Raw genomic sequence first — 56,082 nt, forward strand, 5'->3', positions numbered from 1 at the left:
CGTCACGTTCGTACTCGTGCACGCGGGAATGCTCATCGGTCGCGAACCACACGAGGTCGAACGATGGCGAGCGGGAATGCGCCGGTTGGCCGAGTTCCCGAACGTCGTCGTCAAGCTGACCGGACAGGGTACGTTCGTGCACTGCGTCGACGTGGACCTGCTCACATTTGTCGCCCGTGAGGTGATTGCCATGTTCGGTGCGGAGCGCGCGATGTTCGGCACGAACTTTCCGGTAGAGAAGATCTGGACCACGATGCCGGAACTCGTGAGCGCGTGGAAGACCGCGCTGTCGGGGTTTTCCTCCGCCGAGCAGGCAGCGATATTCGCGGGCAACGCGCGACGGGTATACGGGTTGGGCGCCGATGCGTGACATTCTTTCCGAAATCGGGACGTGGCACTCGTCGAGCGTCGCGTTCGCGATGGGCACCGTGGTCGGTACCTGGAGTTCAGCGCCCCGTCAGCCCGGCGCATCAATGGCGGTGAATGCCGACGGTGTTGTCGTGGGTAGTGTTTCGGGCGGTTGCGTCGAGGGTGCGGTCTACGAAGAGTGCTTGGATGCGCTGGCGACGGGACAGCCCAGACTTGTGCGCTACGGAGTGTCCGACGATGACGCCCTCGCTGTCGGGCTCACCTGCGGCGGGATTCTCGATGTGTTCGTACAGCCGATGGGCCCGCAGGCGTTCTCCTTCCTCGACCGACTGACAGCAGCTGTTCAGGCACACGAACCGGTCGCGATCGCGACGATCGTCGACGGTGACGGAGCAGGCGCGAACGTCATGCTCACTGCGACCGAGGTCGCAGGCGCGTTGCCCGTTTCCGGTCTGCACGATGCGGTGGTGAGCGCGGCCCGGGGAATGCTCGAGCGGGGAGTCACCGGCAGGGTGACGACCGGATGCCACGGTGAGCGTCGAATGGATGACGTCACAACTTTTGTCGAATCCTTCGCACCGCCGCCGCGATTACTTGTGTTCGGCGCCATCGACTTTGCTTCCGCTGTTGCCAGGATCGGAAAGTTCCTCGGCTATCACGTCACCGTGTGTGATGCCCGTCCCGTATTCGCGACAAAGGCCCGGTTTCCCGATGCCGACGAAGTCGTTGTCGAGTGGCCGCACCGTTATCTTGCGAAGTGCCGAGTCGACGAACGAACCACGATATGTGTGCTCACCCACGATCCGAAATTCGATGTGCCCCTGTTGTTGGAGGCGCTCAACACACGTGCGGGCTACATCGGGGCAATGGGGAGCCGGCGCACACACCGGGATCGCCTGCGTTGCCTCGCGGACGAGGGCGTCAGCCCTGAGGTACTGAGTCGGCTGCGTTCGCCCATCGGCCTTGACCTCGGTGCCCGCACACCGGAAGAAACAGCGGTATCCATTGCCGCCGAATGGATTGCAAAGGTATGGGGTGGCACAGGCGCTTCATTGAGCGCGGTCGCCACGCCCATCCATGAAGAAGGCGGACATGCACATGCGGCCGCTGAAACATCACAGAAAGTGCCATGACATGGAATTCCTTCGACTAGGACCACCGGGCCAGGAGCAGCCTGCTGTACGCGACCGTGGTGTCGTCCTCGATCTACGACCCATCACCAACGACATCGATGGCAGTTTCCTGGCGCGCCAGGGCATCGAACGGACCCGAGCGGCCATCGACGACGGCACTCTGAGCCCCTTGGCGGACGCCACGTCAATGCGGAGAGGTGCCCCCGTCGCGCGGCCATCGGCGGTGGTGTGCATCGGCCAGAACTACGCTGCTCATGCCGCCGAATCTGGCAGCGAGCCCCCGGAGATCCCCATCGTGTTCTTCAAGCATCCGAGCTGCCTCATCGGCCCGGACGATCAAGTGGTGCTGCCCCGAGACAGCGCAATGAGCGATTGGGAGGCTGAACTCGTCGCGGTGATCGGCAAGCGCGCCGAGAAGATCGACTCGGCGGCAACCGCTTTGGAGTATGTAGCCGGTTACACTGTCGGCAACGACGTTTCAGAACGTCAATGGCAGTTCGATGATCCCGGCGGCCAATGGGGAATCGGCAAGAGCTTTCCCACTTTCGGGCCACTGGGACCGTCATTGGTGGTCGGTGACATCGACCCGTCCGCGCTTGCCATCAGCTCACGGGTCAACGGCGAGACGCGCCAGGACTCGAACACCAAAGACATGATTTTTTCGGTTGCGTACCTCGTCTGGTATCTGTCGCAAGCGATGACATTAGAGCCCGGCGACCTGATGTTCACCGGCACACCGGAAGGCGTTGCGTTGTCCGGGCGCTTTCCCTACCTGCGCGGTGGCGATCAGATCGAGATCGAGATCGAGGGTCTGGGCCTTCAATGCCAGACCGTCGTGCAGAACGGCTGAACCTTTCGGTTCAGCAGAAATCCATCAACCCACATCAAGGAGAGATCGTCATGCCCCAGTTCATCTACACCTACGGCTACAACGACACCCCACTGCGCGCCGAACGCCGCGGCGACCATGTGGCACACCTCAACGAACTCGTCGCAGCGGGATCGGTCCTCGCGGCAGGCCCGCTCGCCGATCTCACCGGTGGAGTCATCATCTTTTCGGCAGACGACGAGGCGGCCGCCCAGAAGCTGGTCGAGAAGGACCCGTACACGCAACTGGATGTGACCAAAGACCGCGAACTACGCGAGTGGAAGGTCACAGTGGGGCCGCTCGCCGGCTGAGGCGTGCGGCAGCTGGGGGCGTGTCTGACATAGATGTCGGGTGCTATGTCTGAGGGTTAGATTATGTCGCGGTTCAATGGACACCTGGCCGATCGGCTCAGCGATGCGGGCCACCCTGTCCTCGCGATTGGCTTCGATCCGCACCAGGTGATCAGCGTCATGCCGGTGCTGCAAGCCAATCTGACTCTCCGGCATGGTATTCGGCTTCATGGATGGGACGGCACCATCGCTGTGACCGCCAATACCTGTCGCAATGCCGAGCGTTCGCGCACCTTCGGGGTCTACAACATGTTCGTGTCGTTCTCCACGGCGGCTCGTGCGACGTTGAATGTGCTACCTGAGCTGCTTATCGAAGATGACTGCGCTGCGGGTAGTCATCGGCCGTCGGAGTTCAACGCGTCGAGTGCAGCGCGTAGTTTGGCCGCTGCTTCGTCGGCGACCGCGCGCAGTCCCGGTCGATCCGAAACCTGGACCATGACCTGCGGATCCATCGCGTCGATGATCACCGCGCCACCACCGGCGGTGGTGTCGGCGCGCACGGTCACGTTGCAGGGCAATAACAGACCGATCTGGCGGTCGGCGTTCACTGCGCGGTGTGCCAACGGCGGATTGCACGCGCCAAGGATCAGGTAGTCCTCCATGTCCTCATCGAGCTTGGTCTTTAGGGTGGCCTTCATGTCAATCTCGGTGAGTATCCCGAAACCTTGGTCTGCCAATGCCTGTCGGGTCCGGGTGACCGCTTCCTCAAACGTGGTGTGCAACGTCGTCGACAGTGCGTAACCCATGGTTTCTCCTGCTTCCTGTAGTTGCGATCTGATCAAGCCAATGCCATGAACAACTTCTCGAGTTCGGATTCGGACATTGGTTGCTTGCCATCTTGGGTCTCGCCCGTCAGGCATTCCCGCATGCCGGTCGCGACGATCTTGAAGCCAGCCCTATCCAGTGCGCGAGATACGGCGGCGAGCTGCGTCACGACGTCCTTGCACTCCCGACCTTGTTCGATCATCGAGATCACCCCGGCCAGCTGTCCCTGGGCCCTGCGCAGCCTGTTGAGTACCGCGGCGATTGCGTCTTCGTCACCAACCATGGGTTTTGCTCCTCTGTACCGATGTTATCGCCATGGTACCCGTGGGGGTATTCCGGGTGGTCATCAAACGGTGGCTGGTCCGGAGGCCGCAGCCCCGACGAGACGATGTAGGGGACAGTGTGCGTACCGAGTGCACGCGACGGTTGCGGCCGCGGCGATCGCGGTGAGCGCCGCGGCCGCAATTCCGACGATCGGGTGGATCTCCTTTGCCAGAATGACCGAGGACATGGCGAGCACGAACCAGCCAAACACTTTTCGCAACGCGGCGGGGTCAATTCTGGCCGTCAGACGCACTCCGATGAGCGCTCCTACCGCGGCCGCAGCGGTGATCGCCCCTGCCGCCGCCCAGTCGATCGATGCGCTCGACAAGTGACCGGCAAGCCCCGCGAAAGAGTTCATCGAGATCACGCTCAACGCCGTGCCGACCGCGATCGGCATGGGCAACCCGCCGAGCAGTGCCAGGGCGGGTACGACCAGGAACCCGCCGCCGGCGCCGACCAGACCGGTCACAAGGCCGACCACCAGGCCCTCGGCAATGATTTTCGGCACCGGGAGGTGAAGTCCGCCGTCGGTGGTGTCGACGTTCTTGCGTCCGCGCAGCATGGCGACGGCGGTGGCGATCATCATGATGGCGAATCCGATCAGCAGGACCGTGCCTGGAATGAACTGGGCCAGTAGACCGCCGCCGTAGGCGCCGACCATGCCGGCCCCACCGAAGACCAGGCCGGTGCGCCATTGCACCCGGCCGGCACGTGCGTGCGATATCGCGCCGATCGCACTGGTGACCCCGACGACCAGCAATGATGTTGCGATGGCTTGCTTGGCGTCCATTCCAGCCACGTAGGCCAGGAGCGGGACGGTCAGGATCGATCCACCGCCACCGAGCAACCCCAGTGCTATGCCGACGAATACGGCCAAGCCGATGGTGAGCGCAATCATGATCCGCTAGCTCGCTTTCTGACCCGATTGGGTGGCACCGATGAGCTGGGACACGATGGTCTGCGCGTCGCAGCTGGCGCCGCGGTTGTACGGGAGCCTGGATAGCGCCATGCCCATCGCGCAGGTATTGGTGAGCGACGCGAAGGTGAGTCCGCCGCCGATCGTTGCGGCCACCCACTTGAACCTGGGCACGGCGACGCTGGCCAGGATGCTGGACAGTACGACTGAGCCGGCGACCAGGCGGACCTGACGCTCGAGGTCCCAGCGCTGTGCGCCGCTGTTGACCGCGAAGCCCTCGGCTTCCCAGGCGGTGATGCCGCCGTCGAGGATGTGCACATTGGTCAGCCCGGCGTTGCGCAGCGTCTCCTCGGCCTGCGCGGCGCGCTGGCCCGAACGGCAGACCAGGACGACGTCCTCGTCGAGATGTTTGATGATCTCGTCGCGGTGCTCGCGCAGCAGATCCAATGGCACGTTGTACGCCCCGGCGATGTGGGTGGTCTCGAACTCGCCCGGGGTCCGGACATCGAGCACCCGGGGCGGTGCGGACGATCCGAGCAAGTCGCGCAGGTTCTGTGAGCCGATGGTGGCGGGTGCGGTCATGGCGATGAGAGTCCTTCCAGTAGGTGCAGCGGTGACGAAAGCCTCTATGGCGCCGATACCGTAGGGGGTATGTTCAAGTGACAGGATATGCATACCCCCATGGGTATTGTCAAGTATGGAATAGAATACCCCTATGGGTAACTTGACATACCCATAGGGGTATATGCACTCTGTACGAGAGAGTCCATATCCACCCGCCCAATGAGAGGACTTGCGAGATGAAATTCACCCAGTACTACTTGGACTGCCTGTCTCATGCGTCGTATCTGATTGCTGACGAAACCACCGGCCGCGCAGTAGTTGTCGACCCACAGCGTGATGTGGCCGAGTATCTTGCCGATGCCAGGCAGTTCGGCTATACGATCGAACTCGTCATCGAGACCCACTTCCACGCCGACTTCCTGTCCGGCCACCTGGAGCTGGCCAACGCAACGGGCGCGAAGATCGTGTACTCGTCGGTCGCCGAGACCGAGTTCGAGTCGGTGGGCGTCGCCGACGGCGAACGCTATTTGCTGGGGGAGGTGACGCTGGAGTTCCGCCACACGCCGGGACACACGCCGGAGTCGATGAGCATCGTGGTGTACGAGCACCCCGGTGACGAGATCCCCTATGGTGTGCTGACCGGCGATGCGTTGTTCATCGGTGACGTCGGCCGGCCCGACCTTTTGGCCTCGATCGGCTTCACCCGCGAGGAGCTGGCCGACAAGCTCTACGACTCGTTGCACAACAAGTTGATGACTTTGCCCGACGCCACCCGGGTATTCCCGGCGCACGGCGCCGGTTCGGCCTGCGGCAAGAATCTGTCCACCGACCTGTGGTCGACCATGGGGGAGCAGAAGGAGACGAACTACGCCCTGCGCGTTGCCGACAAAGCTACGTTCATGCAGCTGGTCACCGAGGGGCAGCCACCCGCACCCGGCTACTTCGTCTACGACGCGATCCTCAACCGCAAGGACCGTGAGCTGCTGGACGAGACCAAGATGCCGACGGCGATGACCTACGGCCAGGTCCTTGACGCCATCGCTGCGGGCGCTGTTCTGGTTGACGGGCGCGGCCTCGAGGAGTTCGCCCTGGGGCACCTGCGTGACGCGATCAACATCGGTTTGGACGGCCGTTACGCCGAGTTCGCCGGCTCGGTGCTCGCGTCCGATTTCGACATCGTGCTCTTCACCGAGCCGGGTCACGAACTGGAGGGCAAGAACCGGCTCGCCCGCATCGGCTTCGACCGTGTGATCGGCTACCTGGACAAGCCTTTCGAGGTGATGCTGGCTCACCGTGACGACGTTCAGGGCGCGTCCCGACTGACTGCGAAGGCATTCGACCAGCGCGCTGCCGAGCTGGCCGACCTGCAGATCGTCGACGTGCGCAACCCGGGCGAGGTCGCCGCAGGCACCATCCCGAACGCGATCACCATCCCGGTCGGTCAGCTACCCAGCCGGCTTGGCGAGCTGGATCCCGTCAAGCCGACCGTCGTGTACTGCGCCGGGGGTTACCGGTCCTCGGTGGCTGCGAGTCTGCTGCGGCACAACGGATTCGCCGATGTCAGCGACATCCTGGGCGGTTACGGCGCCTGGGATGAAGCTCGCCAGAGCGCTTGAGTGACAGGACAATAGGAGACATCAATGAAAACCCCGAAGCACCAGATCCTCATCGTTGGCGGCGGGACGGCCGGCATCTCGGTCGCCGCTCGTCTGATGCGCAACGGCTTCTCTGACGTCGCAGTCATCGAGCCGTCCGGCATGCATTACTACCAGCCGCTGTGGACCCTGGTCGGCGGTGGCCAGGCCAAGGCGTCGACGACCGCCAGGCCTGAGGCGTCGGTTATGCCCAAGGGAGTGACGTGGATCAGGGCTGCGGCGACTGCCGTTGACCCGGACAATAACACGGTCACCTGCGCCGACGGAGCCAGTTACGGGTACGAGGTACTCGTCGTCTGCCCTGGCATCCAGCTGGACTGGAATCGCACCGAGGGGCTACAGGACGCACTCGGCAAGAACGGGGTGTCGTCGAACTACCGGTTCGACCTTGCCCCCGGACATGGGAGTTCATCCGCGACATGCGTTCGGGTAGTGCGGTGTTCATGATGCCGTCGGGCCCGATCAAGTGCGCGGGAGCGCCGCAGAAGATCGCGTACCTGGCCAGCGACTACTGGCGCAAGCAGGGCGTGCTGTCCGACATCGACGTTCACCTGGTGGTACCGACGCCACGTCTGTTCGGGATACCGGCGATCGCGGACAATCTCGACACTGTCGCTGCCGGTTACGGCATCAAAGTACACACCAACGCTGAGGTGACCTCTGTGGACATAGCGTCACACAAGGTCGGGGTGACGGGTGTCGGGGAGGCCGGATCCGACACCATGCTGTCCTACGACGTGCTGCACGCCGTGCCGCGCCAGTCAGCGCCGGACTGGGTCAAGTCCAGCCCGCTGTCGGCCGGTGACGCCAATGGATACGTCGAGATCGACAAGCACACCCTGCAGCACGTGCGATACCCGAACGTGTTCAGCCTCGGCGACGCCGGGTCGTCACCGAATTCCAAGACTGGTGCCGCGATCCGCAAGCAGGCCCCGGTCCTGGTCGACAACATCAAATCGTTCCTCAAGGGCCGACCGTTGGGCGGCGTATACAACGGATACGGCTCGTGCCCAATCATCACGTCTTCACACGCGATGCTGTTGGCCGAGTTCGACTACGACCTCAATCTCACACCGTCGTTCCCGGTGATGGACCCGACCAAACCACACCGTGGCTACTGGTATCTCAAGAAGTATGGCCTGCCGTTCATGTACTGGAACCTGATGCTCAAAGGCTTGGCGTAGCAACTCAACTGTCACACAAAGGAAGGGCACCACAATGACCATCAAGAATCTGACCTACGATGACTTCGAGTCGACCATCACCGACAATCCGATTGTCCTCGTGGACTTCTGGGCGTCATGGTGTGGGCCATGCCGCGCCTTTGGCCCGATCTTCGAGAAGTCGTCACAGGGACACCCAGGTGTCGTGCACGCCAAGGTCGACACTCAGGCTGAACGTGATCTGGCCGCAACACTCGATATCCGGTCGATCCCGACGGTGATGGCCTTCAGGGAGGGCGTGCTGGTGTTCAGCCAGGCCGGAGCGATGCCGCCAGCTGCACTCGAGGACCTTATCAACCGGGTGAAAGCGCTCGACATGACAGAAGTTCGCGCCAAGATTGCGGCACGCAACGTCGCATCGGCATGACCGGGAGGACGGATTCGGACTGGTGCATCCGCGTTCTGGCGGAGCCATCGACCATGTCGGTGATCCGCGCCAGCGACCGAGCAGGTCGGCGGCCAGTTTCTCTGCCAACAGCGCAGAAGCGAGGTGTTTGTTGCCGCGCGCTATCGCTGCCCTGCGCTCGGCGACGACCCGGACATTCGCCAGCTGGTTGTTCGGGTCTTCAGAACCTCGTTCGGTCGCAGTTCGACTCGATCGTCATCATCGTCAGCCCGGCGATGAACAGCATCGACGTGAGCAGGGGAACGCTTGCATCGGGAGCGAATCCGTCGGCGGCTAACCTGGCCAACGCGATGGCCACCGCCGCAGAACCGGCGAATAAGGTCAGTTCGGTCCAGCACTGCGGAAGAGGCGAGGCGATCGAGGGCAATGGTGCGACGAAGAGCTTCCGTTTCCACCAGAGCAGGACGACTTCGGCGCCGGTCACGACTGACAGCACGACCAGCCATTCGATACGTGCGAGCCACCAGGCTCCGGTCCCGATCGTCGGCTGGGGCAGCAGCCCGGTGGGATAACCGATGAGGGTGACAACCACCACGGGCACCATGTGCCAGAGATAGAGCGCCATCACATTCTGGTTGGCGAGGGCTAGTGGGCGCTTCCATCGTGGCGCAGCCAAGGCGCGGTTCACCCCGGGGGCGACCGCCAGCACCAGACCCGCTTGTACTGCGCCGAACGCAAGCATTGCCAACGTTGGTGGGGATGTGTTTTGTACCGCAGCGCCAGGGACCCCGATCATGCTGACCGGGTAGGGCCCCCAGGCCACCAATCCCGCCAATGCTGCCGCGGCGAGGATGGCGAGCCTCAACGGTCGGAGCCCTATTAGTCTCGAACCCTGCCAGGCGATGCCAAGTTGGTAGATCGCTGCCCAACAGAATGCGTAGTTCAGCCAACCGACGTAAGGAACCCCGCCGCCGATCGCCACCGCGTCGATGACCGCCGTCGCGACAGCCAATGCGGCGGGCACGGCCAAACCCCAACGGTGGTCGGCATTCACCAACACCGGAGTGAGTGAGACGACGGCCATGAACACTGTGAGGAACCACAGGTGCATGCCAACGGCCCAACCACCGATCGACAGAGGTCCGCGAACCCCGACGCCCATTAGCACGATGACGACTGTGAAAACGAGCGCGACGTAAACAGCTGTCGGACCGACGATTCGGGCCAGGCGCCGCCGTAGCCACGCTTGGCGTGAGCCGCGAGATGAGTTGTGCCAACGGGTCCACGACACTGCGCTGGCATAGCCAGCCACCACGAAGAACACTGGGACCACCTGGAATGCCCAGGTCAGCCATTGAGTCCACGGTAGAGCGACAAGCGGGTCTTGCCTGCCAAACTGGCCATCGTGATATGTCAAAGTCGCGACGAGCCAATGTCCGAGTACGACGACGACGATTGCAACGACCCTGTAGAGGTCCATCGCCAAGTTGCGAACCGGCGTCCTCGTCGTTGAGTGATCCAATGATCTAGGTCCGTTCAGGTGTAGAGCGGGTCGCACAGGATCGGGCAGGTCATGAACCGGCCGCCCGCCACGGCCGCACCCCAGTTCGCTTGCATCAATGGGTAACCCGACATCGCCCCCCACGTCGAACCGGCGGCGATCTGTGACGGTAGGGCAAAGCGATCATCGATCCGACCACGATGGCCGTCAGGGATCTCAGTCCGAGACCCAACTTGCAGCCGTCCGGGCGGGTGGACGGCGGTGGCGCGATGAGTGTGTCGGACATCGCCGTCCCTCCGATTAGTGTCACTGTGGCGCGAGCCGACGCGCCGTATTCGACGGTATGGCCGCGCTTGGCAGTGGTGAGGGGCCTTTGGTCCCCGATCCCAGGCCGTAGGTCACCATCGCTGAGGGCGACATACCCGAGGTGCAATCAGGTCGGGTGCTCGGGGTACGAAGCCGTCGGGACAGTCTTGGCGGTCAGATCCGCCTTGCGCGATACCGCCGTGGGGGACCGGGTGCTGGTGTCGTGCATCAGTGCATGGGCGATGCCGCTAGTGCCGAAATGGATCTTACGGTCAGTGCCTAAGTGGTGGTGGTTGGCGCCTCGGGCGCCTTTACGTCATCGCTACCGCCACGTCTGCCTGTCGACTCGTCGACGAGTCGACAGGCGCGCCGGATATCGACGCAGCCGCGGAGGCAGTCGAACTCCCTGCGACGTTTGTGCCGAGACGTTCGAGCAGGCAATCGGCTTAGTGCGCCCGGGTGGCCGTATCGCGAACATCGGCATGCACGGCGCGCCCATCACACTGCACCTCAGGGAGATCTGGGCGAGAAATCTGACCATCACGACCGGTCTGGTGAACACAGCAACGTAACCGACACTGATGGGGCTACTTGCCAACGGTCAATTCGACACCTCGCAGTTGATCACCCACCGCTTCTCGCTCGACGAGTTCGACGCGGCTTATGAGGTCTTCAGTCGTCCCGCCGACACTCGCGCATTGAAGGTCCTTCTGACGCGTACGGGTTGACCTCGAAGCAGCCTTTTCGTGTCCGAATGAGTAGGTGCCCGACCGCTTTCCATCCGGAACTAGTTCTTGAAGGCGTCTTTGATCTTCTCGCCGGCGTCCTTCAGGCTGGACTTCGCCTGGTCCATCTTGCCTTCGTTCTCGGTGCTCTTGTCGTCAGTTGCCTTGCCGAGACCTTCTTTGGCCTTGCCGGAAAGATCGTCGATCTTGTTGCTGATCTTGTCGTGGGCACCCATGGTGAGGCTCCGTCCTGCAGATTTCGGATACCGACTCGGAATCGAGCCGCAGGTTCGGACTACCCGGGTTCGGCGCAGTCGAAACTAGGGCGCCGGGCTCATCGAACCCATCGCGTAGGTTTCGTGCCCGGTCGGGTAGCCGCCGCCGTCGGTGGCGATATGCACGTGATCGAAATGGTTGGCGGTCTCATTGCCGTAGTCCGCCGTCCAGCTGGGTGCGCCGATGCCCGGGTAGAAGCCCTGCCGCCAGATCACGTGGAGCACACCCCACCGCTTCGCGTTCGCCAGGGCAAACCCGGCGATCTGGTTACCGAGCTCGATGCCGGCGTCGGAATGATAGTTCGGGATCATCACATCGATCGCCAACCCGTTGGGGTGCCATTTCAAGGCATCCTGGCGGTACCCGCCGATCGTGGAGATCTCGGGAAACATCACGCCGATCGCCCGGGCCACCCAGATGGTCTTGACCTGCAAACCTTGCTCGGGTGCGACGCCGCGCGGGAGCGTGAACTGGAAATCGGGAGCGGCCACGGGCGCACTCGCCGCCAACAACTCGGCGTCCGCGGGCGTGGCCCCGAACGGCGCAGACGGCTGGCCGGAAGGCGGCGTCGACGGGGCCGCGGCGCAGCACGGCGGCTCGGTGTCCTGGGCATAGAACATCGCGGCGGCGACACCAACCGAGAGCACGAGTGCCAGCACCCGGCCGCGGCCGTTGGCAAACAGATTTCCGCCCACGGACAGCACCTTACTGTTGCTCAACTCCGGTCGGCTGCGTTGTGTCGAGATACGGTCGGCTTGTTCGTCATTTTCTTCAACCGGTCCAAACGGATGGAGGATATATGCGGTACATGCTGATGATCTACAACTGCGAGCGGCCCGAAACCGATGATCCGGGCTTTGCCGAGGCGATGGAGAGGGTCACCGCGTTCGCCGACGAATGCCGCCGCCGCGACGTATTCGTGGCGGCCTACCCGCTGCAGCTCGAAGACGCCGCCACCACCGTGACAGTGCGTGACGGCAAGACGCTGATCACCGACGGGCCGTTCGCGGAGACCCACGAGCATCTCGGCGGTGCCTACATTCTCGATTGTCGCGACCTCGACGAAGCCCTGGAGCTGGCCGGGTTGTGCCCGTTCGCCGAACTGGGGGCGATCGAGGTGCGCCCGATCGCGGGCATGGCGACGGACCGATGAGCCCGGCGCCGGTGCTGCAGGAGGTGTACGGCCGGCACCGGGCGCGCATGTTGGCGGCGTTGATCCGCGTCCTCGGCGATTTCGAGCTCGCCGAGGACTCCTTGCAGGAGGCCTGCGCGCAGGCGTTGCGCAAGTGGGGTGACTCCGTCCCGGACGATCCGGTGGCCTGGCTGCTGACCGCAGCCCGCAACAGCGCGATCGACCGGTTACGCAGGGCCCGGGTCGGCCGGGACAAACTCGCCGAGCTTGCCAGGGCGCCGGCCGCGCAGCCCACAGAATTCGACGCGGAAACCCTGCGCAGCATGGGCGATGAGCGACTCAGCCTCATCTTCACCTGCTGCCATCCGGCGCTGGCCGAAGACGCCAGGGTGGCGTTGACACTGCAGGCGGTAGCCGGGCTGACCGCCGGCCAGATCGCCCGCATGTTCCTGGTCAGTGAGCCGACGCTGGCGCAACGGCTGGTGCGGGCGAAACGCAAGATCCGGGACGCAGGCATCAGCCTCGAGGTGCCCGCCGATCATCTTCTGCCCGAACGACTGTCCGGCGTACTGGCGGTGGTGTACCTGATCTTCACCCAGGGTTACAGCGCCCACGACCAGCCCGGCCGCCACGAGCTGACCCAGGAGGCGATCCGGCTCGGCAAGCTCGTCGCGACCCTGATGCCCGACGAGCCCGAAGCGCTGGCCCTCGTCGCGCTGTTGCTGCTGCACGATTCACGCGCGTCCGCTCGGTACAGTCCGGATGGTGAGGTCATTCTGTTGACCGACCAGGACCGGTCCCGGTGGGATCATGCCGAGATCGCCGAAGCCATCATGCTTTTGGATCGGGCCTTACGCGTGGGCACGCGCGGGCCGTATCAGCTGCAGGCCGCAATCGCCGCCCTGCACGCCCGGGCCGAAACCGCCGATCAGACCGACTGGCCGCGCATCACCGCTCTCTACGCCGAATTGCTCGTGGTGGCGCCGTCGCCGGTGGTGGCGCTCAACCATGCCGTCGCGGTGGCCATGACAGCGGGTCCGGACGAGGGGCTGGCGCTGCTCGAGCGGATCGACGGGCTGGACCGTTACCACCTGCTGCACGCTGCCCGCGCAGATCTGTTGCGGCGCCTCGGGCGCACCGAAGCGGCCGCGGCGTCCTACCGGCGGGCCCACGAAATCGCCGTGAACCCGGCCGACCGGCGCTTCCTCGCGCGGCGCCTGCACGACCTCGATATTCAGGAGATCCGATGAGACTGTCCGTCCTCGATCGCGGCCACCGTCGCCGCGCCAAGCTGTTCCTGACCCTCACTTCGGCCATGTCGCGGGTGGACAGCCCGGACATCGTCAAGCTGTTGCTCTACCGGCCAGGCGTTTTCGCCCGCCCGTTACTGGATCTGGCGGCCGACACCATGCGCGGGCCCTCGTACTGGACTGCGGGTGAACGCGAATACCTGGCGATGTGCACCGCGCAAGCGCTCCGATGCCCGTTCTGCATCGACACCCACGCCGAGCTCACCCGCATCGCGGGCCACGGCGACATCGACCCGGACGATCCCGTGACGACCCGGCCCGAACTACGCGCTGTGCGTACCTTTCTCGCGGCGGCCACCCTCACCCCGGAGCGCGTCGACGCGACCGAGGTCGCCGGCCTGACCGACCAGGCGGTACTGGAGGCGCTGCGGGTGAGCCTGGTGTTCAACATCATCGGGCGGTTGGCCAACGCGTTCGGATTCACCCTGCGCGAAGGCCAGCTGCACAGCGGTACCCGCGCCCTGCACCGCGCGGGCTACCGGTTCCCGGGTTTCCTGCTTGCCGAGGGCGAGACCACCCGCCACGGGGATGATGCCGTCGAGAACCTCCGCCACGCGGTGCTCGACGCCGCCGGTGGGCCGCTGCGGGAACCGTTGGCGTCCTACGCCGCGACGGTGCGCGACGCCTCCTACACAATCACCGACTCCGACATCAACCGTCTCACCGCCGCCGGGCACACCGAGGACGAGATATTCGAGGTCACCGTGGTCGCGGCGGTGGGCGCCGCGCTGGACGGTTTCGACGCCGGGCGGCGAGCGCTCGCGCACAAGACCACAAACTGAGGCGCGACGCCCGGGGCAGCTGATCTGTCCATCCGGTCCCCGGCGCACGTACTGGTCACTACGATGAGCGCACCATTCCCGTGAGTGGGAGGGCGGCATGCGCTTGACCTTGCGATCTGTGGACCGCGCCGTCGGAAGAACGACGCCCGTAGCGCTGAGTCGGGTGCCGTGACGTCGCCGGTGCTGGATCTCGACGGCCAGGTCGTCGGGCGTCGCCAGGCGTTCACCGAACTCCGTGCCGCCGTGGAAGCAGCCGGTCGGGTCGGCGGTGGGTGCGCACTGCTCAGTGGGGTTCCCGGAGTGGGCAAGTCCACCCTCATCCATGCGTTCGGCGCCGAGGTCTCCGGACGCAACTGCGTATTCGGCTATGGGAGATGCCGGGACGGCGCCGCGGCGCCGTACTCGGCCCTGGGTGAAGCGCTTGGGGCGATCGTCCGCACCATGGACGCCACCAGCCCGGCAGCCCGCGACCGGTGGCGTGCGGACCTCGCAGGCGGGGCCTCCGCGCTCACCGGAATCCTCAGTGAGCTGGTGCCCGACCTGGCGCCGCTACTGGGCGCCGCCCCGGAGGTCGCCGACCTCGACGTGGCAGATGCTCGCCGTCGGCTGCAGCGTGCCGCCATCCGCCTGGTGTCCATCACCGCGTCCTATCGACCCGTGGTGCTGGCGGTGGATGATCTGCAGTGGGCCGACCAGGACACGCTGTTGCTGCTGTCCGAGCTGTTGACGGTGTCGACGCGCAACGTGCTGGTCCTCGGTGCCTACAGGGCCGGCGAATTCGACCCGAAGGCAGCAGGTTTCACGTCGGAGGGCCTGCACCGTATCGAGCTGAGCCCGTTGTCGCGTGCGGATCTCGAGGAACTTCTCGCCGAGGTGTGTGGCCGCGGGGTGGAGCTGGGCGACGTCGCCGACGAATTCCATCACCGTACCGGGGGTAATCCGCTACAGGTCCGTCAGCTGCTGCACCGCGCGCAACGCGAAGGCGCACTGACCCCGGTCGGTGCGAGCGGGCACCCGACCTGGGACCTACGGGTGCTCTCCACGATCGAAGTCAGTGCCACGGCCGCGGAGTTCCTCGGCCGCTACCTCGACCAACTGCGCCCGACCGACCGGGCGGTACTGAGTTCACTGGCCTGTTTTGGTGGCGAGTTCGATCTCGCAGACGCGACGGCAGCGGCGGCGCAGCCGGCCGATGTGGTGGCCCAGGCACTGTGGTCGAGCCTCGAACTGCGCCTGCTCGAGGCGGTGGACAGCCGTGGCCAGCGCATCGCCAACGCGATCAGCCGCGAGGCCCGCTACCGGTTCAGCCACGATCGCGTGGCGGAGGCGGCTCGTGACGGTCTGTCGGCGACCGCTCAGCGCGAAACGCACCTGCGGATCGGCCGGTGGTTTGTGGGACAGGGCGATGATCGGCTGTTCGACGCCGCGCGCCACGTCGGAATCAGTGGCGCCGGATTGGCCGACGACGACGAGCGCGTCCGGTTCGTCGGGGTGCTTCGGCGGGCCGCGGCCAAAGCGCGGGCCCAGGCGTCGTTCCCGCTGGCACTCGAGTACTGCCGAAACGGTCTGACACTTCTGGGGGAGCAGCGGTGGGACGTCAGTTTCGCGTTGACCCGCGAATTGCAGCTCGATGCCGCACGCGCGGCCCTTCTGGTGGGTGAGGTGACGGTGTTGCGGTCCCTACTCGACGAGGCTGAGGAATTCCTCCACGAGCCGGCCGACCGTGCATGCATCGCCTTTCTCCGGCTCAAAGGGTGCGTGGCCGAAAATCACCTGCAGGAGGCGTTGGACACCGGATTGCGGGCACTCGAGGAACTCGGCCAGCCGGTCGCGCCCGATCCGGGTAAACCCCGCATGGCCCTTGCACTGGGACAGATGAAGTTCGTCATGCGTCGCTGGAGCAATGACCGGCTGCTGCAGTTGCCACGGTGCGAGGACCGGCTGGTCATCGAGATCCAACGCATCCTCGCTGAGCTGCGTAGCATGTGCTATATCGTGCGCCCCAACATTTTTCCGCTGGTGGTACGTAAGCAGCTCGATCTGACATTGGCGCACGGACATACCCCGTCGTTGCCACTGGTGCTCGTCAGCTACGGGCTGCTGCTGGTGATGATCCGGGACAGCGCAGGCGCCCAGCGCTTCGGTGAGGCCGCCCTGATGCTCGCCGAACGGGACGAATTCCGGGCGACCCGGCCGGAAACGCTGTTCATGCACCTGAATTTCATCCGGCACTGGCGCCATCCCCTGCAGGACGGTCTACCCGCGCTTCGTGACGCCGTCGCCGAGGCGTTGGATCAGGGGGATCAGGAGTACGCGGGATTTCTTGCGGCCGTTCTGCTCTCACAGTCATTCTGGGTGGGGCGCCCACTGCCGGAAATCGATGTGCTGGCCCGCAGCCTCATTCCCGAGGTCCGTTCCCAGCCGGTACCCACGCTGCTGTGTCAGGCCATGCAGCAGATCTGCCTCAACCTGATGGGGCGAAGCGACGACCCGTATCTGCTTGCGGGGGAGAGTGGTTTCGACGAGCGCGAGGTCGTGCCCCCCGCCCGCCGCGACGGCAACGAGGTCATCCTCAGCACCGTCGCCACCCAGAAACTGGGCCTCTACTTCTGGTCCGGGGACTACGCGGGCGGGGCAGGCGCCGTCGATGAGGCTGTCGAGCACATCGAGGGGATGGCCGCCACCGCGATCACCCAGCTCATCCACCTGACCGCCGGCCTGTGCCTGATCCACACCGCCCCCGATGACCGGGCGACGCGCCGGTTCGTGCGCAGAGCGTTGTCGCTGCACCGCAAGTGGGCTGCGGATGCACCGGCCAACTATGCGGCCCCGTATGCACTCATCCAGGGCACCTGGGAGCTGGCGCGCGGCAGGCACCGTGCGGCCGAGCAGTACCTGGACCAGGCGATGACGTTGGCAGACGTGCATCATCTGCCGATGATCGGCGCTCTCGCGCACGAGGAGGCGGCGACTCTCTACTTCCAGACCGGTCGCGCGACGTTACGCGAGCACATGTTGCGTTCGGCTTTTCAGCGCTTTACGAATCTCGGCCTGACGTTGCGGGTGGACCGTCTCGCGCGGGCATATCCATGGCTGCTCAGCGGGCAGCTGATTCACGCCGGCTCGGCGGGCGTCGACCCGGTGGGCGCGCGTCACCTCGTCCGCGCACTCTCGGCGGCAGAAACCACCGACGCCCTGGCTGAACTCGTGCTCCAGACGGCCGCCGACATCACCGGCGCACAGCGTGTCCTGTTCCTCTCGGGCGAAGCCGATCACCTCATGGTCCAGGCGGTGCACGAACAGGGCACCACCCGGCTCATCGACGGTCCGTGGACAGAAGTGCCCTATGACCAGGAGACGGTCCGCCGGGTGATGGACAGTGGGACGGTGCTCACCGCGGCAGGTGGGGAACTGGTCCTGGTATCACCGATTCTGTTGCAGGACCGAATTATCGGCGTCCTCTATGTTGAACGTGAGCGCCATGCCGGCAACTTCACACCCGAACATGAAGAGACGGTCGCTTACCTGTGTGCCCAGGCGGCGGCGCCGCTGTGGAGCCTGCAACTGGAGGCCCAACTGCGTGCCGCCGATGAATACCGGCAATCACTGATGGACGTGCAATCGAGGTTCGTGCCGAACGAACTGCTCCGCATCCTTGATATCGACGACCTTCGCCGGGTCCACAGCGGATATCGGGTCGAACGCGAGATGACGGTGCTCATCAGCGACATCCGCGGCTATACCACGATGATCGAGGACATGAACGTCTCGGAGGCCAGCAACCTGGCGATGGGGTTCCTGCGTGCTGCAGAAATGCCGATCATCAGTTGTAACGGGATGATTCAGGACGTGCGTGGCGACGAGATCGTCGCTGTCTTCGAGTCGGAGCCCGATGCGGTGCGCGCCGGGCTGGCCATGCTGCGCTCCCTGCGCGAGCACAACGCCGAACGAAAGGCGCTCGGCTCCGCGGAGTTACGGGCCGGGATCGGCATCAATACCGGCGCGGTGGGCGTCGGGCTCGTCGGCGGGGTGAATCGGATGGTGCTGACCATCATCGGTGATGCGGTGAACCTTGCCGCACGCATCGAAAGCACCACCAAACGCTATGGCTGCACGATGCTGATCAGCGATGCGACCTATCAGCGGCTCGCCGATCCGGACCAGTTCGACATCCGTCGGATGGAGCGCGTCCTGGTGGTCAACCGGCGCCGTCCGGTGACGATTTATGAGGTCTACGACGAGGATCCGGCCCCGCAGCGGGAGGCGAAAATCCAGGCGCAACCCGCGTTCGACAAAGCTTTCGCCTTGTTCGATGCCGGCGAGGTCGACCAGGCAGGCGCTGCGTTCGCCCGCTGTCGCGAGTTACTGCCCGACGACGCTGTCGCAGTTCTGCATCTGGCGCACTGCGACGCGATTCTGCGCGGTGAATTGTTTCCTGGTCAAGGAGTTGCCCTGCAACAGAAGTGAGGTCTGGCGAACTTCGGGGTACACGGCGATTCTGTCTGCCATTATCTGTCTCACACGTCAAGGGGACAGCCTATGTATCTGAGCGCCGAGCGGATCGCTGTTGCTGAGCAGGCGATCCGAGAAACCTTCGAGCAGACCAGCATTGCCTGGCAGGCCGTTTGCCACTGGGAGACCGGAGATCCTGCGCAGACCTTGGTTCCCAATGGCAACCTTAAAAGTCCGAACTTCGAATCGATTGTGTCGGTGCCCGTCGATGTCGAGTTGACGCTGGCGGAGGCGATTTCGCCGACGCCCGATGCGTTGATCGCGAAGGTGACGGTCGGCGCGGCCAAACTCGCCGGGCTGGTGGATGCCGCGGTGCTGCCGAAAGTTCGTGCCGCCATCACCGCGCCGACCTCGGTCGTGCACGTGGTCGACGGGCAGCCGGCGACAATCCTGGACGCTCTGATCAAGGGACGGGTGGAAGTCGAGAAGGCGGGCTACCGGGCTCCGTCATGTCTGTTCACCGACACGCTCGGGATTCAGAAACTCAACCAGTTGCTGCCCGTGGGAGTCGGATTCCTGCAATCGGCGCTCGGTGCGGCCAACATCAATGCACTTCACCGGGCGGATCAGCTCGAGGCGCCGGTCGCCGACGCCCACGGGGTGCTGCTCGGCCGCCGCCAGCGGATTGCCTCGGGAAGCGCGATGGACGCATCACCCGGCGAAGAGCCCGTCGATCTCGCGGTCAGCGTGCCGCCCAGCCTTGAGGTCGTGGGCGATACCGCCACCAACACCATCAAACTCAGAGTCCGTATGAGTTACGCGACCAGGGTCAAGGATGTTGGCGGCCTCGTCGTATTCGTCACTCCGTGATGACCTCGACCCTGCCCGCCGTGGACCCGGATCTGCTGGAGAGCTATCTCGCCGAATGCAAGAAGGCCTGTGACGGTGAGATCGAGCGGCTCTACGGGTCCGGGAGCCACGGTGCGAGCTCGCTCGGTGAACTGATCCTCGACTATCCGCGCCGCGGCGGCAAGGCACTTCGGCCGGCCCTGGGCATCGCGATGTGCCTGGGACTCGGCGGCCACCTCGAAGCGATCCTGCCGACGGCGGCCACCCTTGAGCTCTACCACAACGCCTTCCTCATCCACGACGACATCGAAGACGAGTCATGGTGGCGGCGTGGCGAACCCACGCTGCACATCGATCACGGTATTCCGGTCGCGGTGAACGTCGGCGACGCCATGCTGTCGCTGTCGCTGCAGCCGCTGCTCGACAACGTCGAGCGGGTCGGGCTGGGCCCGGCGCTGCGCATTCTGCGCGCCGTCGCGCAGATGACCCGGCAGACTGTCGAGGGGCAGGGGATCGAGCTCGACTGGGTGCGGTCGAACGCGTGGCAACTCGAGGACGCCGATTACCTGGCGATGGTCGAGTTGAAAACGAGTTGGTACTCGTTCATCACCCCGTTGCAGGCAGGCGCGGTGGCCGCAGGCGCGGGTCCCGATAAGCTCCCGGCGCTGGAGACCCTAGGCAGGCACCTGGGTGCCGCGTTTCAGATCACCGACGACCTGCTGAATCTGCGGGCGGACCCGGAGGACTATGGCAAGGAGATCGGCGGCGACCTCTGGGAGGGCAAGCGGACCCTGATGGTGTTGCACGCCGTGCGCTCAGCGGATCCGGACGATCGTGTGCGCGCGGTGCAGATCCTGGCCAAGCGGCGTCCGAGCGGTGTCGACGAGCTGGGGCTCACCGAACTGCTGGACCGGTTGACCGCCCGCGGTGAGCTCTCGCAGGCCGGGCGATCCGAAATCGCGGCACGGCTGCAGGGGCAGCATCGTGTGGAGACCAAGAGCCTCAACGACATCCGGTGGCTCTACGACCTCATGCACCGGACCGGTTCGCTCAATCACGCCCGCGAGATCGCCGCCGGGCATGCCCGGGAGGCAGCAGCCGGGCTCGCGCGTCTGGACTGGTTTCCGCCCAGCCGGCATCGCGACATGCTGGCCGCCCTCGTCGACTACGTCCACGGGCGCACGCGATGAGACCGGAAGTGCTGATGGGCATGTTGGCCGAGCTGGAGCGGATCCGCGGGCTCACCCTCGACCTCGTCGAGCGGGGCGCACCGCGGCTGCTACCGGCGCCGCCAGATGAGGACAGCGGGGCTGAGCGGGCGATGTTCGACCTGCTTCTCGGGGTCCGCCGCGCCGTACTCGGCAATCCGGTGGCCGCCCGGGGATTGCACGACCTGCTCATCGCCGAGGGCCGTCGCTACGCGGATACGCAGGACGGTGCGCGACTGCGCGACGCGCTGGTCACCTCGAATGCGGTGGAGAACCTCCGGCGGGTCTGGGAGACGGTGAGCCTCAACGTGCTTGACGGGCCGGCAGCATCCGGCGCGGCCCCCGACGCGTGGGCCGAGTTGCTGGCCGACGCCGTCGTCGGGCATGGTATCGACGATGCTGTGCTGGGGCGTCTTCGGCCCGAAGGCTTCGCATGACTCTCACCGACCCACGCGACGCGCTCGCGGACGAAAGCAGTTTCGTCGGCTACCTTGTCGGTCTGACAGGCCTGGGCCGCACTGTCCACGTGCTGGCCGACAGCGGCCACCGGAGCGAAACCCGGTGTGAAGCAGACAGATTCATCGACCTGCTGTTGGGCATCGCCAGCCTGGGCGACGCGATCGAACGTCTCGCCGAACCCAACTCCGTTCGCCCCGGCGTGGTGCCGCCCCCCGACAAGGCACGGTGGCTGCGATGACCGCGGTACTGGCCGGCAGTGATTTTCTGCGTGCGCCGGTGCTCGCCTCCGCCCGGCCCGGCGGATTCAAGGAGTGGCACCATTTCGTGATCCACGGTGCACAACGCCGCCTCCTGATCAACTTCAGCCTCACCAGCGAGACCGCATCCGACGGCCACCTGCGCCTGGTGCCACGGGTGATCGTCATCGCCCAGGACGACCGCTGGAGCGGCGCCGTCGAACGCTTCGACACCACCGAACTGGACGTATCGGCCGACCTCGGTGTGCTGGGCATCGGCAGTAACCGGATGGCCGTGCGGCCCGACGGCTATGAGGTGGTGATCGAGCTGCCCGGGCACGGAATCGCCGGAGAACTTCATCTCACGTCGGTGAGTCGGCCGTTCGTGGTCAACAACCAGCCGGTGGGCGAGGGCCGAATGTGTTGGCTGTTCGTGCCGAGGTTGCGAGCCGACGGGTGGGTGCGCATCGCCGGACAGGAACACCGCGTCGTGGCCGAGCCGGCCTATCACGACCACAACTGGGGGAGGTTCCGGTGGGGCGATGACTTCGCCTGGACGTGGGGCACGATCCTCCCGTCGGAAGGGCGGGATCCGTGGTCGCTGGTGTACCTACGGATGACGGATCGGCGTCGATTGCGCTGTCTGTCCCAGGCGCTGTACGTGTGGCACCGCGATGAGCCGGCTGCGATATTCCGGCACGCCGCCGTGACGGCGCAATCGCACGGGCTGCTCGGGCGGGCCGCGGACTGCACCCTGCCTGCACCGATGCGACTGCTTCTCGACGGTGTGGTGCCTGCGGTGCCTGCGCTGGTCGAGGTCACCGCGGAGCGCGTGGATGACACCGTGCAGGCCCGGTTCCGCCCGCACTCCTATGCCCGGCTCGCCCAGCCGAGCGAGGTGCACCTGGACCGGTCGACGGTGCTCTGTGAGACCAGCGGCACAGCCCAGGTGACGGGTTCCATCAACGGTGAGAGCGTCGACTTCGTCGGTGCCGGCGTATTCGAGTTCCTTTATGGCTGAACCGGTCTCGTCGTTGTTGCGGCGGTCGATCGAGCACCTCGAAGTCGAGGTGCCCGACAGTTACGGACGTGTGCTCACCGAACTCGGCCACCTGGTGGTGGAACTCGTGGTCGACGATGAGCTCTTCTCGCTGCGAGGAGGTACCGGGCTGCGGGTGTGCGACGGTGCGGCGGGCACCGCCGGTGCCCGGATCACCACCTCCCGCGCCGCAATCCTCGATGTGCTCGACGCCGAAGTCGGTCTGGGGGAGGCCGTGGAAGCGGGCACGGTCTCGGTCCGGGGTTCGGTCGAGGACATCCTGCGGGCGCACGACACCTTGTTGGCATACGTCCATGCCGCGGTGCGGGCGCCTTCACAGCCGGGACTGCTCGGCGCGCTACGGGGGAATCCCGTATGGCCGGCGAGAAAGCCGGAGGCGGATCGCGCATGAGTGAAGCCATCACGACCCCGGCCTCGTGCAAGCGTCGCCCGACGGTCGCGGTCCTCGGCGCAGGCATCGCCGGTCTCACCGCTGCACACGAACTGGCCGAACGAGGTTTCGACGTCACGGTGTACGAGCCGCGCCAGGATGAACGCCGCGGACTGGGCAGCACGCCGCCGGGCGCCTGCCCGCCGGTCAAGCTGGGCGGGCTCGCCGCCTCCCAGTACTCGACCCCTGGCACACGCGACGGTAGCCACGCCGAGTTGCGGCCATTCCCGGGGCGACGCGGCGACCCACGCCTCTGCGGGCGCGCAGTCGCGGGCGAACATGGCTTCCGCTTCTTCCCGGCGTATTACCTACACATGTGGGATCTGTTCCAGCGCATCCCGATCTATCAGTACATGGCGCTCGGCAATGGCGAGGCCGGATGGGTGCAAACTTCACGCACGATCATGGACAACGTCAGACGGGTGGTCACCCAGGGCACCACTGTGGACGGAAAGCCGTCGCTGGTATTTCCTCGTGAGGCGCCGCGTACCCCCGCCGAGTTCCTCAGCATCCTCGGCCAGCTCGCGGGATTGGGTTTCACGGCCGGTGACGTGCAGGCGTTCGTGGGCAGGCTGTTGCGGTACCTCGTCACCAGCCCGTTGCGGCGCGCCACGGAACTGCAGAATCTGTCGGCCTACGACTTCTTCGTCGGGCGCGACGGGACCGGTGGACAGCGGTACCGCTACACGCCACGCTTCGACAAGCTTCTGTTGGAGATGCCCCGGGTGCTCGCCGCATTCGACTCCCGGTGGGGTGACGCCCGCACCAACCTCACCACTTATCTTCAGCTGCAATTGCAGATGGACCGCCGCGACAACAAGGCCGACGGGGTTCTCAACGGGCCGACCACCGAATCCTGGTTCGACCATTGGTACCGGCATCTCGCCGAACTGGGCGTTCGCTTCGTGTGTGGTGCGGCCGCCGTCCTCGAGCCCCCGGGGCCGGACCCGCGACAGCTGCTCCACCTCAGATCCCGGGCGCAGGTGCGGCTGGCCGACGGTACGCGGGTGGCTCCGGACTACACCGTCGTCGCCGTCGACGCACCGGCGGCCGAACGGCTCACCGTCGCGCTGCGCGCGGCCGGGACGGGCGGCACGGTGGCCGGGCTCGACGGGTTCGCCACCTCGGTGCCGCCTCCCAGCGGTCCGTTGCAGCCCGGGGCGACCCGTCCGTCGGGCCGGCGGGACCCCTATGCCATGGACGAGATGGGCCGGCTGCCGTGGGACCGCTTTCAGACGCTTGCCGGCATCCAGTTCTACTTCGACACCGAGTTCCAGCTGCTCCGCGGGCACATGTACTACTCGGGAACCGAGTGGGCCCTGTCCTCGATCAACCAGCACGGACTGTGGGAGCGGCGGCCGATCCTCGGCCGGGACGGGTACGTCTCGGTGCTGTCGGTCGACATCGGCGATTTCAACGCCCCGTCCCGCCACCTGGTCGACGCGTCCGGGCGCGGCAAGGCGGCTCGCGAATGCACGGCCGATGAGATCGCCGCGGAGGTGTGGCGCCAGATCGTCGCCGCACTGACCAGTGACGTCGACAACGTGGCCGAGGCCCTGATGCCGTGGCCCGCCTGGTACGCGCTCGATCGCGGCCTGATCATGGCCGGCGGTGCCGGACAGGGAGCCGGACGCGCGGTCCGCAACGAGACCCCGTACCTGGTTCCCATCGTCGGTGACTGGCCGAATCGGCCTGGGCCCGATCCCTGGAACCCACACGGCACGTCCTGGACGTACCGGCCGACCGAGGCGCGCTGGCTGGAGGACATTGCCCAACGCCATGTGTGGCAGGCCCGGCACGGCGGCTACCAGGTTCACCACAACTCGGTGGTGTTCGCGGGTACCTGGACCAAGACGTTCACCCGGATGACGTCGATGGAGGCGGCGTGCGAGTCGGCCCGTCACGCCGTGAACGCCATCCTCGACCACTACATCTGGGTGGAATCCGGCGGCGTGGACCGTCGCGAGAAGACGACGCTCGACTGGCGGTTTCCCTTCGGCTTCCTGGATCAGGGATTGTCGAGCCCGGTTCGGATGCCGTCGCCGGCAGGCGACTACTGCTATGTCTTCGACATCGAGAACCGGGAACCGCTCGACACCCGCGCGCTGCGCAACCTTGACTCCCGGTACTGCCTGGAATCGCTGCCGCATCCGCTGGACCCACCCAACACTGTCCACCCACCCGTCGGAGGTCATGCCATGACAACACCCCCGGCCGACTACGGCCACCAACTGCTCGCCTACCTGCAGGCGTGGCGGCAGTACCTCGAGCAGACAGTGGGCGCCGCGCCACCTGGGCTCCCGTTCCCGTCCGCCCCACCGGGGATTCCGGCACCGGCGCCGGTCATCCCGCAGGCGCCACCGGTATCGCTCGACTACACGCAGCAGTTGCTCACCTACCTGCAGGCCTGGCGGCAGTACCTGGAGCAGACAGTGGGTGCACCGACGGTGCAGCCCGGGCAGACGGCCGCGCGACCGGAGCCACCGCAGTCCCGGCCCGTGCCACCCGCCGACGAGAGCGGAAGCCGGCTCGGCTTCACAGCGGCCCAGCAGCAGGGTGGCGGCGCCGTGCCACCCGATGACCTGATCGTCGTGGCTCCGGCCTATGAGAACGCCAGCGCAGTGCCGGTCGACGACTTTTCATGGCGGCCCGGTTCGGCCTATGCCAAGGCCGCAGGTGTCATCGCGTCCGAGATACCGGCGCAGGTCGCGCCACAGTCGCTCTACCGTGGCCTGTCCGCGCGCAAAGACGCGGCGGGAGCCGACTACGAGTTGCTGGCGCCGATGAAGGACTTCAGCCGGTGATCGACGCCCACTAACTCAGGTAGGTTTCGTGACCCGTCGGGTATCCGCCGCCGTTGGTGGCGATATGGACGTGATCGAAGTGGTTTGCGGTGTCCGAGCCACGGCTGCTCATCGGGCGCGGTGAGCGTCCCGGGCCGTACGAGGTCTGGCGCCACAGCACATGGTTCAGGCCGAACCGTTCCGCGTTGTCGAGGACGAAAGCGACGATGCGGTCGCCGAGGGCTTTGCCTTCGGCGCTGCGATGGTTCGGGATCATCACGTCGATCGCCAGTCCGTTGGGATGCCACCTCATGGAGTCCGGGCGTACCCCGCCGATCGCGAGAATCTCGGGAAACATCCCGCTGACCGCCCGGGCCGCCAGGACGGTCTTGACCTGCAGACCCTTCTCCGGGGCGACGCCGGCAGGCAACACGTGCCTGACCGCCCGCCGGGAGGCGCGTGCCGTGGGGCCGTCCGGGGTGAGGCTGATGCCTGCGCCGGCCAGGGCAGCATCGAGGCCCTGCGGCGCCGCCACCACCGTTGAGCAGCACGGGGCGGGCTCACTGACGCGCGGGACGGTGTCGGCTCCCACGACGAGGAATGCGGCGGTGGGGAGCAGGAACGCCGCCGCCGTCGCTGACCAGCGACGCCCGGCGTTGGTTAACCTGTGCCTTCCCACGGCGGGCACCCTACCGGCGGGGTAACGCGCAAAAGCAAATCGCGGTTACTTCGCCATCGGGAGATGGAGCTAACGGTTTTGCGGGGCGAATTCGGCTGTATTTCGTCAGTGCGGTATCGAAATGGAAAGCACCACGGCGATTTTCGGATCAGCGATGGCCGCCGCGTCTTTTCGGGAGCAATGAAACACGTGCCGGACCGCGTCACAGTGCGCGGCGCATGTGACCAACGCCGCACGTAGTCCTACTCATACCCGGCCGCGCGGGATCGGGCAGGCTGGTTGTCATGCCGTTCACCAAGCCGCTGCCCGGGGAGCACGCGGGTGTCGGTGACCTCCCACCCGGCCGTGACCGCGCCGTCGATGTGGCCAGGATCGGTGCGCTGGTGGTGGTGATGTTCGGGCACTGTGGGTTGTTGCTGGCGACCATCGACACCAGCGGCGTGCGGATCGGCAACCTGCTCGGTGCCCTGCCCGCGCTCCAACCGCTCACCTGGATCGCCCAGGTGATGCCGCTGTTCTTCCTCGCGGGCGGTGCCGCAGGCGCCTACGGCTGGCGGTCACACGCTCCGTGGGGCTCGTGGTTGTTGACCCGGGCACAGCGGTTGTGCCGGCCGATGTTCTGGTATCTGGCGGTGTGGACGGTCGCATTGCTGGCGGTGCGCCTGACGGTGGGCGCCGACTCGGCCGAGGCGCTGGGCCGTGAATGCGTGGCGCTGCTGTGGTTCGTCGGCGTCTATCTGGTGGTGCTCGCGTTCGTCCCGGTACTGACCCGGATGAACAGTCCTCGGACCGCGACCATGGTGGTCGCATTGCTGGTTGCGGGCTCCGTGGCGGTCGACGGGGTCCGGTTCGCCGTCGGCGATCCGCTAGCGGGCGCCGCCAACCTCATCATCGTGTGGCTGATTCCCGTGGTGATCGGGGTCGCCTATGCCCGTCGGATGATCTCTGTCCCGTTCGCCCTTGCGGTGGCCGCGGTTGCCCTCACTGTCCAGGTCTTCCTCGCCGCCGCAGGGGTATATGAGGTGTCGCTGGTGGTGACCGGCGCCGAACGCATCTCCAACGTGTCACCACCGACGCTGCTGCTGGCCCTTCACTGCATATGGATGTCGTGCTTGTTCGTGGCGGCCTCGGGGGCGGTCCGGCGTTGGGCCGAGCGGCCACGGGTGTGGCGGGTCGTCACGGTGGGCAACGGGGGAGCGATGACCATCTACCTGTGGCACATCCCGGCGATCGCCGTCACCGCGGTCGCGCTGCATGCCTTCGGGCTCGACGCGTACGACGTGCACACACCCGGATTCTGGGGTCTGCTCGCCCTGCGGGAAGTGGTCTTCGCGATCGTCATGGGGATGACGTTCGCGCTGCTTTCACCCCTGGAACATCGCCGGTTGCCGTGGTGGGACGCTCCGGTGCGGGCCACCGGCGGCCGGTCGATCGCTGCCGGTGTGCTGATCTGCCTGGCCGGAGCCGCCCTGGTGGTGATGGCCAAGAGCGGGCTCGACGGTGTGGCCGGTTTCAGCGCGCTCGGGTGCTTTCTCATTGCGGTGGTTGCTGCGCGCGTGGCCGCGGGCGTGCGGTCCACGCCCACGTTGGCCACCTGACCGTTGCCTGCGGTTCACTGCCCCACCACCGTCGGCTCACCTGGGCGCGACAAGCTCACGCGGGAGTTCCACCGAACTGAATAGGGGATCGCATGACGACGTCGAACCTGAGTCGGGTGATGGCCGTGGCCGCCGCGGCAGCACTACTGGTAGCCGGTTGCTCGACCGGCACCCAGGACCCGACGCCGGACGACAACGCCACGCCCAGAGCCACCTCGTCAATCGACTGGAACCTTCCGGCGTCGGAGCGCTACCACCGGTTGGCCACTTACCCGGTCTATCTGAACCGGCCCGCCGGGCAGCCCGCAGAGGCCGAAACGGTGGCCGAGATCTCCACCGTCACCCCGGACGGCAACACCGTCATCTACACCGACGCCGCGGCCAAACGCATCGGCTTCGTCGACGTCCGCGACCCGGTGAAACCCGTTGGTCTGGGCACACTTTCGTTGGCCGAACTGGGTCATGCCGATGACCAGCCCACCTCCGTGGCCGCCCACGGCGAGTTCGTGCTGGTGGTCGTCGACACCACCGGCGGCGACTTCGCCCACCCGTCGGGTCGCGTCGACATCGTGCGGGTCAGCGACCGCACCCGGGTACACAGCATCGACCTCGGCGGTCAACCCGACTCGATCGCCATCAGCCCCGACGGGTCGTTCGCCGCGATCGCCATGGAGAACCAGCGCGACGAGGAGTTCACCCCACCCGGCAAGGAGGAGGGCGACCTGCCCCAACCCCCAACGGGGTTCGTGCAACTCATCGACCTCACCGGCGCACCGACCGCATGGCGCAACCGCAAGGTCGACTTCGACGTCGAAACCGCGCGACAGGCGGGCCTGGACACCCCCGAGGACCTGGAGCCGGAGTACGTCAGCATCAACTCCCGCGGCCAGGTCGCGGTGACGCTGCAGGAGAACAACGGCGTCGCGATCATCGACGGCCGCGCCGGGCGGGTGCAGAAGATCTTCAGCACCGGAACCCAATCCGTCACCGGCATCGACACCGCAGAGGACGCCGCGATCGACCAGAGCGGGTCCATCCCCGAGACACCCCGCGAACCCGACGCGATCGGCTGGATCGGTGACGGCCACCTGGCCACCGCCAACGAGGGCGACTGGAAGGGCGGCACCCGCGGCTGGACGATTTTCGACGCCGCCACCGGCGAGGTGGTCTGGGACGCAGGCAACGCCTTCGAGCAACTCGCCGTGCGGACCGGCCTGCACATCGAGAGTCGCGCAGAGTCGAAGGGGCCAGAACCCGAAGGGCTCGCCATCACCGAGATCAACGGCCGTCCAACCGCATTGGTGGCTTCTGAGCGCAGCAACTTCGTCGCGGCCTACGACGTCAGTGACGTCACCGCCCCCCAGTTCCGCCAGATCCTGCCGACCACCCCGGGTCCCGAGGGCATCCTGGCGATCCCGTCGCGCAATCTGCTGGTCGTCTCGTCGGAATCCGACGAAGCCGACAACCGGGTGCGCGCCTCGGTCAGTGTCTACGGCTACGGCGACACCTTCGCCGAAACCGGTGGCACACCGCCATTCCCGTCGATCGTGTCCGGCGACGTCGACGGCGCCCCGATCGGGTGGGGTGCGCTCGGCGCGCTGTCGGCCGATCCGCAGGACGAGAACCGGCTCTACACCTCCACCGACAACGCATACGGGCCGTCGCGGATCCTCGGCGTCGACGTGTCACACACGCCGGCGCTCATCGACACCGCGCTGCCCGTCACCGAGAACGGCCAACCCGTCACGCTCGACGTCGAAGGCCTCACGTCCCGCCCCGAGGGCGGCTTCGTGTTGGCGGTCGAGGGCGAGGAGGGCCCCGGCAATCAACTGGTGTTCGTCGCCGCCGACGGCAGCATCGAGAACCGGGTGTCGCTGCCCACCGAGGTCGCGGCGGGACTGGGCGGTCAGGGCCTGGAAGGCGTGGCCGCAGACGGCAACACCGTCTGGGTGGCGCTGCAGCGGGAGGTGAAGACCGATCCCAAGGGCGTGGTCCGCATCGGCCGCTACACCCCGGCCGATGGCACCTGGGAGTGGTTCGGCTATCCGCTGGAAGCCACCGATGCCAAAGATGACTGGATCGGGTTGTCCGAGATCGCCGTGCACGACGGTGCTCTGCTGGTGCTCGAACGCGACAAGCTCAACGGGCCGGACGCCCGGGTGAAGGCGATCTACCGTGTCGACATCCCGGCTGATGGTGGGGTGACGGGACCTGGGCAGGCGCCGAAGGTGCTGACGAAGACCCTGGCCCGCGATCTGCTGCCGGATCTGCAGGCCACCAAAGGTTTTGTGCAGGAAAAGGTTGAGGGCATGACCGTCGCCGGCAACGGAAACCTGTACGTGATCACCGACAACGACGCGCTCGACGACGCCAACGGCGAGACCGTGTTCCTCGACCTCGGACCCGCCCCGGAGGCCCTCGGCGGTTAGGCCGCCGCCGGGTGTGCGCGGGGGTGGCTAACCGGGCTTGACGTCGGAGTCGTTGCGCGCCCCGAGTCGAAACGTCATGCGCCGCAACATCCCGTCGCGCAGGGTCACGCTGTGCAGTAGCACCGCGGACACGTGCGCGGCGATCGCCGCCACCAACAGGAACGCCAGGATCGTATGCGCTTGGCGCAGCACGCCGTACAGGTCGAGATCGAATGGTGCGATGCGAGGCAGCCGCAAGCCGAATACCACGACGTGATTGCCTGCGGCCGACACCATCGCCCAGCCGATCAGAGGTTGAGCCAGGAGCAGCGCATACAGCGACAGCTCCGAGGCCATCACCATCTTGCGTTCCAATGCGCCGACGGTGGACGGAAGTGGGGGCGCACGGTGGAAGATGCGGTTGCCCACCCGGATCACCGTGACTACCAGGATCGTCACACCCAACGCCTTATGGATGGTGACCAGGGTGGTGTAACTCGCGACCGAATTGACCATCACGAACCCGATGAACAACGTGGTGAACACCAGGACTGCGACGAGCCAGTGCAACACCCGCGTCGAGACCGCGTGCTGTCTGGTTGTAGCTGTGGCGGTCTGTACGTCGGTCACATCGACACCTCGTCTACCTGTACCTGCGGCGGGGTGGTCTGGGATTGTCGGCTGCGGAGCCGGTGCGACGCGGCGTACACCGCCGAGCGGGCGCTGAGCATTGGGTCTTCGGAAGGTTCGATGCCGTCGGGCAGCACCGTTGGATCGAAGTTGATATCGCGGCTGTTGCCGGGGCGTTCGGTCTCGGCGGTGTCGAGCGTCAGTATGCCGGCCTCGACAGTCCGACGGTCGGACGGCCAGGGCACGGTCGCGTCGGTGACGGGATCCTGCGGTTCGCCCACCGTCAACAGCAGCCGCCAGCGCAACGGGCCGACGCGAATCTGGCGGATCATCGCGTCGAACAGTCCGTCGTTGCCCGGCGAGGCCGGTTGTGCGTCCTGCATCGGCACCAGTGACCACCGAACCGGCGTGCGGACACCGTTGCCGCTGATGAAGTAGAACGTCATCAGGCTGCGGAAGGTGCTGTCGGCGAAGCCGGCGGTCGGCGGGTTGGCTTTGATGAGCTCAAGGGCGCGTGCCGTGGCGGGATGGTCGGCAAGGAACTGTTTATTCGCCTCGGGGTCCTTGCCGATCATCATCCTCTGGTAGAAGCCTTCCGGCGAATTATCCGGGAAAACCGGAAGATTCAACAGCGCCGTGCGCCACTGCCGGTCGGTGGGGAAGCCGAAGACCAGGCCGAGGCCGCGGGCGAGAGCCGGATCATCGGACACCTGCGGATCGCTGCCGCCGAATGAGAACCGGCCGAGCACCGGTGTTCGGCCGGGCTCGAACACCGCGGCCCGGGACAGTTCGAGGCCGTTGCCGTTGCTGTCGAAGTAGCCCGAAACGGCGACGCCTTTCGCATGGTTGACCCGGTACCCGGGGTGATTTCCACCGGTCTTCCGGAACGCGTCGACGATGACTTGGGGGGTCAGCCGCCGCACTCCGCCCACATTCGTGGCGAACAGCAGGGCACCCACATCCACCGCAAGAAAGCCGCCGACTGCTGCGGCACCGAGCAGGATTCTGCGCCGATTGAGCATCGGCCACTGTTGTTTGGGCATCAGTGTCATTTAACCGATGGTTCGGCCGGTTTAATGCCGGTGCGGTGCTTACCGAAGTGTGACGCGCCGGGCTTACGCGTAAAACCGGATCGCTGGTTAGCGTCGTCGTTCACACCGAGGGATGCGCTTGGACCGGATAGCCATTGCGCAGCGCGGTGACCGACAGGGCCGGCGTGACAACCAGCGCGTCGCGATCGTCGATCGGTGTGGAGTCGGAGTAGCCCTCGGGTGCCCACCGGCGCAGGGCGCCGGCCCAGATGAGCCGAAAGTCGTTGTCGCCGAGCGTGACGAACGTGCCATCGGGAAGATCGGCGATCGACGCCACGCTGCGCGGAGCTGCCCGGGACGCCTTGAGTTTTCGGTCGAGATCCTTGGCGCCCCCGATCGGATTGCCGGTGCCGACGTTCACGGCATCAATGAAGCCACGGTAGGCCCGGCGCCTGCATTCACCGCACGGTCGGTGTCCGGCGGCCAGCGCCACCGCCTCATCGAGGAAGAACAGCTCTGTGTAGGTCCCCGGGCGCATGGGTTCGCGTCTGCGGCCCTTGAATTCGAGCAGGCAGATCAGCCACATCGAGTTACGCGTGGCGCGGACGATCCGCCGGTTCTCGTCATGCAGGATCCCGCGGTTGCCCATGAACGTGCCGCGTGCGGCGGTCGCGATGATTTGCCCGTCGGGGGCGACCCGATTCTGTAGGGGCAGGTTCTCAGTCCTCCTTGCGGATCAACCGCCCCAGTGCCTCACGGTCGGGGGCCAGCAATTCCTCGATGCGGGCCTTGTTCACATCGCCGACAATGATCTCGCCGACCTCCTGGTAGACATCGTTGAAGATGCCGTGCGACTTCATCTTCTCGGTCTGATAGATGTTGTCTTCGGTAGGCGTCACGTAGTACACGATCTCGGCCTTGAAGCGGTGGATGAGCCAGAGGTGGATGAGATCCATCAGGCGCTTCTGCCGCAGTTTCTCGGCGAAGGTGTTCTGGTCACGCACCGTCAGGATGCTGCGCCCGTGCCGGTCCTTGATCGGGTCGACGATCACGTCGGCGAGCTTCTCCTCGCCGTCGCCGTAGATGCCGAGTTCGAGAACATCGGAGCCGGCGCGGCGCGGGCGCAGTTGCACATTGAGCTTCTCGCCCAAGCTGTAGTGCTCACCCCAGATCGCCAGCCATTCCTCCAGCAGCTTCTTGGGCACCTCGGTCTGTACGAGATGCTGATGCTGAGTGGAGCCCTCACCCATGGCCTTGGTGGTCGCCGTGCGTCCCGACGAGGCAGCCAGCGCGGCATCGCTGCGCGGCCCGCCGACCAGTGTCTGCGGTGTGCGGTAAGGCGATTCGACCAGGCGCATTTTGCGTTGCAGCCGGGCCAGCGCCAACATGCCGTCCTGGCGCAGTGCGGTGGCGAACTCCTCGGCGGCCACCCCGTCGATCTGGTGCCCGCCGTAGGTCATGAAGTTGAAGACGAACCCCATCTTGCCGAGTTCCTCCGGGAAACGGCGCATCTCCTCATCGCTCATACCGGTGGTATCCCAGTTGAACGAGGGGGACAGGTTGTACGCCAGCATCTTGTCCGGGTACACCGAGTGGATCGCGTCGGCGAACTCACGGGCGTCATCGAGATCGGCGGTCTTGGTTTCCATCCACAGGATGTCGGCGAACGGCGCCGCCGCCAGTGACTTGGCGATCGCATACGGTATGCCGCCGCGGATCTGGTAGTAGCCCTCCGGGGTTTTGACCCGCTCGGGGTCCCAGGCCACGTCGGCCCCGAGCGCTTTGGCCTTCTCCCGGGCCGTGTACAGCGGTGCGCGTGCGGCGAACTGCCGCCACTCGTCGACGCTGGTCTCCTGCGGCTCGCCCTCGCGTTCGCGGAACTCGAGCAGTTCCGCGACGGCGTCGCCATAGGTCTGCAGCCCGGCGTCGTCCTGCCAGGCCTGGACGAACCGGGACTCGACCGCGTCGAACAACGCGTCGACGGACTGCGTCGAATCCTGCTCCCAGGCCGCGGCGGCGGCGCTGACCAGGGCGAGAATGCCATGGCGCTCCAGCCAGGCCTCGGCGGTGGCGTACTCACCGTCGGGCAGCGCGTAGAGCAGGTGACCCTTGAGTTCGGTGACACCCTGGTCGTGGAAACTGCGCATCATCGCCAGGAAGCACGACTTGTAGGACGGAATCTTCAGATTGGTGGCGCCCAGCAGGAACGGTTGGTCGCGCTCGTCGGCGCGGCTGTCGAGCAGATTGGCCGCCTCGGCATCGGTGCGCGCGACGATGATGCCCGGCACCCGCATGATGTCGAGCTGGAAGCGCGCGGTGTTGAGCCGTTTGATCTGTTCATCGGAGGGCACCAGAACCTTGCCGCCCTGATGGCCGCACTTCTTGGTGCCGGGCCGCTGATCCTCGATGTGATAACCGGGCACGCCGGCCTCGACGAAGCGGCGGATCAGGTTGCGCACGTGCGGATCACCGCCGTGGCCGGTGTCGGCGTCGGCGATGATGAACGGCCGGTAGTCATAAACGGGCGCTGTACTGCGTTGCTCTGGGGTCATCCGCAGGCGTAGGTACTGCTGATTGCGATCCGCGGTCAGCAGTGCGCGCACCAGACCTGCGGCCTCCTCGGGGACCTGGCTGAGCGGATAGCTGGCCAGGTCGGGCCCCGGATCTTCACTGATCGAGCCCTTCGCGGAGGTCGCCCAGCCGCCCAGGTAGATCCCCTCGATCCCGATCCGCTTCATCACCACTGCCTGACCGGGTGAATACGGACCGAACGTGGTGATGCTCTTGCGCTGGGCGAACAGTTCGCGAAGATGCGGGTAGAACGCCGCGGCCGCCTCCCTGGCCACCGGGTAGTCGGACGGGATGGTGCCGCGCTGCTCAGCTACCTGGCGGGCCGAGTACAGGCGAACGATGCCTTCGAAGCGCGGGCTGTCGAAATACTGCTGGGTGGCGGCAACATCCTGTTCAAACGGTGAGCTGGTGTGTGCGTTGACCTCGATCGTGGACATCGGCGCGCTCCTTCGAGCTAGGGTCTTTCGATTATCGCGGCGCCCGCCTCACGATGGACCAGTTAAGGCAAAATCGTGCAGACGGCCGCCGCCGCCTCACCCTCGCATCCTACTGACGTGGTGAAATATGTTGAATACCAATATATGTCGGGGGCACCTCTTAGCATGGAGGCATGCCGAAGCTCACAAAGAAGGTGAAGTCGCTGTTCAGTAGGCGTCGGCCGGTCACCCGCGAGGACGCCGCAGAGATCGCAGACTGGCTCAATGAAGGCGGTGCGCCGCATCCGGACGGGCCACCGCCGATCATCGACACCGAGCGCAACAACAAGAGCTGACGAGGTAACAGGCCATGGCGATGGACCGGGCGGCTCTGGCCGCGGGCAGTATCCGACTCGCCTCCGGCGTGTCGTTTCTCGTCGACCCACTGCGGGCCAACCGGCTCTGGGGGTCTCCCGACAAGCCGGACGCGACGGCGCAACTGCTGCTGCGTTCGATGGGGTACCGCGACGCGCTGATCGGCGGCCTGCTGCTGGCCGCCGGGCTGCGGGGCAATGACACCCGCGGCTGGTTCCTGGCATCAGGTGGAGCCGATGCCGCCGACCTGTTGGGCGGGCTGGGCGTTCACGATCAGATGAGGCGTTCCCAGCAGGTCATCGGTCTCGGTGGAGCGATCGTCGGTATCGGGGTCGGGCTGTGGGGCGCCACCCGCCGCCACAAGGCGCCGGTGGCACCGGCGATTCAGTAGACGACCTCCACCACGTCGCGGCGGAACCGATTCGCCGCGACGATGAGGAAGACGACTGCGAGTGCCTGCAACGCAGGCACCAGCGACAACAATGCGATGCCAAGGGCATCGGCGCCGAACTCGGCGTTCAGGGTGTCGCTGATCAGCCCGGTCAGGAACGGGCCGAGTGACCCGACCGTCGCATTGAAGAAGAGAAAGATCGCCGACGCGGTCGCGCGTTGTTCGGGCAACACCAACCGCTGGATCGCGGCGATCGACGGCGCCATGTAGGCCGTGCCGATGACGTAACTCAGTGCGACGAGCCACACGCCCGGCGACCTGGCGTCCACGGTGAACGCAAGCACCGAGGTCGGCAGCAGCACGACCGTCAGCGCTGCCACGATCCACAGCAGCCAGCGCGGGTCCCGCGCCGCCAAGCGGTCGGCCAACCAGCCGATGAGCAGCAAACCCAGGATTCCGGTCACCCCACTGGCGATGCCGTATTCCAGCCCGACCTCGCCCAGCGACATGCCGCGCGTGCGCATCAGGAACGCGGGCGCAAACGTGGTCAACGAATAGCCGGCTGCCGCAATACACCCACCGGCGGCCACGATGGCCAGAACACTGGGCTTGCGGAGCAGTTCCCACCAGTTGCCTGCGGCCCGGCCCGGCTCGGGAAGTGCTCTCACCGGCAGGCTCTGGCGCGCTCCGAGAAGGAACAACACGAGGGGTGCGACCACCACGCTGAGCGCCCCCACGATCACGAATGCGGTTCGCCAACCGAGGGTTTCGGCCAGCCAGGCGCCGCCGATCAGGCTGGCCGCGCTGGCCAGCGGGATCGCGAGCGTGATCACCGACAGGGGTGCCGCACGGCGCCCCGGCGCGAAGTTGTGCGCGACGTAGGCGTGGGCGGCCGGCGTGCTGCCTGCCTCGCCCACCGCCACGCCGACCCGCGTCAGCGCGAGTTGGAAGCCGGACTGGACCGCTCCGCCCGCCATTGTCATCGCACCCCAGAGCGTCAGACACCCCGAGATCACCGCTCCGAACGCACCACGATCGGCCACGCGGGCGATCACCACACCGAGCACCGCATACACGATCAGGAAGCCGAACCCGTTGATCACACCGATCGCGGTGTCCGACAACGCGAGGTCGATCTTGATGGGTTCGGCCAGCACCGCGGGTAGGAAGCGGTCGACGTAATTCAGTGTGCCGACGAGGGTCAGCACCGCGACCGCCGCCCACGCACGTCGGGATCCGTGCACATCGGCCGGTGCCGCCTGCGTCGTCGCCAGCGGCATCGCCATCGGTCCCTCCTGCGCGCACGTTTGCCGCCGTAGCTTTACAGACCGGGCGTCCCTTGTCCGGATATTTGCCGATGGGCCGGTAACGCCCGCACAGCGGGCCCCGATTAAGGCGCAGAGGGCCACGTATCGCGGTTCCTCAAGATGCCGTTCGGGGCGCAGCGCAATATGCTCGCCCCGGCGGGGCGTCATGGCGACAGGAATTGGGGCCAAACGGGTGAAGACGGTACTGGGGCTGTCGATGACCGCGAGCGGCGTCGGCTGGGCACTCGTCGACCGCGACTCGCCCGAGAGTTCCCTGGACGACGACGCGTTCGACGTCGACACCGCCACCGAGTTGGTGGACCGCTGTGTCTCGGCGATCCGGGGCGTGCGGGCCATCGCCGCCTCCAGCGGCCTCGAGGTGCATTCGATCGGCGTGACCTGGTCTGACGACGTCGACGCCGAGGCCAACGAGACCATTGCTGCGCTGACCGCTGCGGGTTGCGACGACGTGCGCGCCGTGCCGCCGCAATGCGACGACGAGAACACCGACGCGCACCGCTCGCAGGCGCACCTCGCGGCCCGGGCCGTCGCGACCAACACCGTCGCGCGCCGGCGGGAGGAACCGGAACCCGACCGTCGGGGCGGCCGGAACCGGGTGATACGTCGTATCGCTGGTGCGGCAGCGGCCACGCTGGTACTGGCGACGCTGACCGTGGGATCGCAGTTCGTCGCCAGAGACCCCGGCCCGGCAGCCGGTCAGGCTTCTCGCACCGCGGTGGGCACGCCGCAGATGGTCACTGCGGCCGTGCCGCAGGCCAGGACGCCGCGCACCGCCGTGGTGCAGGCGACACCGGTGCGGGGCAGCCGGGCTGACCGCACGCCCGCCGACGTCGCGCCAGCTCCGGCGGCGCTGCCCGAACCGGTGCAGGCCACCCCGGAACAGGCGCCGGTGCAGGCAGTGCCGGAGCAGGCGACCCCGGTGCAGGCAGCGCCCGTCGCGGTATCCCATCTGCCTGCCATGTCCGCGCCATTGCCGGGCCCGCCTGCGCCCGGCCCGCCATTGCCCGGCCCTTCGACGCCGGTCCCCGCCAGCGCACCGGAAACCCCGCAGGACGCTTTCAATTCGTTCCTCGCGGGACTGCCGTAATGCGCTGGAATTGACCACGCCGTTCTGGGCGACCATTTCACCCCGTGGGCATATTCGCCATTGACAGTGCTGACAATTCCAGCCGCAGAATACTCACGAACAAAAACACATATGTGTCGGCATTTGCCGAATCTCTTCGCGAACCGTGGCAATCGGCGTAATATCCGCAGTGTCGGGGCCGTTTGAGGGGTTGGCCGCGTACGCCGTTTGAGCGTCCGTTCGCGACTCGGAATGGAGCCGGCGATGACGATCGTGGCGACCATACGGCGATACGCGGCCATTACTTTGACGGCCACGCTAATCCCCGGAGCGTTGTTCACGCCGACGGCACATGCCTATTCAAATGCGCCGATCGAGATACTCGACGTGCCATCGGCGGCGATGGCACGCGATATCCGGGTTGAGTTCCTCAGTGGCGGACCAGGTTCGCATGCGCTGTACCTGCTGGACAGCATGGAGGCGGGTAACGACCGAAACGGTTGGGACATCAACACCACCGCATTCGATTGGTTCGAGGGCACCGGCGTCTCGGTGGTGATGCCGGTCGGTGGCAAATCGAGCTTCTACAGCGACTGGTATGCGCCCGCTGTCGGCAACGGGGTCACCTACACCTACAAGTGGGAGACTTTCCTGACCCGGGAACTTCCGGCCTGGCTGGCGGCCAACCGCGACGTCGCCCAGACCGGTAACGCCGTGGTGGGGTTGTCGATGGGCGGATCCGCGGCGCTGGTCCTCGCCGCGTACCACCCGGAGCAGTTCATCTATGCGGGGGCGCTGTCGGGGTTTCTGAACCTGTCCGCGGCCGATTGGCCCGCCAAGGTGCGGATCGCGATGATGTGGAACGGCGGCTTCAATCCCGATGCCATGTGGGGTCCTCCCGGCGACCCCGCCTGGGCGCGCAACGATCCCACCGTGAACGTCGGGCGACTCGTCGCCGCCAACACCAGAATCTGGGTCTACTGCGGCAACGGCACCCCGCGGGATCCGGCGCTGGCCAGCCCCGATGCTCCTATCGGTGGGCTGGGCTTCCTCGAAGGCTTCGCGATCGACTCCAACCGGGCCTTCACCGACGCCTACCTCGCCGCTGGCGGCCACAACGGGGTGTTCAACTTTCCCGACGGCATCCACAGCTGGGGTTACTGGGGTCAGGAATTGCAGCGGATGAAGCCCGACCTGTTACGGGTCCTCGGCTCGGCTTCCACCGCCGGAGCGGACCAGGTCCCTGACCCGGTCCTTGGCGACCTTGCCGTTACCGGTCAGCGGTAGCGCATCCACGAACACCACCTGACGGGGCCGTTTGAACGGTGCGATGACGGCCCGGACATGGGTGATGAGCGCCTCGGGGGAGGGCTGTCGTCCGGCCACCGGCACCACGACCGCGCAGATCGCTTCACCCCAGTACTCGTCGGGCACCCCGACCACAGCGACCAGGTCCACATCCGGATGGCTGGACAACGCATCCTCCACTTCCCGTGAAGACACGTTCTCGCCGCCGGTGACGATGATGTCCTTGAGCCGATCCACCACGAACAGCCGGCCATCGGCATCCAGGCGCCCGACATCGCCGGTGTGCAACCAGCCCTCGACGTTCGGCGTGACCTGCTCACCGCGCACCACGATTTCGCCGACGCCACCGGCAGGAAGCGGTTCGCCCGCCGCATCGACAATCCCGATCTCCGTCCCGGCGTGCGGAAATCCGGCGCTGGTGAGTATCCGGGTGTCGCCCGCCGCCCCGGCCCGGTGATCCTGCGGCCCGAGAAACGTGACGTTGCCGCCGGTTTCGGTCATGCCGTAGCCCTGGTGGAAGTCGACACCGAGCTCGTCGATAGCCCGGCGCAGCAGGTCCAACGGCATCGCGGCCGACCCGTAGGCGATCGCGCCCAGGGTCGGCAACTCGATGCCGCTGCGTTCCAGGTATCCCAGCAGGGAGTGCAGCATGGTCGGGGCCAGCGAACACGAGGTCACCCCGTGCGTGGTGACCAGCTGCGTGAACGATTCCGGACGGAACCGGGCAGTCAGCACCACCGTGGCGGCCACCGCGTGGTGGACGAGCATGTTGTAGCCCGCGACGTGGCACATCGGGAACGGCAGCAGATAGACCCCACCCGGGGTGACCGAGCGGCCCGAAACGCTGCCGCGTACCGCGGCGAGTATCGACCGATGGCTGTGCACAACACTTTTCGGCACGCCGGTGGAGCCGCTGGTGAACAGCATCCACGCCGGGTCGTCGGGCCGGGCGACATCGGCGACCGGCGGTGTCCCTCGCATGGCGGACTGCCACCGGGAGGAGTCGAACGCCACCGTCAGTCGCGCATCGCCGTCCGTGAGCGCATCGAGGTAGCCGGCGTCACCGAGCAGCACCGTGGGCCGTGCGGTGTCCAATTGCCCGGCCTGCTCGGCCGCGGTGAGCCGCTGGTTGATCAGCGTCAGAACACGTCCGCTGCGGGGCACCCCGTAATAGAGCGCCGCGTAGTCGGCGCTGTTGTCGGCGACGACGGCCACCCGGTCGCCGGGGTCGGTGTGCTCGCCGACCCAGGCGGCGACACACCGGATCCGGCGGTCGAACTCGGCGAATGTCCATGTGTCGTCGGACACCACCGCCGGCCGGTCCGGTACCGCCGCGGCCGCGTCGGACACCAACTCGTGCAGCAGACTCACCGCGTACGCCCAGACATGGCCTCAGCCTATGCGCGACGGCGGGCTCAGTCGGTAGGTAGCCGCCGGGCGCCCATCGCCGCCTGGGTCGGCGCGATCGCCGGGTCCGGATAACCCGCCGCGGTCACCGTCGAGCGCACCGTGGCGCTCACGGTGTCGACGAGTTCGGTGGGGACCAGTGCGATCACGCACCCGCCGAAACCACCGCCGGTCATCCGAGCCCCGAGCGCCCCGGCGCGCACCGCGGTGTCGGCGATCATGTCGATGTGTTCGGTGGTGATCGCGAAGTCGTCACGCATCGATGCATGCGAAGCCGTCAGTATTTCGCCGGCCGCCGCGAAATCGGCAATGCCGAGTGCGGCAACAAAGTCGAACACCCGCTGATTCTCGGTGAGCACGTGCCGGGCACGCCGGGCATCCACGGTCGCGGCCACCGACTCGAGCACCGACGGGCCGCGGGACTGCAGCTCGCGCAGCGAATCGACGTGCAGCGCGGCGGCGACCCGCTCACATGACGCCCGCCGCGCCGCGTATTCGCCACCGGCATGGCGATGGGGCGCACGCGAATTCACCACCAGCAACGTCAGGCGCGCGGTATCGGGGTCGAACGGCACCGGTTGCACGGTGAGATCGCGGAAGTCGATGAGCATCGCTCGGTGCGGTTCACCGAACAGCGAGGCCAGCTGGTCCATGAGCCCGGTGGGCGCGCCGACGTAGTCGTTCTCGGCCCGTTGCGCGATACGGGCCTGCTCGATGCGATCGATCGACGTTCGGCTGGTCAGCGCCGCCAGTGCGGCGCATTCCAGTGCGGCCGACGACGCCAGCCCCGAGCCCATCTCGACATCGCTGGTGATCGTCATGTCGCCGCCGCCGACCTGATGGCCGCCTTCGCGCAACGCCCAGATCACCCCGGCGACATAGGCCGCCCACCCGGTGACATCGCCGGGAGCGGTGTCCAGTGGTATGGCGACATCATCGGATTCTTGATCGCTGCGTACCGTGAGCGTGTCCGAACGATCGGGCCGGTAGGTCACCACGACGTGTTGCGGTAGCGCGATGGGCAGCGCCCAGCCGAGGTTGTAGTCGGTGTGTTCACCGATCAGGTTGATCCGGCCCGGAGCCGCGAAGGTGACCGTCACAGCTGTGCCAACCGGGCCGCGACGCTCTCGGGAGTCACATCGCCGATGAATGCGTCCATGGCCGATTCGGAACCGGCGAGGAATTTGAGCTTGGTGGCGCTGCGCCGCACCGACATCAGTTCGACGTGGAAGTAGCCCTCGCGTTGCTCGGCGCTGTCCCGGTACTGGTGCAGCGCCGAAATGTAGGGCAGCGGAGTGGGGTACATGCGGTCGAACCGTTGCAGGACGTCTCGGTAGATCTCGGCGAATCCGTCCAGTTCATCGTCGGTCAGCTCGATCAGGTTGCGGGCGAACCGGTTCGGATAGATGTGCACCTCCACTGGCCAGCGTGCGGCGAACGGCACGAACGCGGTGAACAATTCGGTGCGCGCGACGATGCGTGCACCGTCGGTGACCTCGCGCGAGAGTAGATCGGCAAACAGATTGGTGCGGTGGCGGTCCCGGTGATCGTCGGCGGCCCGCAACATCTGTTCGGTGCGCGGGGTCAGATACGGGTAGCCGTAGATCTGGCCGTGTGGGTGGTTGAGGGTCACACCGATCTCTTCACCGCGGTTCTCGAAGCAGAACACCTGTGCTATCCCGTTGCGGCTCAGCAGATTCTCGGTGCGGTGCCGCCACGCCGAGACGACAAGGCGGGCATGCGGGATCGGCAGGGCAGCGAAAGCTCCCGTGTGGTCGCTGGAGAAGCAGATGACTTCACAGCGCCCGTGCCCAGGGGCGGACACGAAATCACCGGCGCTGGTGTCGGGCAGCGTGAACTCCGATTCACCCGAGAGGCTGGGGAAGCGGTTCTCGAAGACCACGACATCGTAATCCGGTGCGGGGACCTCGCTGGTCGTCCCCGTCGGCCCTGGGCACAGCGGGCATTGATCCGCGGCGGGCAGATGGGTGCGGTCCTGCCGGAACGCCGCGATGATCACCCACTGTCGGCGCTGGCGGTCGAAACGCAACTGCGACTGCTGATCTCCGCGCGCGGGCAACGGGCGCCGGTCCGGTACCGGGGCCGGGTGGTGGCCCGGTAGGGAGAAGTACAGTTGCTCGCGGCCGTCGGCCAGCGTCCAGCGCAGGGGCTCGGTCATGGCTGCCCCGCGACGTCGGCGATCATGACATCTCCGACCAGGCCGGCCAGCGCCTCACGGTCGTGCGCCGCCAGCCCGTCGTCGACGACGAGGGTGTCGACCTGCCCCAGCGCGGCGAAGACGTTGGTGCCGATCTCCCCGTATTTGGTGTGGTCGGCGAGCACGACGAGTTGCGCACCGATACCGATGAGGGTCCGATTCGTCTGCGCCTCGGCGATATTGGGTGAAGTCAGACCGGCTTCCAGATCGAACCCGTGCACACCGAGGTAGGTGGCGTCCACCCGGAACGATGCGATGGCAGCGTCGGCGATCGGTCCCACCAGCGCATCCGACGGCGTGCGCACCCCACCGCTCAGATAGACCAGGGGAGCGTCGGTCCCGTCGGCGGACGGTGCCGTCAGCGCATCGAATACGGTCAGCGAGTTGGTGACCACGGTGATCGACGACCGGTGCCGCAGGCGGCGGGCGAGTTCGGTCGTGGTGGTGCCCGCACTGATCGCGATCGTGACGCCGTCGGAGACGGTGCGGGCTGCGGCATCGGCGATCGCGGCCTTCTCGGCGCGTTGTTGAGCGGCCTTCACCGACGACCACGGTTCCTCGCCGCGGTTGTGCCGGGTGACAGCACCGCCGTGCACCTTGCGGAGCAGATCCTCGGCGTCCAGGGCGTCGAGGTCACGACGCACCGTCATCTCCGACACGTCGAGTTGGGCGGCGAGTTCAGCCACGCGCACCGCTCCACCGGAGCCCAGTGCGCGCAAGATCGCGCGGCGGCGTTCAGCGGCCAACATACGGCTGTGACACCTCCCTCATCGACAGCGACAAACGAACAGTAACAAACAAATTCTTACCGAATAATCCATATCCATGGACAGATCCTGTTACCTTCTGATTGTTTTGTTGGGAACCTGATCACTTCAGAAGGTGGGATGACCGCAGACATGACCACGACCACGCTGGCCGCCGACAGCGTCCTGCGCCTGCCCCTCGGCGCGGTCGACTATCTCCTGATCGTCATTTACTTCGTTTTCGTGCTGGGGATCGGCTACATCGCCCGCAGTCAGATCTCGACGAGCCTCGATTTCTTCCTGTCCGGTCGCCGATTGCCCGCCTGGGTGACGGGCCTGGCCTTCGTATCGGCGAACCTCGGTGCCATCGAGATCATGGGGATGTCGGCCAACGGCGCCGAGATCGGCCTGTCCACGATGCACTACTACTGGATCGGCGCCGTCCCGGCGATGTTGTTCCTCGGCGTCGTGATGATGCCGTTCTACTACGGCTCCAAGGTCCGGAGCGTGCCGGAATTCATGCGCAGGCGCTTCGGTCCTGGTGCACATCTGGTCAACGCGATCAGCTTCGCCGTCGCGCAGGTGTTGATCGCGGGTGTCAACCTGTTCCTGCTGGCCACCGTGATCAATGTGCTGATCGGATGGAATCGGTGGTTGTCGTTGATCGTCGCCGCGCTCATCGTGCTCACTTACACTGCGCTCGGCGGGCTTTCGGCTGCCATCTACAACGAGGTGCTCCAGTTCTTCGTGATCCTGGCCGCATTGGTGCCGCTGACCGTGTTCGGCCTGATCAAGGTCGGCGGCTGGAGTGGACTGAAGGACAAGGTCATCGAGACCACGTTCGACGGCACCGTGACGGCGTCTGTTGGCGACCAGTTGACGACGTGGCCGGGTCAGGCGTTGTCCGGATTCGACAGCCCCGTCTGGTCGGTGATCGGCATCGTGTTCGGGCTGGGCTTCGTGCTGTCCTTCGGTTACTGGACAACGAACTTCGTCGAGGTGCAGCGGGCCATGGCGTCGGACTCGATCTCGGCGGCCAGGCGCTCGCCGATCATCGCGGCGTTCCCGAAGATGTTCATTCCGTTCGTGGTGGTGATACCCGGCATGATCGCGGCGGCCACGATCGGTGACGTCATCCATCTGAAAACCACCGGCTCCGGGGAGATCACCTACAACGATGCGATGCTGGTGATGATCCGCGACATCCTGCCCAACGGTCTGCTCGGGGTTGCGGTGACGGGGCTGCTCGCCTCGTTCATGGCGGGTATGGCTGCCAACGTGTCGGCGTTCAACACGGTGTTCAGCTACGACATCTGGCAGCAGTACGTGGTCAAGGACCGGCCCGACCACTACTACATCCAGGTGGGGCGCGTTGCGACGGTGGCCGCCACGGTGCTGGCGATCTTCACCGCACTGATCGCGGCCGGCTACTCGAACCTGATGGACTATCTGCAGACGCTGTTCGGGTTCTTCAACGCGCCGTTGTTCGCCACGTTCATCCTCGGCATGTTCTGGCGACGGATGACCGCGACCGCCGGCTGGGTGGGACTGGTCGCCGGAACGCTTTCCGCAGTCTTCGTTTTCATTCTGGGCGAGGTCGGTGTGATCGGTCTGCCGGGGCAAGGGGTGCCCTTCGTCGCGGCCGCCGCAGCGTTCGTCGTCGACATCGTGGTGAGTGTGGCGGTGAGCTTGGTGACCGCACCCAAACCGGTGGCAGAACTGGCCGGCCTGGTGTACTCAGAGACACCGCGGGAGATTTTCCACGACCCCGAAAGTGTGGGGAAGCCATGGTATCTGCGGGCGACGCCGCTCGCAGGCGTCGCGCTGACCCTCACCGTCATCCTCAACATCATTTTCCACTGAGTCGGGAGGCCGAATGTCACGCACTGCCAACTCGGGAGCCGCCGGGGCGCCGCGGTTCCACCTGTTCGACATCCGCAACATCATCGGTGCACTGCTGGGAATCTACGGTGCGGTACTGCTCGTCTCCGGCCTGGTGCCTGCCATCCTGGCCGATCACCACGACGGCCCTGCGGACAACCGTGTCGACCTCTATATCGGCACGGACGCCAACTGGTGGGTGGGACTGTGTCTGCTCGTCGTCGCCGCCACGTTCTTCGTCTGGGCCTATCTGCGGCCGGTCGCGGTGGTGGAATCCGCCGGTCAGGGCGAACCGGACGGGTAGGGTTCGCCCGGTGAGCTGGTGGATCGCTGATGCACACCGGACCGTCACCGGGGACATCCCAGCCCCACCGAGGCAGGTGCGGGATTTCTACGTCAACCTGGAGAACATCACCCGCGTACACCCGCTGGTGGTCTCGGTACGTCGCACCTCGGGAACCGAATCCGCAGGCGCGAGTGTTCGTACGTATCGGGTCAGCGATCGGATCCGACTGGGACCGTTGCCGTTACGCATCACCTATCAGACCTGCATCGCCGTGAGCGCCTCCGGCACTGTCACCGCACAGGCGCGCCAGTTTCCGCGGGTCGGGCTCGACAGCACCGTGGCATTCGAGCCGGTCGACGGCGGCACGCGAGTCACCGAAGCACTGCACATCACCGCGCCGCGACCACTGCTACCGCTCACGGTGACCGAGGCGGTGAACGCTCACACCGCGATGCTGGCGGCGATCCGGGAGTTGTTCGAGAACGACTGAACTACGCGGTGCTGACGGTGTCGGCGTGTTCGACTGCAACGGACTTGGCCCAGCGGTAATCGGCCTTGCCCGCAGGGGAGCGCACGATCTTCGGCGACCGGATGAACGCCTTGGGGATCTTGTACCGGGCGATCGAGGTGGCGCACACCTCGGCGAGTTCCTGATCGCTGGCTGATGCGCCGTCGGCGAACTGCACCACGGCGACCACCTCGCTGCCCCAGCGTTCCGACGGCCGGCCGACCACCACCACGTCATAGATGGCCGGATGCGCCGAGATCGCCCGCTCCACTTCTTCGACGAATATCTTCTCGCCACCGGAGTTGATCGTCACCGAATCACGGCCGAGTAATTGAATCCGGCCGTCCTCCAACATGTTTGCCCGGTCTCCCGGCACCGACCAGCGCACGCCGTCGATGGTGGGGAAGGTACGTGCGGTCTTGGCGGCGTCACCCAGATAGCCCAGTGGGATGAGGTCGCGGCGGGCCAGCCAGCCGCCCCCTTCGCCGGGGCCGAGCACGCGGCTGAGATCCTCGGCCACCACCGCGGTGTCGGATTGCGCGGTGAAGGTGGCGACCGCAGTGTCGCCGCCCGCGGTGGCGTAGGTGCTCATCTGGGCGCCTGACTCCGAGGCACCCACGGCGTCCAGCAGCATGAGATGCGGAAGCGCGGTGAGGATGCGTTCGCGCACCGTCGGTGACAGTGGGGCACCGCCGTTGCTGATCGTCACCAGGCCGGACAGGTCGTAATCGCCGGCCTCGATCTCGTCGAGCAGTGGCCGGGCGATCGCGTCGCCCACCACCGGAATGCTCAGCACCCGTTCACGTTCGGCCAGCCGCAGCGCCGCCGCCGGGCGTAACCGCACCACGTCGTCGGGAATCACCAACCGGCCGCCCATGGTGATGGCGTTGTAGGCCGCCCATTGTGCAGCGCCGTGCATGAACGGCGGGATCATCAGCATCGACATCGCGCCTGCCGATGCCCGGGCCTTCTCGGCCAACTCCTCGTAGGAGCTCAGGAACGTATCGCTGCCGAAGGGGCGCCCGCCCATCGAAGACAGGAAGATGTCGTGTTGGCGCCACAGCACGCCCTTGGGCATGCCGGTGGTGCCACCCGTGTACAGGATGTAGAGGTCATCGCCCGAGGGTGTCGGCAGGCCGCCGCGGCGAGCCGCGAATTCAGCCCCGCCGGGCGGCGCCGTCGAGAGGACCGTCTCGTAATCCACAGCGCCGGGCAGCAACTCGTTGCCTGATTCGTCAGCTACCTGGATGAGCACCTGCAGGTTCGGCAGCCGGTCCCGGATCGCGGCGACCCGGGGGGCGAATTCTGCGTTGTAGACCAGTGCGCGGGCGTTCGAGTCGGTCAACAGGTAGTGGAGTTCCTCCTCGACGTAGCGATAACTGACGTTGAACGGGGCCACCCGGGCGCGGTAGCTGCCGATCATCGACTCGAGGTACTCGTTGCCGTTGCGCAGATAGATTCCGAGATGATCCTGCCCGGATTCATGCCCGGCCAGCGCATGGCGCTCGGCGTGCGCGCCGAGGCCTGCCGCGACCAGATGGTGGGCGAACCCGTCGACACGGCTATCGAACTCCGCGTAGCTCAACCGGCGGTCGCGCCACACCAGGAAGGTCTGCTCGCCGATGGCTTGCGCCACGGTGGAGAACACTGTGGACAGGTTGAAGGTCACATCACCGCTCATGGCACTCCTGTGTGCGGACTTTGGGTGCCACGACCATACACCGATCACATAGCTGTATGGCCTGGGGTGTCCGTCGGGGTCAGCCGGGGAAGAAGCCGCTCCCGGTCAGCACACCCGGCTGCCAGCCTTGGGCGCCCAGACACAGCATCGGCCTGCCGTCGGGGGACTGGGCAGCAGCCTGCGGTTCCGGGCACGGGCTGCCGATCTCCTGCACCCCGTGCAGGGGGTACGCGTACGTCCAGAAACCGGTGTTGACCGGCGGCCACTGGTTGGGGATCCACTTGCATTGCATCGCCGTGCCGCCGGGGCCGCGACCGAAGACATTGCGTTCCCAACTGAAGCACGGTGCGCCTTGCGACGCCTCGTAACTCATGCCGGGGACATCAGTCGGATAGCGGCCCGGGTTGTCCGGATAGAAGTTGTCGGGGTCGGCAACCGCCGCGGGAGCTGCTGCCAGTGCGGCGCCGGCGATCGTCACGGCGACGAACAGTTCGCGAATCATGTCCCACCCTCAGGTCTGCCTGCCACCGGGACCGGCTCGTTCGGCCCCGGGTGAGAAGCCTAACCGGAACCGCCCTGGCCGGGTCGGCTTTTTCCGGCGGTCACTCCGAGGTGTCGGTGTCGGCGTCGAGCACGCTGACCGCGATACCGTACGGCAGGAACCGCACCCGACGGGTCGGATCCGTGTTGTTCTTGTTGGCCCGCAGCGCGTCGAGTTCGGTGGGGAAGACCTGCTCGATGTTGGCGTCGCCCCCGTCGTCAACGGTGTAGATGGCCCACACCCCGTCGCCGGTCTCACCGGTGGTCTCCGGTTCGGTCCTGGGCTTGGAGAAGCGGGTGACCTCGTCGAGCAGCGACGCCCAGCCGCCCCGCTCACCCGAGGTCGCGAAGAACTTGCCGAGCCCGTCGATGGCCTCGCGGGCAGCGCGATCCAAGTCGTCGGGGTCGAATCCGAAAGGTCCGTTACCGCTCATCGCGTCCTCCTCAGCCAAACTGCGCTTGACTCCAGTGTGCGCGCAGCGACCAACAGACGGGATGATAAACGAACACCATGGCCATGACTCGAGACGAACTGCTGGCCGCTGTCGAGCGATCACCGCAGGCAGCGGGCGCCCACGACCGGGACGGATGGGTGGGATTGTTCGCTGCGGGCGGACAGATCGAGGATCCCGTCGGTTCGCGCCCACACCGCGGGGCCGGAGAGATCGCCCGGTTCTACGACACGTTCATCGGACCGCGCAACATCACGTTCCACCGCGACGTCGACATCGTCGACGGCACCACGGTGATTCGCGACCTCGAACTCGAGGTCGCCATGGGCGCCGCGGTCACCATGCGGATCCCGGCCTATCTGCGTTACGCATTGCGGCCCGGGCAGACCGGACCTGAGATCGCCGAGCTGCAGGCCTACTGGCAGCTGCCCGCCATGGTGGGCCAGTTCGTGCGCAACGGGATCGGTGCGGCGCCCGCCGGTATGCAGTTGGCGGGCGCGCTGCTGCGCAACCAGGGGCCTGGCGGCGCGGTCGGCTTTGCCGCAGGATTCCGGCGGGCGGGCAGGCGCGGGCGACAACTGTGCACCAGGTTGTTCGACGACCTGTGCGCAGGTGACGAGGTGGCCGTTCGGCGCGCGTTGGCGCGGGACACTGCGGTCCATACCGGCGACCACGGCCCGCTGGGCGCGTCCGAGCTGGTCGAGCTCACCGCCGGGGCGCGCTGGCGCAAACCCGTGGTGTCCGGATACAGCGTGGTCGCCGGGCTGGATTCTGCCGGTCACCGGGCCGTGCTGATCGCCGATCTCACGCCGAAACCGCTCGCGATCAGCAGGTTGCGCTACTTCGCCGACGTCGGGTGAGTGCGCGTTACGGCCCGGTTGTACCGCCCCCGGTGGCCGACGTGAGACCGTATGGGCACCATGGCTGACCACGACTACATCACTTACGAAGACTTCGGCCGTCGGTTCTTCGAGGTCGCCGTCTCCGAGGACCGCGTCGGCGACGCGATCGGAGCGATCGCCGGCGACGCCTTCGAAATCGGACCGATCGGCCAGGGCCCCGGCAAGATCGCCAAGGTCACCGCGCGCGTCAAGATTCAGAAGCCCAGGGTGACCCGGCAGGTCGGCGAGACGATCACGTTCTCCATTCGCATCCCGCTGGAGATCGACATGGTGATCGATCTGCGCATCGACCGCCCGCAGTTCATGGTGTTCGGCGAGATCGCGTTGCGCGCTTCCGCGCTGGCCGCCGAACCATTGCTGTTGATCCTCGACGTCAAGAAGCCGCGGCCGTCCGACATCTCCATCCACGTCACCTCCAAATCGCTGCGCGCCGAGGTGCTGCGCGTGCTGGGCGGCGTCGACGCGGAAATCAGGCGCTTCATCGCCGCCCATGTGGCCGGCGAGATCGACAGCCCGGAATCGGAGCGGGCCAAGGTGATCGATGTCGCCGAACAGCTCGACTCCACCTGGACCGGTCCCTGACTCCGGTCGAGAGTGGGGCGGCTAAGTGCTCACTCTCGTCAGCACCGGGCGCCGTCCGGTGCGTCCGGCGCCTGCGGATCTGCCGCGCAGGTGGCGCCAGATCCACGGCATGAGCATGTTCTGGGTCCATAACGCCTGCGAATAGGCGCGGGTGCGCACCGAATGTTTCACCCCGGGCCCGCACGCATGTGCCCAATCATGGTTGCTGCCAGGTAATCTGAGGGCTTCAGCGGCGGCCGCGGCGAACAGCATGTGCCCCCGGGCGGATCCGTGCACGCGGTCAGGGCTCCAGGTCTCGGGTTCCTGCATCGACGGTGCCGCGTAGAGATCGACAAGTCGGAATCCGTACCTGTCCACGGCTTCGGTGATCGCGGCGTTGATCTTGAGCACGCGGTCGCCGAGCAGGCGGCCGACGGGCAGGATCTGCGTGATGTCGGGAAACGTCGTGGTGACGACGGTGGCGCCGGATTCGGCGAGTCGCCCGTAGATCCGTTCCAGGTCGGCCAGTGCGTGGCCGAACGAGCGTCCGGGCCGCGTCACGTCGTTCATACCGATGCACACGGTGAGCAGGTCGGGGTGCATGGCCAGGGCGCGGGGAAGCTGCTCGGCCAGCACGTCGCCGATGCAGTGACCCCGCACGGCCAGATTCGCGTACTGCAATCCCGGGTGATGGGTGTCGATTTCGATGGCCAACCGATCGGCGAAACCCGTGAGGCCGGCGGTGTCGTCGCCGTCCCACAACCCTTCGGTCTGACTGTCGCCGAGCGCGACATACCGGGAGAAGCCTGGCATTCTCGCGACTCTAGCGCCGCCGCGCCGGTGCCCGCAGCGGGGCCCTGCCGCAGACGCAAGAAAGGGGCACCCGAATTGGGTGCCCCTCCATGATGTTTGGGCTTACTTCACGTCCACGTAAACCGTCTTGCCGATAACGCTGGTCCGCAGGTCGCCGGCGGCGCCGGGGAAACCCTTGTCGGTACGCGAGTACGTCTGGCCCGGGCGAACCCCGACCACGGTGGCGCTCTCCAGTGGCGTGGTGCCGGTCCGGTTGACGATGACCGTGTAGCCCTGAGCTTGCAGGTTGCTGATCGTGTCTTGCGCATTGCCTGGACCCGAGGGAGCGGCCATTGCCGGGGCCGCCAAGCCGATGAGGACCGCTGCAGCGCTGCCCGCAATCGCTGTAGCAAATCCGACCTTCTTCATCTTTTGTGCCTTCTTTCGCTGTTCGATTATCTGCCGAGCCGAGTGTTTGGAGGCGTGTCCGCTGCCGTTCACCGAGTGGCTCGTTGTTAGCCCCATGTTGGTTACATTCTCTTAAACCAGCAGTTCAGGGATTTAATTCCGGCAGCACAAAATTATGTTCGGAAGGCCGAAAACCGCTCAAAAGCCGGTGCGCCACGTCATCTGGCGGGGCGGACTGAGACGGCGGTCTCAGGGTGTGAAGTGATGGTCAGCACATTCGTCTAGCAAAGTGATGCAGGCGACTAGACGTCACTCCTCGCCGGTGACGTACCACTTTCCGATCGGCGGCGCGTGGCCGCTCGTGACCAGCACGCGGTCCGGCTCGGTGATCGCGAACCCGGGGTAGCTCCCCAGATGGCAACTCTCGCCGGTGCGAATCTTGACGATGGTCTCGGTCCGGCGGTCGAACGCGATGGTGGGATCGTCGTGGATGTCCAACTGCCAGCGGGGTTGATATTCGGCGGATGCGGACTGATCGCTCACCACGATGAGGCTACGGGCCGACGCCTCGTGTCGTCGCCGAATGCGCGTAGCGTGCACCGAATGCCGAAACTCAGCGCCGGACTGCTGCTGTACCGGATTGTCGGCGATGTCGTCGAAGTACTGCTCGCGCATCCGGGCGGACCGTTCTGGGCCAGGAAGGATGCCGGAGCATGGTCGCTGCCGAAAGGGGAGTATGCCGATGACGAAGACCCCTGGGCGGCGGCTCAGCGGGAATTCGCCGAGGAACTCGGATCGGCTCCACCGGCCGGCCCGCGGCTCGATCTGACCCCGGTGCGTCAGGCCGGCGGCAAGGTGGTCACCGCCTTCGCGGTGCACGGTGACTTCGACGTGGCGCAGGCGCGCAGCGAGACATTCAGCATGGAGTGGCCGAAAGGATCGGGCCGGATCAGGGAGTTCCCCGAAATCGACCGCGCCGAGTGGTTTCCGGTGGCGGTGGCCCGGGTGAAGCTGCTGGCCGGGCAGCGCCCGCTGCTGGATCAGCTGATGAGCGCGCCGGTGGTGGCCGGCTGTCAGGAGGGTGGCCCCGCAGGCGACGCAGCGGCCGGGTCTCGATAGCGTTGATGGTCAGCGCGCGTCCATGGATGCGCCATCCCCCGGGCGTGTGCAGGTATTCGTCGTCATAACGCAGGTGCCACACCAGGTCGGTCGGATGGTCCGCACCGAAACTCCAATGGTGTGCCACGGCCGTGATCCGGCCCAGCGCGTAGCCGGCACCGCTGCCTTCCGCGTACACCTCGCCGACGATCTCGTGTTGTGTCCGCGGCACTTCACCAAGCGCGGTCAGTGCCGCGCGGACTCCGTCGCGGCCATGCCAGTGCCGTACCGGATCAAGCGCATGTGGCGGCTCCGGTAGCCGCAATTCGGCTGTCTCGGTGAACAACCCGGCAACGTCATCGAATCGGCGGTCGTCGACCGCGGCTGCGTACAGGTGTACCAGGTCGGCCAACGCCAACCGGTCGGCGACGGCGAGGGTCACGTCGCGAGTCCCAACCGCTGCGCACACGCCGAGAGCACCTCGGCCGCCTCATCGACATCAGTCAGCGGGGGCATGGCCAGCACCAGCCGGTCGGCACCCAGCTCGGCCAGGCGTCCGGCGCGCTCGGCGTCGACCTTGGCGACCAGGTGTCCCAGCGATACCTCCAGGGTGTCCGGGTCACGCCCGGCGTCACGTGCTGCGGACCGCATCACCTCGAGCAGTCCGGACAGTTCCGGCCCGCCGACGCCCAGCGGTTGGAACCCGTCGCCCAACCGGCCCGCCCGGCGCGCCGCGGCGCGGCTGTGGCCGCCGATGTGGATCGGCACCCGTCGGGTCGGCTTGGGATAGCACATCGCATGATCGAAATCGAAGAACTCGCCATGGAATTGAGCCCCGTCGGCCCGGGTCTCCCACAAGGCGCGCAGCACCGCGATCTGTTCGTCGGCGCGGCGGCCGCGGCTGGCGAAGTCGGTGCCGCACGCCTGCACCTCCTCTTTGAGCCAACCCGCGCCGACGGCCAACCGGACCCTGCCGGCGCTGAGCGCGTCAACGGTGGCCACCCGCTTGGCCAGCACCACCGGGTGGTGGTTCGGCAGCACCAGCACCCCGGTGGCCAGGCCGAGGCGACTGGTCTGGCCCGCCAGAAACGCGAGCAGGTCCAGGGGATCCGGCACCGGGCAATCGGCCTGCAGCTCAACGCGTCCGGACTTGTCATACGGATAGACGCTGGCGTACTGCGACATCAGCACGGTGTGTTCGACGACCACGATGGACTCGAACCCACAGGCCTCGACATGCCGGGCGAACGTCGACATCCATCCGGGGTCTGCGGTGATGCCGGCGGCAACCGGGGCGAGGACTGCGTACTTCATCGCAGGCCGTTACTGCGACGGATCGACTCACGGCATTCCCGTCGCGTCATACCGGTCTGTTGCATACACACCCGCACCGGGGACTCCTCCATCAGGGGCAACGGTTCATCGGTCGGCTCGGTGGTCACCGTCGGGCTCGGGATGACGCCCTGGTTCAACGACCAGATCGAGGTGCCGGTGGTCTGCAGCGTCGAGCAGTAGGCGGTCGATCCGTCGGCGGTGCTCGCGGTCGCACCCACCGGCGCGCAGTCGGCGCCGATCACAGCCGCCGGTGCCGCGGTGGCTGCCGCGGTGTTCACGGTGCTGGCCGAGGGCGTTGCGGGTGGCGGTGGCGCGGGGGAGGGCGGTGCCTTGGGGAGCGGTGTCTTCGTGAGCGACGTGGACGTGCTCGCCACCGGACGCTCATCCGCTCGCCGAAACTCCGCCACCGCAACGACAATCGCGGCTATCAGCAGCACGGCCAGTATCGCGGGCACGATCACCGCGGGCCGAAGTGGCGATCGGGAGTCGTGGCGCTGCTCGGCGACCGGCGCTGCTCGGGTGACGGTGTCGTCGTCGAGACGATGACGCAGCGCCTGCGCGAAATCGGCACACCGCGCAAAGCGGTCCTTGGGGTCTTTCGCCAGGGCCTTGCCCAGCACCGGATCGAGCGCTGCGAGTTCGGGCCGGTGCACGGTCAGCGACGGTGGGGAGGCGGACAGGTGCTGGCTGATCACCACGGCGGGGTTCGAGTGTTCGAACGGCGGCTTTCCGGTGAGCAGGTGAAATGCGGTGGCGGCCAGGGCATATTGGTCGGCGCGGCCATCGAGGTCATTGCCCAGTAGCTGCTCGGGCGCAGCATAGGCCACCGTGCCCACCGTCATGTTGGTGGCGGTGAGGCCGCTGACCTCATCGGCATACCGGGCAATGCCGAAGTCCGCCAGCATGATCCGCTGATGTTCGGTACCCGGTTGGGCCAACAGGATGTTGGCGGGCTTGACGTCGCGGTGCAGCAGCCCGCGTTGATGGGCATAGTCGAGGGCATCGGCGACCGCGGACACGATCTCGCAGACCTGATGTCTGGACATGCCGCCACGATGACGTTCGTGCAACAGCCGTGCGGCGTCGATGCCGTCCACGTAATCCATGGAGATCCACAGCAGGCACTGATCTTCACCGCGGTCGTGGATCTCGACGATATGCGGATGCCACAGTGAGGCGGCGATGTCGGCCTCACGGTTGAACCGTTCGCGGTACTCGCCGTCGGCAGAGATGGCGGCGGGCAGCACCTTGAGGGCGTCCTCACGGGGCAACCGCGGGTGGCGCGCAAGGTACACCTCACCCATGCCGCCGGAGCCCAACGGTCGCACGATCGTGTACCCGGCGAACATCGCGCCTGCGGCCAACGGCATGCGCGGAATAGTACCGCCGAGGGCTACAGATCGAGGGTCAGTCGCTCGCCCGCGTCCGCGCGCGACACACAGGT

The 56,082-nt window shown here is 66.3% G+C and carries 56 protein-coding genes and 2 pseudogenes (2 of these 58 running past the window's edge); 31 read left to right on the forward strand and 27 right to left on the reverse strand.

Annotation, left to right across the window (positions count from 1 at the left end; genetic code table 11):
• The 4 genes in view from M1247_RS14675 to M1247_RS14690 are tightly spaced (at most 50 nt apart) and all read left to right on the forward strand, a layout consistent with a single transcriptional unit that may run on beyond the window.
• A protein-coding gene (locus M1247_RS14675; protein WP_317157084.1) for an amidohydrolase family protein crosses the window boundary here: on the forward strand, positions 1–370 show its 3' end. The gene continues 551 nt to the left of window position 1, outside the view; only the last 370 of its 921 coding nucleotides appear in the window; its start codon lies beyond the left edge, outside the window; its stop codon occupies positions 368–370.
• Entirely contained in the window at positions 363–1,502 is a 1,140-nt protein-coding gene (locus M1247_RS14680) for an XdhC family protein (RefSeq protein WP_317157085.1), read from the forward strand. The genes M1247_RS14675 and M1247_RS14680 overlap by 8 nt, the downstream gene beginning before the upstream one ends.
• On the forward strand, positions 1,447–2,352 hold the full coding sequence (locus M1247_RS14685) for a fumarylacetoacetate hydrolase family protein (protein ID WP_317157086.1): 906 nt from the start codon (positions 1,447–1,449) through the stop codon (positions 2,350–2,352). Before M1247_RS14680 ends, M1247_RS14685 begins: the two co-directional genes overlap by 56 nt.
• 50 nt (positions 2,353–2,402) lie before the next feature.
• Positions 2,403–2,681, forward strand: a complete 279-nt coding sequence (locus M1247_RS14690; protein ID WP_317157087.1) for a YciI family protein — start codon at positions 2,403–2,405, stop codon at positions 2,679–2,681.
• 374 nt (positions 2,682–3,055) lie between these two features.
• On the opposite strand, the gene M1247_RS14695 is transcribed toward M1247_RS14690, so the two are convergent.
• The 4 genes from M1247_RS14695 to M1247_RS14710 all read right to left on the reverse strand — a co-directional run bounded on the left by M1247_RS14695 (position 3,056) and on the right by M1247_RS14710 (position 5,307).
• Positions 3,056–3,466, reverse strand: coding sequence for a DUF302 domain-containing protein (locus M1247_RS14695; protein ID WP_317157088.1), 411 nt, complete (start codon positions 3,464–3,466; stop codon positions 3,056–3,058).
• 32 nt (positions 3,467–3,498) lie between these two features.
• Positions 3,499–3,768: a metal-sensitive transcriptional regulator gene (locus M1247_RS14700; protein WP_317157089.1), complete on the reverse strand. Its 270-nt coding sequence runs from the start codon at positions 3,766–3,768 to the stop codon at positions 3,499–3,501.
• A gap of 63 nt (positions 3,769–3,831) precedes the next feature.
• On the reverse strand, positions 3,832–4,707 hold the full coding sequence (locus tag M1247_RS14705; protein WP_317157090.1) for a sulfite exporter TauE/SafE family protein: 876 nt from the start codon (positions 4,705–4,707) through the stop codon (positions 3,832–3,834).
• A gap of 6 nt (positions 4,708–4,713) precedes the next feature.
• Positions 4,714–5,307 (reverse strand): rhodanese-like domain-containing protein, encoded by a 594-nt coding sequence (locus M1247_RS14710; RefSeq protein ID WP_317157091.1) that lies wholly within the window; start codon positions 5,305–5,307, stop codon positions 4,714–4,716.
• Between the two features lie 218 nt (positions 5,308–5,525).
• On the opposite strand from M1247_RS14710, the gene M1247_RS14715 reads away from it, so the two are divergent.
• The 3 genes and pseudogenes from M1247_RS14715 (at position 5,526) to trxA (ending at position 8,534) form a co-directional block, all read left to right on the forward strand.
• Positions 5,526–6,905 (forward strand): MBL fold metallo-hydrolase, encoded by a 1,380-nt coding sequence (locus tag M1247_RS14715; protein ID WP_317157092.1) that lies wholly within the window; start codon positions 5,526–5,528, stop codon positions 6,903–6,905.
• 24 nt (positions 6,906–6,929) lie between these two features.
• Positions 6,930–8,128, forward strand: a pseudogene (locus M1247_RS14720) (NAD(P)/FAD-dependent oxidoreductase).
• A 34-nt stretch (positions 8,129–8,162) separates the two neighbouring features.
• Positions 8,163–8,534 carry a thioredoxin gene (gene trxA / locus M1247_RS14725; RefSeq protein ID WP_317157093.1) on the forward strand — a complete coding sequence of 124 codons (372 nt, stop codon included), beginning with the start codon at positions 8,163–8,165 and terminating at the stop codon, positions 8,532–8,534.
• Between the two features lie 199 nt (positions 8,535–8,733).
• On the opposite strand, the gene M1247_RS14730 is transcribed toward trxA, so the two are convergent.
• Positions 8,734–10,035 carry an acyltransferase family protein gene (locus M1247_RS14730; protein WP_317157094.1) on the reverse strand — a complete coding sequence of 434 codons (1,302 nt, stop codon included), beginning with the start codon at positions 10,033–10,035 and terminating at the stop codon, positions 8,734–8,736.
• An 866-nt stretch (positions 10,036–10,901) separates the two neighbouring features.
• Between M1247_RS14730 and M1247_RS14735 the strand changes: the two genes are divergently transcribed.
• Positions 10,902–11,048, forward strand: coding sequence for a hypothetical protein (locus M1247_RS14735; RefSeq protein WP_317157095.1), 147 nt, complete (start codon positions 10,902–10,904; stop codon positions 11,046–11,048).
• Positions 11,049–11,107: 59 nt separating this feature from the next.
• Here M1247_RS14735 and M1247_RS14740 read toward each other — a convergent pair whose 3' ends face one another.
• Both M1247_RS14740 and M1247_RS14745 read right to left on the reverse strand, forming a co-directional pair.
• A complete protein-coding gene (locus tag M1247_RS14740) occupies positions 11,108–11,281 on the reverse strand; it encodes a CsbD family protein (RefSeq protein WP_317157096.1) in 174 nt (57 codons plus the stop codon).
• 84 nt (positions 11,282–11,365) lie between these two features.
• Positions 11,366–12,118 (reverse strand): VldE C-terminal domain-containing protein, encoded by a 753-nt coding sequence (locus tag M1247_RS14745; protein WP_410506882.1) that lies wholly within the window; start codon positions 12,116–12,118, stop codon positions 11,366–11,368.
• Between the two features lie 2 nt (positions 12,119–12,120).
• On the opposite strand from M1247_RS14745, the gene M1247_RS14750 reads away from it, so the two are divergent.
• The 11 genes from M1247_RS14750 (at position 12,121) to M1247_RS14800 (ending at position 26,043) form a co-directional block, all read left to right on the forward strand.
• Positions 12,121–12,474 carry a YciI family protein gene (locus M1247_RS14750; protein ID WP_317157098.1) on the forward strand — a complete coding sequence of 118 codons (354 nt, stop codon included), beginning with the start codon at positions 12,121–12,123 and terminating at the stop codon, positions 12,472–12,474.
• On the forward strand, positions 12,471–13,703 hold the full coding sequence (locus M1247_RS14755) for an RNA polymerase sigma factor (protein WP_317157099.1): 1,233 nt from the start codon (positions 12,471–12,473) through the stop codon (positions 13,701–13,703). Before M1247_RS14750 ends, M1247_RS14755 begins: the two co-directional genes overlap by 4 nt.
• Positions 13,700–14,545, forward strand: a complete 846-nt coding sequence (locus M1247_RS14760; protein WP_317157100.1) for a carboxymuconolactone decarboxylase family protein — start codon at positions 13,700–13,702, stop codon at positions 14,543–14,545. The genes M1247_RS14755 and M1247_RS14760 overlap by 4 nt, the downstream gene beginning before the upstream one ends.
• 180 nt (positions 14,546–14,725) lie before the next feature.
• A complete protein-coding gene (locus M1247_RS14765) occupies positions 14,726–19,012 on the forward strand; it encodes an AAA family ATPase (protein ID WP_317157452.1) in 4,287 nt (1,428 codons plus the stop codon).
• Positions 19,013–19,084: 72 nt separating this feature from the next.
• On the forward strand, positions 19,085–19,867 hold the full coding sequence (locus M1247_RS14770; protein WP_317157101.1) for a hypothetical protein: 783 nt from the start codon (positions 19,085–19,087) through the stop codon (positions 19,865–19,867).
• Positions 19,867–21,036 carry a polyprenyl synthetase family protein gene (locus M1247_RS14775; protein ID WP_317157453.1) on the forward strand — a complete coding sequence of 390 codons (1,170 nt, stop codon included), beginning with the start codon at positions 19,867–19,869 and terminating at the stop codon, positions 21,034–21,036. The genes M1247_RS14770 and M1247_RS14775 overlap by 1 nt, the downstream gene beginning before the upstream one ends.
• Positions 21,033–21,491: a hypothetical protein gene (locus tag M1247_RS14780; RefSeq protein ID WP_317157102.1), complete on the forward strand. Its 459-nt coding sequence runs from the start codon at positions 21,033–21,035 to the stop codon at positions 21,489–21,491. Before M1247_RS14775 ends, M1247_RS14780 begins: the two co-directional genes overlap by 4 nt.
• Complete coding sequence (locus M1247_RS14785) at positions 21,488–21,751, forward strand: hypothetical protein (RefSeq protein WP_317157103.1); 264 nt, start codon at positions 21,488–21,490, stop codon at positions 21,749–21,751. Before M1247_RS14780 ends, M1247_RS14785 begins: the two co-directional genes overlap by 4 nt.
• Positions 21,748–22,770: a hypothetical protein gene (locus M1247_RS14790; protein WP_317157104.1), complete on the forward strand. Its 1,023-nt coding sequence runs from the start codon at positions 21,748–21,750 to the stop codon at positions 22,768–22,770. Before M1247_RS14785 ends, M1247_RS14790 begins: the two co-directional genes overlap by 4 nt.
• The gene (locus M1247_RS14795) at positions 22,763–23,200 is read left to right on the forward strand and encodes an SCP-2 sterol transfer family protein (protein WP_317157105.1); all 438 of its coding nucleotides are present in this window, start codon (positions 22,763–22,765) and stop codon (positions 23,198–23,200) included. The genes M1247_RS14790 and M1247_RS14795 overlap by 8 nt, the downstream gene beginning before the upstream one ends.
• On the forward strand, positions 23,197–26,043 hold the full coding sequence (locus M1247_RS14800) for an FAD-dependent oxidoreductase (RefSeq protein WP_317157106.1): 2,847 nt from the start codon (positions 23,197–23,199) through the stop codon (positions 26,041–26,043). Before M1247_RS14795 ends, M1247_RS14800 begins: the two co-directional genes overlap by 4 nt.
• Positions 26,044–26,053: 10 nt before the next feature.
• On the opposite strand, the gene M1247_RS14805 is transcribed toward M1247_RS14800, so the two are convergent.
• Positions 26,054–26,701, reverse strand: a complete 648-nt coding sequence (locus tag M1247_RS14805) for a VldE C-terminal domain-containing protein (RefSeq protein WP_317157107.1) — start codon at positions 26,699–26,701, stop codon at positions 26,054–26,056.
• A 284-nt stretch (positions 26,702–26,985) separates the two neighbouring features.
• Between M1247_RS14805 and M1247_RS14810 the strand changes: the two genes are divergently transcribed.
• Positions 26,986–28,299 carry an acyltransferase family protein gene (locus M1247_RS14810; protein ID WP_317157108.1) on the forward strand — a complete coding sequence of 438 codons (1,314 nt, stop codon included), beginning with the start codon at positions 26,986–26,988 and terminating at the stop codon, positions 28,297–28,299.
• A 92-nt stretch (positions 28,300–28,391) separates the two neighbouring features.
• Positions 28,392–30,728 carry an esterase-like activity of phytase family protein gene (locus M1247_RS14815; protein ID WP_317157109.1) on the forward strand — a complete coding sequence of 779 codons (2,337 nt, stop codon included), beginning with the start codon at positions 28,392–28,394 and terminating at the stop codon, positions 30,726–30,728.
• A gap of 27 nt (positions 30,729–30,755) precedes the next feature.
• On the opposite strand, the gene M1247_RS14820 is transcribed toward M1247_RS14815, so the two are convergent.
• The 4 genes from M1247_RS14820 to aceA all read right to left on the reverse strand — a co-directional run bounded on the left by M1247_RS14820 (position 30,756) and on the right by aceA (position 35,376).
• Positions 30,756–31,337 carry a cytochrome b gene (locus tag M1247_RS14820; protein WP_317157110.1) on the reverse strand — a complete coding sequence of 194 codons (582 nt, stop codon included), beginning with the start codon at positions 31,335–31,337 and terminating at the stop codon, positions 30,756–30,758.
• Positions 31,334–32,389 (reverse strand): catalase family peroxidase, encoded by a 1,056-nt coding sequence (locus M1247_RS14825; protein ID WP_317157111.1) that lies wholly within the window; start codon positions 32,387–32,389, stop codon positions 31,334–31,336. Before M1247_RS14825 ends, M1247_RS14820 begins: the two co-directional genes overlap by 4 nt.
• Positions 32,390–32,489: 100 nt before the next feature.
• The gene (locus tag M1247_RS14830) at positions 32,490–33,017 is read right to left on the reverse strand and encodes a hypothetical protein (protein ID WP_317157112.1); all 528 of its coding nucleotides are present in this window, start codon (positions 33,015–33,017) and stop codon (positions 32,490–32,492) included.
• Positions 33,018–33,087: 70 nt separating this feature from the next.
• The gene (gene aceA / locus M1247_RS14835; protein ID WP_317157113.1) at positions 33,088–35,376 is read right to left on the reverse strand and encodes an isocitrate lyase ICL2; all 2,289 of its coding nucleotides are present in this window, start codon (positions 35,374–35,376) and stop codon (positions 33,088–33,090) included.
• 173 nt (positions 35,377–35,549) lie between these two features.
• Between aceA and M1247_RS14840 the strand changes: the two genes are divergently transcribed.
• Together M1247_RS14840 and M1247_RS14845 are read left to right on the forward strand one after the other, a co-directional pair.
• On the forward strand, positions 35,550–35,711 hold the full coding sequence (locus M1247_RS14840; protein WP_317157114.1) for a hypothetical protein: 162 nt from the start codon (positions 35,550–35,552) through the stop codon (positions 35,709–35,711).
• A gap of 14 nt (positions 35,712–35,725) precedes the next feature.
• Positions 35,726–36,121: a DUF4267 domain-containing protein gene (locus tag M1247_RS14845; protein ID WP_317157115.1), complete on the forward strand. Its 396-nt coding sequence runs from the start codon at positions 35,726–35,728 to the stop codon at positions 36,119–36,121.
• On the opposite strand, the gene M1247_RS14850 is transcribed toward M1247_RS14845, so the two are convergent.
• Positions 36,115–37,407, reverse strand: coding sequence for a spinster family MFS transporter (locus M1247_RS14850; protein WP_317157116.1), 1,293 nt, complete (start codon positions 37,405–37,407; stop codon positions 36,115–36,117). The genes M1247_RS14845 and M1247_RS14850 overlap by 7 nt on opposite strands.
• A gap of 187 nt (positions 37,408–37,594) precedes the next feature.
• On the opposite strand from M1247_RS14850, the gene M1247_RS14855 reads away from it, so the two are divergent.
• Together M1247_RS14855 and M1247_RS14860 are read left to right on the forward strand one after the other, a co-directional pair.
• Positions 37,595–38,536 (forward strand): DUF7159 family protein, encoded by a 942-nt coding sequence (locus tag M1247_RS14855; protein WP_317157117.1) that lies wholly within the window; start codon positions 37,595–37,597, stop codon positions 38,534–38,536.
• Between the two features lie 243 nt (positions 38,537–38,779).
• A complete protein-coding gene (locus M1247_RS14860; RefSeq protein WP_317157118.1) occupies positions 38,780–39,802 on the forward strand; it encodes an esterase family protein in 1,023 nt (340 codons plus the stop codon).
• Here M1247_RS14860 and M1247_RS14865 read toward each other — a convergent pair.
• Genes M1247_RS14865 through M1247_RS14880 form a run of 4 tightly spaced genes read right to left on the reverse strand, consistent with a single transcriptional unit; the run spans position 39,713 to position 44,197 of the window.
• The gene (locus M1247_RS14865) at positions 39,713–41,194 is read right to left on the reverse strand and encodes an AMP-binding protein (RefSeq protein ID WP_317157119.1); all 1,482 of its coding nucleotides are present in this window, start codon (positions 41,192–41,194) and stop codon (positions 39,713–39,715) included. The genes M1247_RS14860 and M1247_RS14865 overlap by 90 nt on opposite strands.
• 44 nt (positions 41,195–41,238) lie before the next feature.
• Positions 41,239–42,330 carry a galactokinase gene (locus M1247_RS14870; protein WP_317157120.1) on the reverse strand — a complete coding sequence of 364 codons (1,092 nt, stop codon included), beginning with the start codon at positions 42,328–42,330 and terminating at the stop codon, positions 41,239–41,241.
• Complete coding sequence (gene galT, locus M1247_RS14875; RefSeq protein WP_317157121.1) at positions 42,327–43,409, reverse strand: galactose-1-phosphate uridylyltransferase; 1,083 nt, start codon at positions 43,407–43,409, stop codon at positions 42,327–42,329. Before galT ends, M1247_RS14870 begins: the two co-directional genes overlap by 4 nt.
• Positions 43,406–44,197 (reverse strand): DeoR/GlpR family DNA-binding transcription regulator, encoded by a 792-nt coding sequence (locus tag M1247_RS14880; protein ID WP_317157122.1) that lies wholly within the window; start codon positions 44,195–44,197, stop codon positions 43,406–43,408. The genes galT and M1247_RS14880 overlap by 4 nt, the downstream gene beginning before the upstream one ends.
• A gap of 138 nt (positions 44,198–44,335) precedes the next feature.
• Between M1247_RS14880 and M1247_RS14885 the strand changes: the two genes are divergently transcribed.
• The 3 genes from M1247_RS14885 to M1247_RS14895 are packed head-to-tail and all read left to right on the forward strand — an operon-like array spanning position 44,336 to position 46,851.
• Complete coding sequence (locus M1247_RS14885; RefSeq protein ID WP_410506872.1) at positions 44,336–46,057, forward strand: sodium:solute symporter family protein; 1,722 nt, start codon at positions 44,336–44,338, stop codon at positions 46,055–46,057.
• Between the two features lie 13 nt (positions 46,058–46,070).
• On the forward strand, positions 46,071–46,379 hold the full coding sequence (locus M1247_RS14890; RefSeq protein ID WP_317157123.1) for a hypothetical protein: 309 nt from the start codon (positions 46,071–46,073) through the stop codon (positions 46,377–46,379).
• Positions 46,380–46,389: 10 nt separating this feature from the next.
• Positions 46,390–46,851 (forward strand): SRPBCC family protein, encoded by a 462-nt coding sequence (locus tag M1247_RS14895; protein WP_317157124.1) that lies wholly within the window; start codon positions 46,390–46,392, stop codon positions 46,849–46,851.
• Between the two features lies 1 nt (position 46,852).
• Here the strand turns inward: M1247_RS14895 and M1247_RS14900 are convergent, their stop codons facing one another.
• The 3 genes from M1247_RS14900 to M1247_RS14910 all read right to left on the reverse strand — a co-directional run bounded on the left by M1247_RS14900 (position 46,853) and on the right by M1247_RS14910 (position 49,524).
• Positions 46,853–48,550, reverse strand: a complete 1,698-nt coding sequence (locus M1247_RS14900; protein WP_317157125.1) for an acyl-CoA synthetase — start codon at positions 48,548–48,550, stop codon at positions 46,853–46,855.
• 79 nt (positions 48,551–48,629) lie between these two features.
• Entirely contained in the window at positions 48,630–49,052 is a 423-nt protein-coding gene (locus tag M1247_RS14905; RefSeq protein ID WP_317157126.1) for a hypothetical protein, read from the reverse strand.
• A gap of 100 nt (positions 49,053–49,152) precedes the next feature.
• Complete coding sequence (locus M1247_RS14910) at positions 49,153–49,524, reverse strand: Rv0313 family protein (protein ID WP_317157127.1); 372 nt, start codon at positions 49,522–49,524, stop codon at positions 49,153–49,155.
• Positions 49,525–49,601: 77 nt separating this feature from the next.
• On the opposite strand from M1247_RS14910, the gene M1247_RS14915 reads away from it, so the two are divergent.
• Positions 49,602–50,402 carry a nuclear transport factor 2 family protein gene (locus M1247_RS14915; protein WP_317157128.1) on the forward strand — a complete coding sequence of 267 codons (801 nt, stop codon included), beginning with the start codon at positions 49,602–49,604 and terminating at the stop codon, positions 50,400–50,402.
• A gap of 60 nt (positions 50,403–50,462) precedes the next feature.
• Positions 50,463–51,026, forward strand: a complete 564-nt coding sequence (locus tag M1247_RS14920) for a hypothetical protein (RefSeq protein WP_317157455.1) — start codon at positions 50,463–50,465, stop codon at positions 51,024–51,026.
• Between the two features lie 21 nt (positions 51,027–51,047).
• Here M1247_RS14920 and M1247_RS14925 read toward each other — a convergent pair whose 3' ends face one another.
• The 3 genes from M1247_RS14925 to M1247_RS14935 all read right to left on the reverse strand — a co-directional run bounded on the left by M1247_RS14925 (position 51,048) and on the right by M1247_RS14935 (position 52,748).
• Positions 51,048–51,818, reverse strand: coding sequence for an SGNH/GDSL hydrolase family protein (locus M1247_RS14925; RefSeq protein ID WP_317157129.1), 771 nt, complete (start codon positions 51,816–51,818; stop codon positions 51,048–51,050).
• Positions 51,819–51,920: 102 nt separating this feature from the next.
• Positions 51,921–52,226, reverse strand: coding sequence for a hypothetical protein (locus tag M1247_RS14930; RefSeq protein WP_317157130.1), 306 nt, complete (start codon positions 52,224–52,226; stop codon positions 51,921–51,923).
• Positions 52,227–52,514: 288 nt separating this feature from the next.
• Positions 52,515–52,748: a hypothetical protein gene (locus M1247_RS14935; protein ID WP_317157131.1), complete on the reverse strand. Its 234-nt coding sequence runs from the start codon at positions 52,746–52,748 to the stop codon at positions 52,515–52,517.
• Positions 52,749–52,808: 60 nt separating this feature from the next.
• Here M1247_RS14935 and M1247_RS14940 point away from each other — a divergent pair, with 60 nt between their 5' ends.
• The gene (locus M1247_RS14940; RefSeq protein WP_317157132.1) at positions 52,809–53,324 is read left to right on the forward strand and encodes an NUDIX hydrolase; all 516 of its coding nucleotides are present in this window, start codon (positions 52,809–52,811) and stop codon (positions 53,322–53,324) included.
• Between the two features lie 28 nt (positions 53,325–53,352).
• Here the strand turns inward: M1247_RS14940 and M1247_RS14945 are convergent.
• From M1247_RS14945 to M1247_RS14960, 4 genes and pseudogenes are all read right to left on the reverse strand, one after another.
• A pseudogene (locus M1247_RS14945) lies at positions 53,353–53,772 on the reverse strand (nuclear transport factor 2 family protein); the annotation flags it as partial.
• Entirely contained in the window at positions 53,742–54,617 is an 876-nt protein-coding gene (locus tag M1247_RS14950; protein WP_317157133.1) for an LLM class F420-dependent oxidoreductase, read from the reverse strand. The gene M1247_RS14950 and the pseudogene M1247_RS14945, both read right to left, overlap by 31 nt.
• Complete coding sequence (locus tag M1247_RS14955) at positions 54,614–56,008, reverse strand: serine/threonine-protein kinase (protein WP_317157134.1); 1,395 nt, start codon at positions 56,006–56,008, stop codon at positions 54,614–54,616. The genes M1247_RS14950 and M1247_RS14955 overlap by 4 nt, the downstream gene beginning before the upstream one ends.
• A 23-nt stretch (positions 56,009–56,031) precedes the next feature.
• Positions 56,032–56,082 carry the 3' portion of a PDR/VanB family oxidoreductase gene (locus tag M1247_RS14960; RefSeq protein ID WP_317157135.1) on the reverse strand. Its footprint extends 1,056 nt past the window's final position, so 51 of the gene's 1,107 nt are visible here — the last part of the coding sequence; its start codon lies beyond the right edge, outside the window; it ends in the stop codon at positions 56,032–56,034.

The sequence above is a fragment of the Mycobacterium appelbergii genome, assembly GCF_032883035.1.
In the GTDB taxonomy this organism is placed as follows: domain Bacteria; phylum Actinomycetota; class Actinomycetes; order Mycobacteriales; family Mycobacteriaceae; genus Mycobacterium; species Mycobacterium appelbergii.

Coding starts and splice junctions, on each gene's coding strand:
- M1247_RS14680 (WP_317157085.1), top strand. CDS start 363: ATGCGTGACATTCTTTCCGAAATCGGGACGTGGCACTCGTCGAGCGTC.
- M1247_RS14685 (WP_317157086.1), top strand. CDS start 1,447: ATGAAGAAGGCGGACATGCACATGCGGCCGCTGAAACATCACAGAAAG.
- M1247_RS14690 (WP_317157087.1), top strand. CDS start 2,403: ATGCCCCAGTTCATCTACACCTACGGCTACAACGACACCCCACTGCGC.
- M1247_RS14695 (WP_317157088.1), bottom strand. CDS start 3,466: ATGGGTTACGCACTGTCGACGACGTTGCACACCACGTTTGAGGAAGCG.
- M1247_RS14700 (WP_317157089.1), bottom strand. CDS start 3,768: ATGGTTGGTGACGAAGACGCAATCGCCGCGGTACTCAACAGGCTGCGC.
- M1247_RS14705 (WP_317157090.1), bottom strand. CDS start 4,707: ATGATTGCGCTCACCATCGGCTTGGCCGTATTCGTCGGCATAGCACTG.
- M1247_RS14710 (WP_317157091.1), bottom strand. CDS start 5,307: ATGACCGCACCCGCCACCATCGGCTCACAGAACCTGCGCGACTTGCTC.
- M1247_RS14715 (WP_317157092.1), top strand. CDS start 5,526: ATGAAATTCACCCAGTACTACTTGGACTGCCTGTCTCATGCGTCGTAT.
- trxA (WP_317157093.1), top strand. CDS start 8,163: ATGACCATCAAGAATCTGACCTACGATGACTTCGAGTCGACCATCACC.
- M1247_RS14735 (WP_317157095.1), top strand. CDS start 10,902: ATGGGGCTACTTGCCAACGGTCAATTCGACACCTCGCAGTTGATCACC.
- M1247_RS14740 (WP_317157096.1), bottom strand. CDS start 11,281: ATGGGTGCCCACGACAAGATCAGCAACAAGATCGACGATCTTTCCGGC.
- M1247_RS14750 (WP_317157098.1), top strand. CDS start 12,121: ATGCGGTACATGCTGATGATCTACAACTGCGAGCGGCCCGAAACCGAT.
- M1247_RS14755 (WP_317157099.1), top strand. CDS start 12,471: ATGAGCCCGGCGCCGGTGCTGCAGGAGGTGTACGGCCGGCACCGGGCG.
- M1247_RS14760 (WP_317157100.1), top strand. CDS start 13,700: ATGAGACTGTCCGTCCTCGATCGCGGCCACCGTCGCCGCGCCAAGCTG.
- M1247_RS14770 (WP_317157101.1), top strand. CDS start 19,085: ATGTATCTGAGCGCCGAGCGGATCGCTGTTGCTGAGCAGGCGATCCGA.
- M1247_RS14775 (WP_317157453.1), top strand. CDS start 19,867: ATGACCTCGACCCTGCCCGCCGTGGACCCGGATCTGCTGGAGAGCTAT.
- M1247_RS14780 (WP_317157102.1), top strand. CDS start 21,033: ATGAGACCGGAAGTGCTGATGGGCATGTTGGCCGAGCTGGAGCGGATC.
- M1247_RS14785 (WP_317157103.1), top strand. CDS start 21,488: ATGACTCTCACCGACCCACGCGACGCGCTCGCGGACGAAAGCAGTTTC.
- M1247_RS14790 (WP_317157104.1), top strand. CDS start 21,748: ATGACCGCGGTACTGGCCGGCAGTGATTTTCTGCGTGCGCCGGTGCTC.
- M1247_RS14795 (WP_317157105.1), top strand. CDS start 22,763: ATGGCTGAACCGGTCTCGTCGTTGTTGCGGCGGTCGATCGAGCACCTC.
- M1247_RS14800 (WP_317157106.1), top strand. CDS start 23,197: ATGAGTGAAGCCATCACGACCCCGGCCTCGTGCAAGCGTCGCCCGACG.
- M1247_RS14810 (WP_317157108.1), top strand. CDS start 26,986: ATGCCGTTCACCAAGCCGCTGCCCGGGGAGCACGCGGGTGTCGGTGAC.
- M1247_RS14815 (WP_317157109.1), top strand. CDS start 28,392: ATGACGACGTCGAACCTGAGTCGGGTGATGGCCGTGGCCGCCGCGGCA.
- M1247_RS14825 (WP_317157111.1), bottom strand. CDS start 32,389: ATGACACTGATGCCCAAACAACAGTGGCCGATGCTCAATCGGCGCAGA.
- M1247_RS14830 (WP_317157112.1), bottom strand. CDS start 33,017: ATGGGCAACCGCGGGATCCTGCATGACGAGAACCGGCGGATCGTCCGC.
- aceA (WP_317157113.1), bottom strand. CDS start 35,376: ATGTCCACGATCGAGGTCAACGCACACACCAGCTCACCGTTTGAACAG.
- M1247_RS14840 (WP_317157114.1), top strand. CDS start 35,550: ATGCCGAAGCTCACAAAGAAGGTGAAGTCGCTGTTCAGTAGGCGTCGG.
- M1247_RS14845 (WP_317157115.1), top strand. CDS start 35,726: ATGGCGATGGACCGGGCGGCTCTGGCCGCGGGCAGTATCCGACTCGCC.
- M1247_RS14850 (WP_317157116.1), bottom strand. CDS start 37,407: ATGGCGATGCCGCTGGCGACGACGCAGGCGGCACCGGCCGATGTGCAC.
- M1247_RS14855 (WP_317157117.1), top strand. CDS start 37,595: ATGGCGACAGGAATTGGGGCCAAACGGGTGAAGACGGTACTGGGGCTG.
- M1247_RS14860 (WP_317157118.1), top strand. CDS start 38,780: ATGACGATCGTGGCGACCATACGGCGATACGCGGCCATTACTTTGACG.
- galT (WP_317157121.1), bottom strand. CDS start 43,409: ATGACCGAGCCCCTGCGCTGGACGCTGGCCGACGGCCGCGAGCAACTG.
- M1247_RS14880 (WP_317157122.1), bottom strand. CDS start 44,197: ATGTTGGCCGCTGAACGCCGCCGCGCGATCTTGCGCGCACTGGGCTCC.
- M1247_RS14885 (WP_410506872.1), top strand. CDS start 44,336: ATGACCGCAGACATGACCACGACCACGCTGGCCGCCGACAGCGTCCTG.
- M1247_RS14890 (WP_317157123.1), top strand. CDS start 46,071: ATGTCACGCACTGCCAACTCGGGAGCCGCCGGGGCGCCGCGGTTCCAC.
- M1247_RS14900 (WP_317157125.1), bottom strand. CDS start 48,550: ATGAGCGGTGATGTGACCTTCAACCTGTCCACAGTGTTCTCCACCGTG.
- M1247_RS14905 (WP_317157126.1), bottom strand. CDS start 49,052: ATGATTCGCGAACTGTTCGTCGCCGTGACGATCGCCGGCGCCGCACTG.
- M1247_RS14910 (WP_317157127.1), bottom strand. CDS start 49,524: ATGAGCGGTAACGGACCTTTCGGATTCGACCCCGACGACTTGGATCGC.
- M1247_RS14915 (WP_317157128.1), top strand. CDS start 49,602: ATGGCCATGACTCGAGACGAACTGCTGGCCGCTGTCGAGCGATCACCG.
- M1247_RS14920 (WP_317157455.1), top strand. CDS start 50,463: ATGGCTGACCACGACTACATCACTTACGAAGACTTCGGCCGTCGGTTC.
- M1247_RS14925 (WP_317157129.1), bottom strand. CDS start 51,818: ATGCCAGGCTTCTCCCGGTATGTCGCGCTCGGCGACAGTCAGACCGAA.
- M1247_RS14930 (WP_317157130.1), bottom strand. CDS start 52,226: ATGAAGAAGGTCGGATTTGCTACAGCGATTGCGGGCAGCGCTGCAGCG.
- M1247_RS14940 (WP_317157132.1), top strand. CDS start 52,809: ATGCCGAAACTCAGCGCCGGACTGCTGCTGTACCGGATTGTCGGCGAT.
- M1247_RS14950 (WP_317157133.1), bottom strand. CDS start 54,617: ATGAAGTACGCAGTCCTCGCCCCGGTTGCCGCCGGCATCACCGCAGAC.
- M1247_RS14955 (WP_317157134.1), bottom strand. CDS start 56,008: ATGCCGTTGGCCGCAGGCGCGATGTTCGCCGGGTACACGATCGTGCGA.